Below are 56,526 nucleotides of genomic sequence, written 5' to 3'. Positions count from 1 at the left end.
GCGGCGTGGAGACGTGTCGCAGTTGCCGGTGCTCGAAGAGGGCAAGCTTGTCGGCATCGTCGACGAGAGCGACATCCTCGCCGTGGTCGAAGGACCTTATGACAGCCGCTGGAACCGCTTCAATGCACCGGTCGCAACCGCGATGAGCAAGGACCTGCACACGCTGCAGGCCGACCAGACGCTCGATGCGTTGTTGCCGATCTTCGACCGCAACGAGGTGGCGATCATCTTCGACGGCGAAGAATTCATCGGGCTGATCACCCGCGTCGACCTCATCAACCATCTCAGGCGGGCAAAATGACCACTGTGAAGAACCGGCTGGCATTCTCGACACGCACCATCCATGGCGGCCAGAGCCATGACCCGACGACGGGCGCCGTGATGGTGCCGATCTATGCCACCTCGACCTACGGCCAGCAGAGCCCCGGCGTGCACAAGGGCTTTGAATACGCCCGCAGCCAGAACCCGACACGCTTTGCCTTCGAGCGCGCCATTGCCGACCTTGAAAGCGGCAGCGCCGGCTTCGCCTTCGCCTCGGGCCTGGCGGCGATCGCCACGGTGTTCGAACTGCTCGACAGCGGCGCGCATATCGTTGCCACCGACGACATCTATGGCGGCACGTTCAGGCTGCTGGAGCGGGTACGCAAGCGCTCGGCCGGGCTGCAGGTCAGCTTCGTCGACTTCACCGACCTCGCCGCCGTCGAGGCTGCGATCCGGCCGGAAACCAAGATGCTGTGGGTCGAAACGCCGACCAACCCGCTGCTGCGCGTCGTCGACCTCGAAGGCGTGGCGGCACTCGCCAAGCGCAAGGGCGTGCTGTCGGTCGCCGACAACACCTTCTGCAGCCCCTATCTGCAGCGGCCGCTGGAACTCGGCATCGACATCGTCGTGCACTCGACGACGAAGTACCTCAACGGCCATTCCGACATGGTCGGCGGCTGCGTCGTCGTGGGCGACAACAAGGAGCTGCGCGACCAGCTGAAATTCCTGCAGAATGCCATCGGTGCGATCTCCGGGCCGTTCGACAGTTTCCTCGCGCTGCGCGGCATCAAGACACTGGCGCTGCGCATGGAGCGCCATTCGCAGAACGGAGCGAAGATCGCGCGCTGGCTGGAGGCGCGCAAGGATGTGCGCCGGGTGATCTATCCCGGGCTGGAGAGCCACCCGCAGCATGCCATCGCCAAGGCGCAGATGTATCATTTTGGCGGCATGATATCAGTCGACCTCGACCGCGATCTCGCAGGCACCAAGCGCTTCCTCGAACGCACGCAGCTGTTCACGCTGGCAGAGAGCCTGGGCGGCGTCGAGAGCCTGATCGAGCACCCGGCGCTGATGACGCACGGCTCGATCCCGGCGGAAAAGCGCGCCGAGATCGGCATCTCGGATTCGCTGGTCAGGCTATCGGCAGGCATCGAGGACGGGGACGATTTGATCGCCGACCTGGAGCAGGCGCTGGCGGGGTGATTTTTCCCCATTCTCATCTAGAAGGCTTGCGCTCGCCCCTCACCCTTACCCTCTCCCCGTAAAGAACGGGGAGAGGGGGACGTCGACGTGGAGCCTCAGTCCCTCTCCACATCAGAAGCGCCTCAGTCCCTCTCCACATCAGAAGCAATGTTGCTGTGCTCACCCGCCCCGTCACCGCAAGGGCGCAGGCGTTGCGGTCAGCCTCCTTCTCCCCGTCCTCACGGGGAGAAGGTCCCGGCAGGGGGACGAGGGGCAGCGCTACGGCTGGTGCCCTAGCGCCGCTTCACGCGCTCTCGAACCCCACCAAAAACTTGCTCAGCAGCGTGTCGAGCGCCGCCCGCTCTTCTTTGGTCAGCATCGAGACGATCCTCGTCTGCGTCGCGACATGGTCGGTGACGGCGGCGTCGATGGTGGCGAACCCCTTGTCGGTCAGGGAGACGATGAAGCTGCGGCGGTCGTCGGGGTTGAGCCGGCGCTCGACGAGGCCTGCCTTTTCGAGCTGGTCGACGCGGTTGGTCATGGTGCCCGAGGTGATCATCATCGTCGCCGAGAGGTCGCCGGGGGACAGCGCATAAGGCGGCCCCGAGCGGCGCAGCGTCGCCAGCACATCGAAACTGGCGAAGTTCAGCCCATGCGCGGCGAAGGTCTTTTCCATCTCGCGGCCGAGATGCTGCGACACCCTGTTGGCGCGGCCGATCAGGCCCATCGGCGCGACGTCGAGGTCGGGCCGTTCGCGGTTCCATTGGGCAAGAATGTCGTCAACCTGATCCATGCCGCACCATTCCGAAGATTTCTCTTGACGTCAAGAGAATACGGATTATCTTGAAGTCAAGATACTCGACGTAAAGAGAGATGCAGCCATGACGACGCGCAACACCGACCTGCTTCTGACGGCAATCGCCCCCGCGATCTGGGGCAGCACCTATATCGTGACGACCCAGTTCCTGCCCGCCGGCTACCCGCTGACGGTCGCCATGCTGCGGGCGCTTCCCGCCGGCCTGCTGCTTCTGCTGCTCGTCCGCCAGCTGCCGCAGGGCATCTGGTGGGCCCGCGTTCTGGTGCTCGGCGCGCTCAACTTCTCGATCTTCTGGTGGCTGCTGTTCGTCGCCGCCTATCGCCTGCCGGGCGGCGTGGCGGCAACTGTCGGCGCGATCCAGCCGCTGATCGTCATCCTGCTCGCCCGTGGCCTGCTCGGCGCGCCAATCCGCCCGCTTTCGATCATAGCCGCCATCGCTGGCATGGCCGGCGTGGCGCTGCTGATCCTGACGCCGAATGCCGCGCTCGATCCGATCGGCATCGCCGCAGGTCTCGCCGGCGCCGTCTCGATGGCGGCAGGCACGGTGCTCAGCCGCCGCTGGCAGCCGCCGGTCACGCCGCTGACCTTCACCGCCTGGCAGCTGACCGCAGGCGGCCTGCTGCTCCTGCCGGTGGCGCTTTTGCAGGAACCCTCCCTGCCCGCGCTGACGACGGCGAACCTGCTCGGCCTCGCCTGGCTCGGCCTGATCGGTGCCGCGCTGACCTACATCCTGTGGTTCCGTGGCATCGCCCGGCTGGAGCCGTCCGTGGTGTCGCCGCTCGGCTTCCTCAGCCCGATGACCGCCGTGATCCTCGGCTGGTCGGTGCTGGGTCAATCGCTCAGCGTGACGCAGATCTTCGGCATGGTCGTGGTACTCGGCAGCGTCTGGCTTAGCCAGCGTGCCCAGCAGGCCAAGCTGGCTCCAGCCAAGCTCGCCACCGCCTGAACAAGCGCGCCGCCTGCGGGCGGCGCTCCTCCAGACAACCCTAAACCTGTTTCACTTCCGGCCGCGGCCGGCAGAAGGAGATTCCCATGTCCAAGATCCTGGTTCTCTACTACTCCGCTTACGGCCACATCGGCGCCATGGCCGAGGCCATTGCCGAAGGTGCGCGCGAGGCCGGCGCCACCGTCACGCTCCGCCGCGTTCCCGAACTGATGGACGAAGCGACGATGCTCAAGGCGGGTATCCGGCGCGACGAGACGCCGGTCGCAACGCCCAGGGAACTCGCCGACTACGACGCCATCGTCTTCGGCACGCCGACACGCTTCGGCAACATGGCATCGCAGATGAAGAACTTCATCGACCAGCTTGGCGGGCTTTGGACCCAGAATGCACTGGTCGGCAAGGTGGCGAGCGTGTTCACCTCGAGCGAGAGCCAGCATGGCGGCCAGGAGCACACGATCCTGTCGATGCACGCGATACTGATGCATCTCGGCATGGTAACTGTCGGCCTGCCCTACACGTTCCGGGGCCAGACACGCATGGACGAGATCACAGGCGGTTCGCCTTATGGCGCAACGACGCTCGCCATCAACGCCGACGGCAGCTCCCGGGCTCCCAGCGCCAACGAACTCGCCGGCGCGCGCCACCAGGGCCGCTATGTCGCCGAGATCGCCGGGCCGCTGGCCGAGCGGCGGCAGGAGCTGTCTCGCCAACCACAGGAACTTGCCGCATAAGTTTGGCCAACTCCTCTACCAGGGCATGGTAGCGATCAGCGGGCTTCTTGCAACGCTGCCGACAGTGCCGGCGATCTCCGACTAGGCCGGCACTGGCTGTGGCGCTCTCAGCGGACGCGGCTTGAGATGGCCCAAAAGCGCATCGAGGAAGACCCGCGTCTTGCGCGGCATCAATTGCCTGCTCGGAAAGACGGCGCGCACCATGGCCGGGGCAAGACTCCATGCCGGCAGGATGCGGACGAGTTCGCCGCTTGCCAGATAAGGCCGCGCGAAAAGATCGGGCATCGCCGTTATGCCGGCGCCCGAACGCGCCAGGCGGAACAGCAGCTCGTAAGAGTTCGCGCAGACCCGTCGCCCCGACATGTCGGCGGGAACCAACTGGGCGTCCTTGTTCAGAACCCAGTTGACCGGAACGCCGTCGGCGAGCAACACCAAGATGTCATGCTGTGCGAGGGCCTCGGGCGTATCGGGCTGGCCGGCGCGGTCACTGTACTGCGGCGAGGCATAGAGACCGATACCGAGGTCGACCAGATGCCGGGTGGTCAACCGCAGGTCCTGCGCTTCCCCGCCGATCCGTATGGCGAGATCGAAACCGTCGGCGATGACGTCGACATAACGAGGCGACAGATCCAGTTCGAGCTGGATTTCGCTGTATGCCTTGCTGAATTCAGCCAGCATGGGCGCGAGCGAGATTGCGGCGAGGTCGCCGGGGACGGAGACACGCAGCCGTCCCGAAGGGGTCACCTGCCGGTGTTCGGCGACCGCCATGACGGCATCCACCTCGTGAATGATCTGTTCGGCGGGGATGAGAATGCGCTGGCCCATCTCGGTCAGGAAATTGCGCCGCGTGCTGCGCTGGAGCAGACGCTCCCCCAACTGGGCTTCGAGGACGGTGATACGCCGGGACACTGTCGACTTCGGCAGGCCAAGCCGTTCAGCCGCGGCGCTGAAGCTTCCCGTTTCCGCAACGCGCGCAAAGATCATCAGGTCGAATGGATCGGGCGTTGTCGGCATGGCGGGGCCTTGATTGGTTCAAGTATGAAACAATCAAACCCATTCCCGCCAATAGCGCAACGACGAGATTGCCGATTAGCTCACCGCTTGAACTTCATTGCTCAGCGGGTGCAGACGACGTGACTGTTTCAGCCAACAACCTCATCGCCAAGGCTGTCGTCTGGGAAAGTGCAGTGGGCTGGACTCCCGAATGTCTCGATGAAGGACCCGATATGCTGGTCCGCTATCGCGACGCGGGATTCTCCTTTCTCTCGCTCACCATCGGCGCCGACTGGGACCGGCCGGAGCCGACGTTCCGGCACCTGTCGCAACAAAGGCGTTGGTTCGAGCAACGCGCCCACGATTACCAGCTCATCGAAACCGTGGCCGACATCCGCGCGGCCAAGCAGTCGGGCAAGATGGCGATCGGCCTGCATCTGCAAGGTGCCGGCCCGGCGGCTCACGAGCCCGCGATGATCGACAGCTGGTACCGGCTCGGAATCCGCTGGATGATCGTGGCCTACAACACCCGCAACCCGCTTGGCGACGGCTGCCACGAGCCCTCGGATGCCGGGCTTTCCATGCTTGGGCGTGCCTTCGTGGCGGAGGCCAACCGGGTCGGCATGATGCTCGACGCGAGCCATGCCGGCATCAACACGTCGCTCGACATCATCGAGCTGTCGGAAAAGCCGGTGGTGTTTTCGCATTCCAGCGTGCGCGCGCTGAAGAACCACGAGCGCAACATCGACGACGTCCAGATCAAGGCACTCGCCCGGCGCGGCGGCGTGGTCGGCATCAACTCCATCGGCGCCTTCCTGACCGATGACAACCGTTCCGACGTTCCGGCGCTGATGCGCCATATCGACTACGTCGCCCAGCTCGTCGGGCCCGAACATGTCGGCCTCGGCCTCGACACCGTTTTCTACCAGCCCTTCATGACCAAGCTCTACGACTCCGGTCCGATGATGGCGTTGCGCGGCTATCCGCGGCCGCCCTGGGCCGACGTCAAACCCGAAGTCCTGCCCGAACTGGTCGAAGCGCTGGAACGCCATGGCTATTCGGAGACGGCGATACTTGGCGTGCTGGGCGAGAATTTCCTGCGGGTCGCCGAACAGAACTGGCGTCCCTCCATCGTGTAATCCCAACCTTAGGAGCGTGTCGTGAAATTGATGAAGTGGCTGCTCGCTGCAGCCTTGCTCACCGCCGCGAATGGCGTGGCCCTGGCTGACCCGAAACTGGTCGAAATCGCCAGCTTCGGTGAACACCCGGCGCTCAACCAGGTCGCCGAAGGCTTCAAGGCCCGGATGAGCGAACTGGGTTACGTCGAAGGCAAGGACGTCACCTACGGCTTCCAGCACGCCAATTTCGACCGCAGCCTCGTCCCCCAGATCCTGCAGCAGGTGGAAGCCAAGCATCCGGCGCTGATCCTCGCCATCACCACCGGCCTCAACCAGGCGGCGGTGCGCGGCATTACCGACAAGTCGATCCCGGTCGTGTTCGGCGCGGTCGTCGACCCGGTCGTGGCGGGCATCGTGCCGGATTGGCAGCACGGTTCGGCCTGGAGCACCGGCGCGTCGATGCTGCCAGATTTCGACGCTTCCTTCGACTACCTCAAGAAGGTGTTGCCCGAGGTCAAGAAGGTCGGAACCCTGTTCAATCCGGGCGAAGACAACGACACCTCCAACATGGAACTGATCCACAAGGCCGCCGCCAAGGCCGGAATCGAGGTCGTCGGCGTGCCGGTCGACAATCCCAACGACCTGCCCCAGCGTGTCCAGACCTTCGCCGGACAGGTCGACGCCATCTTCCTCATCCAGTCCAACGTGGTGCAGACCTCGGTGCCGGTCGTCGCCCAGGTGGCGCAGCGGATCAAGCTGCCGCTGTTCAACTCGGTCTACGCCCCCGACCTCAAGGACCAACTCGCCGGATTCCACGCCATCTCCTATCGCAAGAATGGCGAGCATGCGGCCGATATCGCCGACCGGATCCTCAAGGGCGAGAAGCCGGCCGACATCGCGCCCTATGTTCCCAAGGGCGAAGACTTCGACGCCTATGTCAGCCCCAAGGGCCTCGCAGCCGTCGGCCTGACGGTTCCGGAAGCTCTCAAGGACAGCCCATGGCTGCTCAAGTGACAGCTTTGGGCATGCCCCTGCTCGTCTGCGCGGACTTGCGCAAAACCTTCAACGCCGGCCTTGCCGGGGCGCGGCCGGCGTTGAACGGGGTGGACCTTGCGCTCAATCGCGGCGACTTCGTCGTGATCATCGGCTCGAACGGCGCCGGCAAGTCGACGCTGCTCAACACCATCGCGGGTGCGATCGAGCCGGATGGCGGCTCGATCTCCCTGGACGGCCAGGACATCACCCGCCTTGCGGCACATCGCCGGGCGGGGATGATCTCGCGCGTGTTCCAGGACCCGATGATTGGCACCGCGGCGGCCATGACCATCGAGGAAAACCTGGCCCTGGCCGAGCAGCGCGGGCAACGCAGGGGCTTTGCGCGCCATCTCGACGGCGCCAAGCGCGACCGTTACCGGGCGCTGCTCGCCGGGCTGGCGCTCGGCATGGAAGACCGGCTGTCGACGCCGGTAGCCCAGCTCTCCGGCGGGCAACGCCAGGCGCTGTCGCTGATCATGGCGTCGTTGTCGCGACCCTCGCTGCTGTTGCTCGACGAGCATACGGCAGCATTGGACCCGCGCACCGCCGACCTGATCATGGCAACGACCTTGCGGATCGTCGCCGAGCAGTCGCTGACCACGCTGATGGTCACCCACAACATGCGCCAGGCGATCGAGACCGGTAACCGGCTGGTCATGATGGACGCCGGCCGCATCCGCGACGACATCGGCGGCACCGAGAAGGCAAGGCTCACACCCGCCGATCTCGTCGAGAAGTTCAGAATCGAAAACGACCGCATGCTGCTCGGGACCTGACCAATGGACGTGATCCACGCCTATCTCAATCTCGTGCCGGTGACGCTGTCGCAAAGCCTCATCTATTCGTTCCTGGTGCTCGGCATCATGATCCCGTTTAGGTTGCTGAGCTTTCCGGACCTGACCAGCGAAGGTGCGTTCCCGCTCGGCGGCTGCGTCTGCGCCACGCTTTTGCTGGCGGGATACCCGCCGCTGTTCGCAACCGTTGTCGCGATGCTCGCCGGTGTCGGGGCCGGCGCGGCGACCGCGCTGGTGCACCTGCGTTTTCGCATCAATTCGCTGCTGGCCGGCATCCTGGTCTTCACCGCGCTCTACAGCGTGAACATGCGCGTTCTTGGCCGCTCGAACATCGCCTTGTTCAACACCGACAACATCTTCATGCAGATCAACCCGGCCATCCTCACCGACGTCCGGCTGCAGGTCGCCACATTCGCCGTGCTGATCGTCGTGGCCCTGGTCGCATTGCGCTGGTATCTGGCCACGCAAGCGGGAGCGGCGCTGCGCGTCATCGGCATCAATCCGGAGCTGGCGCCATCGCTCGGCATCAGCATCTGGACATACACGATCGTCGGATTGGGTGTCGCCTCGGGCCTGACCGCGCTTGGCGGCGCGCTCATCGTGCAATTGCAGGGCTATGCCGATGTCGGTATGGGCACCGGCATCCTGATCAATGGCCTCGCCTCGCTGGTCATCGGCGAAACGATCACCGGACGGCAGACCGTGACCCGGCAATTGCTGGCGCCGGTCGTCGGTGCGGTGGTCTACTATCAGCTCGTGTCGCTGGCACTGTCGCTCGGGCTGCAGCCAAGCGACCTCAAGGTGGTGACGGCCGGCTTCGTGCTGGTGACGCTGGGACTTCCCATGCTGCGCGGGCGCAGCACCATGCGCGAAACCATGCGGGCATAGGCGTTGGGCAGCCCTCGGCCGACCGCTACTCGCGGCCGGCCCAGGGCACCAGCCTGCGCTCCAGCCGGCGCAGGCCGAATTCGAGCACGAAGGCAACCGCGGCGATGACGAAGATGCCCATCACGACGACGTCGGTGACGAGGAACTGCGCCGCCGACTGGATCATGAAGCCGAGGCCGCGCGTCGCCGCCACCAACTCGGCGGCGACCAGCGTGGTCCAGCCGGCGCCGAGCGCGATGCGCAGGCCGGTGAGGATCGACGGCAGGGCGCTGGGCAGCACCACGAAGCGGATGACCTGCCGGCGCGTCGCGCCAAGCGAGCGGGCGGCGCTGAGGCGATCCTGCTGGACGTTGCGGACGCCAGACGCCGTCGACAGCGCGATCGGCGCCACCATGGCAATCGCGATGACCAGTACCTTGGCCTGTTCGCCGATGCCGAACCAGATGATGACCAAAGGCAGATAAGCGAGCGGCGGAATTGGCCGGAGGAACTCGAGCACGGGATCGAAGATGCCGCGGCCGATGCGGCTCGTGCCGATGGCAAGGCCGACCGGAATGCCGACCAGCGTTGCCGCCACGAGCGCGGCGAAGACGCGTCCGAGTGAGGCCAGCAAATGCTGGAGAAGCGTCGCGTCGACGAAGCCCTGGCTCATAACCTTCCAGAACTTGGCGAGTACGTCCTGCGGCGGCGGCAGGAACAGCGGTGCGACCAGCCCGAGCCTGGTGACAACGGTCCAGGCGAGCAGTGCAACCAGGATCGTGATGGCGCTGATGGCGCGCGACGACAGCTCGCGGCGCGGTGTTTCGCGACGCGGCAGCCGCGCTGTCGACCGCTCGGGTTCGGCAAGGTCACGAAGGCCGCGTTCGGCGTGGAGAAGGGTCATGCCGGCTCTCCCTCAAAGATCGCGTCGGCCAGTTCAGCCCGGGCGGCGGCAAAGGCTCGATCGGCCTTGATCGAGCGGACGGGCTCGCCGGCGGCATAACGCCGGCTGAAGCCTGCCTCAAACGTGTGGGCGATGCGGCCGGGATCGGGCGCCATGACGACGACGCGCGTGCCGAGCAAAAGCGCTTCCTCGATGCCATGGGTGACCATCAGCACACCGAGATTGCCCGGCGCCCAGATATCGAGCAGCAGGGTCTGCATGCGCTCGCGGGTCAGCGCATCGAGCGCGCCGAGCGGCTCGTCCATCAGCAGGAAGTCGGGTTCGGCGGCGAGCGCGCGGGCGAGGCCGACACGCTGGCGCATGCCGCCCGACATCTCCCACACCGGCTTGTCGCCGAGGCCTTCGAGCCGGACGCGCTTGAGCAGTTCGTTGGCGAGGACGTGGCGCTGCCTTTCGCCGATGCCGCGCAGTCTCAACGCGAAGGCGACGTTGTCGCGGGCCGAGAACCACGGAAACAGCGCGTCGCTCTGGAAGACGACGGCGCGGTCGGCGCCCGGCCCCTCGATCAGCCGGCCGTCGACCGAAACCTCGCCGCGCTCGGGCAGGACCAGCCCGGCAGCGACGTTGAGCAAGGTCGACTTGCCGCAGCCGGAGCGGCCGGTGAGCACGACGAACTCGCCATGAGCCACAGACAGCGAAGCGCCTTCGACGGCGGGTCGCGGCTGTCCGGTGTAGCGCACGGCGATGTTGCTGAGCAAAAGCGTCGACATGGAATGATCTCCTGGAAAAAGGGATGCCCCGGCCGGGAGGAGCCGGCCGGGGCTTCATGCCCGCGCGGGAGGTCGCGGGTCGCTTGCGCCTCAGTTGGAGGCGAGCGCCTCGGTGACGTATTTCGACGTCACATATTTCGAATAGTCCGGCTGGACGGCGTCGATCTTGCCCTGCTCCTTGAGGAAGGCCGAGGTCGCGGCCACCGCCTTGACGGTGTCTCCGCCGAGGAACTTGGCTGACGCCTGATCTTCCAGCGTCGGGAAGACATAGCCCTTGAGCAGCGCCGGCACGTCCTCGACCTTGGCGCCGGTGAGGCGGGCGATCTTGTCGGCCTGCGGCGAGCCCTTGCCCCAGGCTTCCGGCTTGGCGAGGAACTCGGCATAGGCAGCGCCCGTGACCTTGACGAAGTCGCGCACGGCGGCCGGGTTCTTCGCGGCGAAGTCGGTACGGACGATCCAGGCGTCGAAGGTCGGCGCGCCCCATTCGGCGACCTTGGCCGAGTCGAGCACGACCTTGCCGGAGGTCTTGATCTGGCCAAGTGCTGGATCCCAGACATAGGCCGCGTCGATGTCGCCGCGCTGCCAGGCAGCCGCGATCTCCGGGGGGCGCAGATTGAGGATCTCGACCGACTTGGGATCGACGCCATTGTGCTTGAGGGCCGCGAGCAAGCTGTAATGGGTAGTCGAAACGAAGGGCACGGCGACCTTTTTGCCGGCGAGGTCGGCCGCTTTCTCGATGCCGGCACCATTGCGGGCGACGAGCGCTTCGGATTCGCCGATCAGGCCGACGACGAAGATGGTTTCGATCGGCAGTTCGCGGCTGGCGGCCGCTGCCAGCGGGCTCGACCCGACATAACCGATGTCGACGGCACCGGAGGCGATGGCTGCGATGACGTCGGCGCCGGAATCGAACTTGCGCCAGTCGATGCTGGCCTTGGTGGCAGCCTCATAGGCACCGTCGGCTTGCGGCACCTTCGAAGGCTCGACAACCGTCTGGTAGCCGATGGTGATCTTGAGGTCCTCGGCCTGGACCGCACCGACTGAAGGCGCAAGCGACAGGGCGGCAACGGTGGCGAGCAAGGCACGGCGCGTGAAGACTGACATGGGCTTCCCCCTTGGGGTTGAATGACGATGCCCATTCAGAATGTTTAATTCTACAAACTCTGTAGAGTTAATTTATTCCGGCAAACCTGTTCGTCGGAGAAATGTCCTGCCCGATTTCGCCCGCAACAAGGGCCGGACCGTTCGCCACGTGAACAAACGGTCACGGCAGCGAACCTGGCGATGGGTCAGACCCTGATGCCGATCTCGTCGGCCGCGGCGACAAAAGCCCGCTTGGCCGCCTCGCGCGTGCGGGTACCGGCAAGCGCCGCAGAGACGGTTTCCACCGCCTCGCGGTAGAGCGGGCCGCTGCGCTTGGCGTGCGGCCAGTCGACAAGCGCTTCATAGGCGCCCTTGACTGTCGTCACCTCGCGCTGGGTGCTTTCCGAACCGATGCGAACCGTAACGGGGTTGTCGAAGAGCAAGCGATCCATGGCGTCCTCCGCGATTGATGCGTCCAACAACGCTTGGGAATAGCTCAGGTTCCCTGAGCGTAGGCCTCCGTGCAACCTTCCTAGAACGCCAGGCTGCAGACGCTGCGCTGCCAAGAATCGACTAGGCGTTGCCGGATCGCAATCTCCGTCGTAGCGTGGGGGCGAAGCGATTTGGGGGATGTCATGTATTCCACGAACCCGATCACGGCTGGCATGCCAGACAGATCACCGGCACACGCCCGTTTCAATCCCGCCCGCTTTGTTCTCGCCCTTGGCCTGCTGTGGCCCGTTGCCGCCTGCCAGAAGCAGGAGGCGGCGCAGCGGCAGCCCATCATGGTTCGTTCCGTCGAGGTGAAACTGTCCGAATTCGCGCCCGCCACGTCGCTGACCGGCGTCATAGCCGCGCGCACCCTGAACAATTTGTCGTTCCAGGTCGGCGGCCGGGTCGCCGAACGCAGCGTCGACATCGGCCAGCGCGTGACAAAGGGCGAGGTGCTGGCCCGGCTCGATCCGCAGGAGCAGCAGTCGGACGTCAGGGCAGCGCAGGCAAGCCTTTATGCCGCCCAGGCGCAGCAAAGACAGGCATCGGCAGCCTTCGACCGCCAGAAGACGCTGCTCGCCCAGGGTTTTACGACGCGCCGCGACTATGACCTTGCCGACCAGGCGCAACGCGTCGCCCAAAGCGGTGTGGAATCAGCGCAGAGCCAGCTCGCCAATGCCCAGGACCGGCTGACCTACACCGATCTCAAGGCCAGCGCCGACGGGGTGGTGACGGCGCGAGCCATCGAGGTCGGCCAGGTGGTGCAGGCGGCACAGACAGTCTTCACCGTTGCCGAGGATGGCGACCGCGACGCCGTGTTCAACGTCGACGAGGCCCTGGTGGCGCGGAACCCGGTAGCACCGACGGTGAAGATCGCGCTGATCTCCGACCCCAGGATCAAGGCGGCAGGCCAGGTTCGCGAGGTCTCGCCGGCGGTCGACCCCGCCTCGGGATCGATCCGCGTCAGGGTGGCAGTGCCGGATACACCAGTGGAAATGCCGCTGGGGGCGGCAATCACCGGCACCATCGTGTCGAAGCCGGAACCGGCCATCGTGCTGCCGTGGCAGGCCCTGATGTCGGACGCTGGCAAGCCGGCGGTATGGACAATCGACCCGGCGACGAAGGCTGTGGCCATGGTGCCGATCGAAGTACAGGCTTTCGCTTCGGGCGTGGTGGTGGTCGCCAAGGGGCTCGAGGTCGGACAGGCGGTCGTTGCCCAGGGCGGGCAACTGTTGAGCCCCGGCCAGGTGGTGGAGGTTGCGCCATGAAACCGTTTGCGCCTCTTGCCATGATGGCCGGGCTGGCCTTGGCCGGCTGCAGCGAGGAAAAACAGGCACCAGAGGAGGTTATCCGGCCGGTGCTGTCGACGGTCGTCGAGCCGCGCGGGCAGACCGCGCAAGGTTTTGCCGGCACGATCCAGCCTGAATTCTCCGCCGATCTCGCCTTTCGCCTGCTCGGACGGCTGGTGGCGCGCGACGTCGGCGTCGGCGACGTGGTGACCAAGGGCACCACGCTTGCCGCGATCGATCCACTGGCGCTCGAGCTTGCATCGCAAGCGGCGCGCGCCGACCTGTCGACCGCCGAGGCGCAGTTCGCCAACGCCGCCGCAAGCGAAGAACGGCAGCGCACCTTGCTCTCCGAATCCAACACCTCGCAGGCGGTCTACGATTCCGCCAAGCAATCTCTGGATTCCGCGGCAGCCAACGTCGAACGGGCGCGCGCGGCACTGGCCAAGTCGGAAGAGCAGCTCGGCTATGCCAGGCTGTTTTCCGATTTCGACGGCATCGTCACGGCCACCGGCGCGGAGGTCGGCCAGACGGTCTCGCCGGGGCAGATGGTGGTGACGGTGGCACGCTCGGATGCGCGCGAGGCCGTCGTCGATGTGCCCGACCAGATGGCGATCGAGCTCAAGGACGGCGACGAGTTCGAGGTGGCGTTGCAGACGCTGCCGTCGCTGCGCACCAAGGGGCGTGTCCGCGAGATCGCGCCGCAGGCCGACGCGGCAACGCGCACGCGCCGGGTAAGGCTGGCCCTTGCAGAGCCGCCGACATCATTCCGGCTTGGTTCGACAGTGACGGCGACCAGGGTGTCGTCGGCGAGCGAGACCATCGACCTGCCACTATCGGCATTGCTGGAAAAGGACGGCAAGAGCTTCGTCTGGGTGGTCGATCCAACAGCGTCGACGGTCAGCATGCAGGGCGTGGAGGTGGAGGCAAAGGCTGGCGAAAGCTTCACCGTGGACGGTTTGAAGGCCGGGACACGGGTGGTGACAGCCGGAGTGCACAGTCTCGCCGAAGGCCAGAAGGTCAGAATACCAGAGGGGGCGTAGCGTGAAGGGTTTCAATCTTTCCGACTGGGCGCTGAACCACCGTTCGATGGTCTGGTACTTCATGCTGATCTTCACGGTCGCCGGCGTTTTCGCCTATCTCAATCTCGGCCGCGAGGAAGACCCGAGCTTCACCATCAAGACCATGCTGGTGCAGGCCAACTGGCCGGGCGCCTCGGTCGAGGAAACGACCCGGCAGGTGACCGACCGCATCGAAAAGAAGCTCGAGGAGCTGGAAAGCCTCGACTTCAGCCGCAGCGTGACCACTGCCGGCCAGACGATCATCTTCGTCAACCTCAAGCCGACGACCAAGGCGCGCGACGTGGCCCCGACCTGGGTGCAGGTCCGCAACATGGTCAACGACCTCAGGCCGAACTTCCCGCAAGGGGTGCAGGGGCCGTTCTTCAACGACCGCTTCGGCGACGTGTTCGGCAATGTCTATGCCTTCACCTCGGACGGGCTGTCGATGCGCCAGCTGCGCGACTATGTCGAGACGGTGCGTACCCGCATCCTGACCATTGCGAATGCCGGCAAGGTGGAACTGATCGGCGCGCAGGACGAGGTCATCTACCTTGAATTCTCGACCCGCCAGATCGCGGCCCTGGGCCTCAACCAGCAGGCCGTCGTCGCCTCCCTGCAGGCGCAGAACGCGATTGCGCCATCAGGCGTCATCCAGGCCGGACCGGAGCGCATCGCGGTGCGCGTCGGTGGCCAGTTCACCTCGGAAGAAAGCCTCAAGGCGATCAATCTCAGGGTCAACGACCGCTTCTTCCGGCTAAGCGATGTCGCCACCATCAGCCGTGGCTATGTCGATCCGCCGACATCGCTGTTTAGGGTCAATGGCGAGCCGGCGATCGGGCTGGCCATCGGCATGAAGCCGAACGCCAACCTGCTGGAATTCGGCGAGGCGCTGAAGGAACTGATGCACGAGGTGACCGGCGAGCTGCCGATCGGCGTCGGCGTGCACCAGGTCGCCGACCAGCCTGTCATCGTCGAGGAGGCGGTGTCGGGCTTCACACGCGCGCTGTTCGAGGCCGTCGCCATCGTGCTTGCCGTGTCCTTCATCAGCCTAGGCATGCGCGCCGGCTTCGTCGTTGCGCTGTCGATCCCGCTGGTGCTGGCGATCACCTTCCTGGTCATGGCCTATATGGGCATCTCGCTGCAGCGCATTTCACTCGGTGCCCTGATCATCGCGCTCGGGCTTCTGGTCGACGATGCGATGATTGCCGTCGAGATGATGGTGGCGCGCCTGGAGGTCGGCGATTCACTCAGAAGTGCCGCGACCTATGTCTACACTTCGACGGCGTTTCCGATGCTGACGGGAACGCTGGTGACGGTGGCTGGCTTCATTCCCATCGGGCTGAACAGCAGCCAGGCCGGCGAATACACCTACACGCTGTTCGTGGTCATCGCCGTTTCGCTCTTGCTGTCGTGGATCGTTGCGGTGCTGTTTGCACCGCTGCTCGGCGTGACGCTCTTGCCGGCGACGATGAAGAAGCACGACGAGCGGCCGGGCCGGTTCGCCGCGGGCTTCTCGCGCCTCCTCAACCTGGCGGTACGCCGCCACTGGCTCACCATCATCGCCACAGTCGTCTTGTTTGCGCTGTCGGTGTTTGGCCTGACCTTCGTGCAGCAGCAGTTCTTCCCGCCCTCCGACAGGCCCGAGCTGATCGTCGACTGGAACCTGCCGCAGAACAGCTCGATCGCCGAGACCCGCGCACAGATCGAGCGGTTCGAGGAGGTGGCGCTGAAGGGCAATGCCGATGTCGACCACTGGAGTTCCTATATCGGCCAGGGCGCGGTGCGTTTCGTTCTGGCCTACGACGTGCAGCCGGCCAACCCTTATTTCGGCCAGACCGTCATCGTGACCAAGGATCTCGAGGCGCGGCACCGGGTGCAGCCGGCGATCGAGAAGATCCTGCGCGAGCAATTTGTCGGCACCGACGCCTTCGTCAAGACGCTGGAGCTCGGCCCGCCTGTCGGCCGGCCCGTGCAGTATCGCGTCAGCGGCCCCGACGTGCAGACGGTGCGGTCGCTGTCGCAGCAGCTGGCAACCGAGATTTCGTCCAACCCGAAGCTGCAGGCGCCTGGCTTCGACTGGAACGAGCCGGAGCGGGTGCTCAAGGTCGATGTCTTGCAGGACAAGGCGCGCCAGCTCGGTATCACCTCCGAGGATATCGCCAGCGCGATGAACAGCGTCGTTGGCGGTGTGGCGATCACCCAGGTGCGCGACGCGACCTATCTGATCAATGTCGTGGTGCGGGCACAGGACGCCGAGCGCGGCTCGATCGAGACGCTGCGCAACCTGCAGATCCCGACCGGCAACGGCGAATCCATCCCGCTGGCGACGGTCGCCGACTTCCGCTACGAGATCGAACAGCCGACGATCTGGCGGCGCAGCCGGATGCCGACGATCACCGTCAAGGCAGGGCTGGTCGGCAGCGCACTGCCCGACACCGTGGTGGCGGAGCTCAAGCCGACCGTCGACGCCTTCGCCGCCAAGCTGCCGGCCGGCTACACCGTCGTTACCGGCGGTTCGGTCGAAGAAAGTGCCAACAGCCAGGGTCCGATCATCGCGGTGGTACCGCTGATGCTGTTCATCATGGCAACGGTGCTGATGATCCAGCTGCAGAGCTTCCAGCGGCTGTTCCTGGTCGTGGCTGTGGCGCCGTTGGGCCTGATCGGCGTGGTGGCAGCCCTGGTGCCGACCGGACAGCCGCTCGGCTTCGTGGCGCTGCTCGGCGTGTTGGCGCTGGTCGGCATCCTGATCCGCAACTCGGTGATCCTGATCGTGCAGATCGAGGAACTGATCGCCACGGGCACCGACAGATGGCATGCGGTCATCGAAGCCTCCGAGCACCGCATGCGGCCGATCGCGCTGACGGCCGCCGCCGCCAGCCTGGCGCTGATCCCGATCGCGCGCGAGGTATTCTGGGCGCCGATGGCCTATGCGATGATGGGCGGCATCCTGGCCGGCACGGCGATCACGCTGCTGTTTTTGCCAGCGCTCTACGTCGCATGGTTCAGGCTCAAGGAGCCTGATGAAAGCGGCAACGCCACGACCGAGGCGATGGAGCTGCCGGCGGCGTAGACGCGGCCGGCGGCGCAAGTACCGTTGCCGTGGCTCACCGCGGCGGCAACTGAGTGACGAAGCGCTTGATGAGAGCGGTGAGCTCCTCCGGCTTTTCGACGCAAGGGATATGGCCGGCGCCATCGATGATCTTGAAACGTGAGCCTGGGATGAGATCGGCCAGCGCGCGAACCAGCGCCGGCGGCGTCGAGCCGTCGTGGTCGCCGACGACGCAGAGCGTGGGCACAGCGATTGCCTTCGCCGCGTCGGTGTAATCGGCATCGCGCAAGGCGGCGCAGGTGCCTATGTAGCCGGCAACGGGCTGGCGCGTCAGCATGTTGCGGTAGCCGGTGAGGTCATCCTTGCGCTGCTCGTGGAACTCGGGCGTGAACCACAGCTTCAGCACGGTGTCGACGATGGAGGCGATGCCATTTTTCTCGACGGCGGCGATGCGCGTGTTCCAGCTGTCGTTGGTGCCGATCTTGTGGGCGGTATCGCAGAGCACAAGGGCGCGCACCAGGTCTGGCCGCCTGGCGTAGAGGCCCTGGGCGATCATCCCGCCGACCGAGAGGCCGCAGATGATGGCGTCCTTGACGTTGAGATGGTCGAGCAGGCCTTCGAGGTCGCCGATGTGGTCGGCCATCTGATACGGCGCGGTGCCGACATCGGAGAGCCCGTGCCCGCGCTTGTCATAGGTGACGATCGGAAAGTCGCCGGCAAGGCGCACGATGACGTCGCGCCAGATGCGGAAATCGGTGCCGAGCGAATTGACGAAGACGAAGACCGGCTTGTTGGCGGGCCCGCCGATCAGCTGGTGATGCAGCGTGATGCCGCCAATTTTGGTGAACTGCACTTGAAGTCTCCTCGTGGCGAGGTCATGGACATGGGAGCCTAGAAGTCGCCCGTCGGGCCGGCGCGGTCAAGCCGCGAGGCGGCTGAGAGCCGCGCCCCCTCGCAATGGCGAGATGCATTCGCTACATACGCTGTAAGCTTGAAATGAGGATGTGATGGCCGAAACCACCGAAGGGCGAAAGACGATCGTTTTGACCGGAGCCAGCCGCGGCATCGGCCATGCGACGGTGAAGCGCTTTTCGCGCGAGGGCTGGCGCGTCATCACCTGCTCGCGCCAGGCGTTCTCCGACGACTGCCCGTGGCCCGCAGGTCCCGATGATCACATCAAGGTCGACCTTGCCGACCAGGGCGATGTCGGCAGCGCCGTGTCCGAAATCCGCCAGCGGCTGGAAAAGGAAGGCGGCCTGCTGCATGCGCTGGTCAACAATGCCGGCATCTCGCCCAAGCACAAGGGCGGCGGCCGCATGAACTCGATCGACACGCCGATGCATGTCTGGCGCGACGTGTTCCAGGTCAATTTCCTGGCACCGATCATGCTGGCGCGCGGCCTGTTCAAGGAACTGGCGGCGGCCAAGGGCTCGGTGGTCAACGTCACTTCGATCGCCGGCACCCGTGTCCACCCCTTCGCCGGTACAGCCTATGCCACGTCGAAAGCGGCACTCGGCGCCCTGACGCGCGAGATGTCAGCCGATTTCGGCCCGCATGGCATCCGCGTCAACGCGATTGCACCCGGCGAGATCGACACCGCCATCCTGTCGCCCGGCACCGACAAGATCGTCGAGACGATCCCGCTGCGTCGCCTCGGCCTGACATCGGAAGTCGCCGACATCATCTATTTCCTGTGCTCCAGCCAGGCGTCGTACGTCACCGGCTCCGAAATCCACATCAATGGCGGCCAGCACGTTTGAGTGCTTTCTCCACCTTTCCCCATGGGGGAAGACATGACGCCCCCAAAAACGAAAAAGCCCGCCAGATGGCGGGCTTTTTGTTTGGTCAGACGCGACGAGATCAGGCCTTGACCTGCTTCGCCGCCTCGTCGAGCGACTTTTCGACGGCGTCGAAGATGTCGTCGACCTGCTTGTCGTTGATGATCAGCGGCGGGCAGAAGGCGAGCGCGTCGCCCATGTTGCGGGAGATGATGCCGTTCTGCTGCAGGATGCCGTTGACGAGACCGCCGAGCGCGCCGACCGAACCCCAAGGCGCCTTGGTCGCCTTGTCGGTGACCAGTTCCATGGCGCCGATGAGGGCAACGCCGCGGACCTCGCCGACGAGGTCGTGCGAGGCGATTTTCGCCAGGCGCTTCTGCATGTGGGCGCCGACTTCGCGGGCATTGGCGACAAGGTTGCGCTCCTCGATGATCTTGAGGTTTTCGAGCGCCACGGCGGCGGCGACGGGATGGCCGCCGGCGGTGAAGCCATGGCCGAAGGTGCCGATGCGGTTGCTTTCGTCGGCGATCGGCTCGAACACCTTGTCGTTGATCATCAGCGCCGAGATCGGCAGGTAGGACGACGAGATCTGCTTCGACATGACCATGATGTCGGGCTGCATGGCGTAGGTCTCTGAGCCGAACATGTTGCCGGTGCGGCCGAAGCCGCAGATGACTTCATCGGCGACGAGCAGGATGTCGTACTTCCTGAGCACCGCCTGGATCTTTTCCCAGTAGCCGGCCGGCGGCACGACGACGCCGCCAGCACCCATGACCGGCTCGCCGAACATGGCAGCGATGGTCTCGGGGCCTTCAGCCAGGATCAGCTTTTCCAGATCGTCGGCGAGGCGGGTCGAGAACTGCTGCTCGGTCTCGCCAGGCAGCGCCTCGCGCCAATGGTGTGGCGACGAGGTGTGCAGCACGTTGGCGATCGGCAGGTCGAAGGACAGATGGTTGTTGGGCAGGCCGGTGAGGCTGGCCGAGGCGATGGTGACGCCGTGATAGGCGCGCTTGCGCGAGATGATCTTCTTGCGCTGGGGCTGACCTAGGGCGTTGGAGCGGAACCAGATCATCTTCATGGCCGTGTCGTTGGCCTCGGATCCGGAATTGGTGAAGAACGCCTTGCTCATCGGCACCGGCGCCATGGTGACCAGCTTCTCGGCAAGGTCGATCAGCGGCGAGTGACCCTTGTGGGTGAAGCTGTGGTAGTAGGGCAGCTTGGCCATCTGCTTCGTCGCCGCATCGACGAGGCGCTGCTCGGAGAAGCCGACGCCGACGCTCCACAGACCGGCCATCGCCTCAATGTAGCGCTTGCCCGAGATGTCTTCGACATAGATGCCATCGCCCTTTTCGATGATCAGCGGCCCGACCTCCTGGTGGCGGCGGGCGTTGGTGTAGGCGTGCATGTGGAATTTCTTGTCGCGCGCCTCGGGCGAATTCGGCTGGCTGTCCATGGTCGTTCCTCACTGGATGGAGCGTCGCCGGCAGGGCGACGATGACGTCGATCTTGCGGTGGCAGTCAGCGACCGCTTGCAAAATCCGTAAATTGTTGTTTGATGCATCATGTTTTTCATGTGGACCAATGTCAAGGGCCAGAGGGGCGGCAGGGGCAGGCCAGATAAGGCCAGAGCGCTGCACATGCCCAGTACCGACAAAGGGGCACGCGGCGGCTTGAAACCAAGCGGCATGCCATGGCGCCGCCACCAGGCGAGAGCGGACAACGCGCCGATGAACGAAGGGAACCGATGACCGAAGGTTTCGCCTTGCAGATGGTTGAGCACGACAATCTCGGCGAGATTGTTTACGGCCAGCTGTCGGATGCGCTGATCAAGGGGCGCTTCGCGCCCGACGCGCGGCTGACCATCCGCGATCTGGCGCAGTCGCTGGGCACATCGGTGACGCCTGTGCGCGATGCCATCCTCAGACTGATCCAGGACGAGGCGCTGGTGCAGAAATCGGCGCGCGAGGTGCGCGTGCCCGTCATGACGCTGGAACGCTATCTCGAGATCCGCCAGATCAGGATGAAGCTGGAGGGCCTTGCCGCGCGCGAGGCGGCGCTCAAGGCCGAGGCCAGGGACATTGCGCGGCTGCGCGGCCTCATCGCACAAAACGAGCATGCGATATCAGGTGAAGACTGGGCGTCAGCGCTTGAGCTCAACCAGACCTTCCACTTCGCGCTGGCCGAGATCGCATGCATGACGGTGCTGCGCGGCATCCTCAACCGGCTGTGGCTGCAGATGGGGCCGATGATCGCGGCGTCCTACCAGCATGGCGGCCGGGCGATGATCGACCATCACCACGTCATCCTGGCCGCCATCGAAGCCCGCGATGCCGACAGGGCCGAACGCGCCATCGTCGACGACATCAGGGGCGCAAGCTCGGTCATCATCGACCAGTTGGCAGCACTGAAGCCGGCCGGGAGCTCTGTCTGACATGGACACGGTCGACTGCATCGTCGCCGGCGCCGGCGTCATTGGCCTTGCCGTGGCGCGCGAGCTTAGCCGGCTCGGTATGGAAACGATCGTCGTCGAGGCGGCAGACGCCATCGGCACCGAGACCAGCTCGCGCAACTCCGAAGTGATCCACGCCGGCATCTATTATCCCCGAGGCAGCCTGAAGGCCGCGCTGTGCGTCGCCGGACGTGACAAACTCTACGCCTATGCCGACGAGCGCAACATTCCGCACAAGCGTTGCGGCAAGCTGATCGTGGCGACGCTGCCCGAGCAGGTGCCAACGCTGAAAGGCATCATCGAAAAGGCCAAGGCTTGCGGTGTCGACGACCTGATCATGCTGAGCGCCGACGAAGCGCAAGCGATGGAACCCTCGCTGAAGTGCGTGGCGGCGGTGCTGTCGCCCTCGACCGGCATCGTCGACAGCCATGCGCTGATGCTGTCGCTGCTCGGCGAGGCCGAGGAGCAAGGCGCTTATCTCAGCCTCAACACCGAGATCATTTCGGGGCGGATCGAGGACGATCGGTTCGTGCTGCACACACATGATCGCAGCACCGGCAGCGACTACGAGATCGCCAGCCGCCACTTCGTCAATGCTGCCGGGCTGGGCGCCAGCGCACTGGCCGGCAGACTTGAAAGGCTCGATCAACAGTTCGTGCCAAAACTTCGCCTGGCGCGCGGCAACTATTTCTCGGTTACCGGCAGGCCGGCCTTTTCCAGGCTGATTTACCCGGTGCCGGAGCCGGGCGGGCTCGGAGTGCACCTGACACTCGACCTCAATGGCGGCATGCGCTTTGGCCCGGACGTCGAATGGATCGAAGAAAAGGACTACACTGTCGATCCGCGCCGCGCCGACCATTTCTATGGCGAGATCCGCAAATACTGGCCCGACCTCGCCTACGGCGGCCTGAGCCCGACCTATAGCGGTATCCGTCCCAAGCTCTCCGGACCCGGTGAGCCGGCGGCCGACTTCGTCGTCCAGGGTCCGGAAACCCATGGGGTCGACAACCTCGTCAACCTGTTCGGCATCGAAAGCCCGGGGCTGACTTCGTCGCTGGCGATCGCCGAGCTTGTGGCGCGGAGGCTTCGCCAGACCTATGTGTAGCTCGACAGTTCCGGCGCGCCGGACCATTCGGCGACAACGCTGACCACCGCCCTCACCCGTTTACGACCGACCCAGCAAGGACACCCAATGTACCCCGAAGTGAAACTGTTCATCGATGGCAAATGGACCGCTGCCGAAGGCGGCAAGACCATCGACGTCTACAATCCCGCAACCAACGAGGTGATCGGCAAGGTCGCTTCAGCCGGCAAGGGCGACCTCGACCGGGCGCTCGCCGCCGCCAACCGCGGCTTCAAGGTCTGGCGCAAGGTTTCGCCCTACGAGCGCTCCAAGGTGCTGCGCCGCGCCGCCGACCTTCTGCGCGAACGCGCCGATGCGATCGCCGCGCTCTTGACGCAGGAACAGGGCAAGCCGGTCGGCGAAGCCAAGATGGAAGTCCTCTCCTCGGCCGACCTGTTCGACTGGTTCGCCGAGGAAGGCCGCCGCACCTATGGCCGCGTCATTCCGGCCCGCGCGCCCGGCATCCAGCAGATCGTCGTCAAGGAGCCGGTTGGCCCGGTGGCGGCATTCACGCCGTGGAACTTCCCGATTTCGCAGGCGGCGCGCAAGATCGGCGCCGCCCTTGCCACCGGTTGCTCGATCATCGTCAAGCCGCCGGAGGAAACGCCCGCGTCGCCGGCCTGCCTCGCCGACGTGTTCAAGGATGCCGGCCTGCCCGACGGCGTGCTCAATCTCGTCTATGGCAACCCGCCTGAGATCTCCGGCTACCTCATGCCGCACCCCGTCATCCGCAAGGTGTCGTTCACCGGCTCGGTGCCGGTCGGCAAGCATCTGGCGGCACTCGCCGGCACCCACATGAAGCGCGCGACGATGGAGCTTGGCGGCCATGCGCCAGCGATGGTGTTCGACGACGCCGACATCGACGCAGCGGCAACGACGCTCGCCGCGTCGAAGTTCCGCAATGGCGGCCAGGTCTGCGTGTCGCCGACGCGCTTCCTGATCCAGGAAGGCTCCTACGACCGCTTCCTCGGCAAGTTCGTCGAGCATGCCAAGGGCGTGAAGGTCGGCGACGGCCTGGAGGCAAGCAGCCGCATGGGTCCGCTGGTCAATGAACGCCGGCTGGAAGCCGTCGAGAAGCTGATCAACGAGGCGGTGGCCGACGGTGCCAAGCTCGAGACCGGCGGCAAGCGCATCGGCAACAAGGGCTCGTATTTCGAGCCGACGGTGCTGTCGGGCGTGCGCACCGACATGCGCATCATGAACGAGGAACCGTTCGGCCCGGTGGCGCTGGTGATGCCGTTCAAGACGTTCGAGGACGTGGTGACCGAGGCCAACCGCCTGCCCTACGGGCTTGCGGCCTATGCCTTCACCAAATCGAACAAGACGGTGACCGACCTCAGCGCCGAGATCGAAACCGGCATGCTGACGATCAACCATCTTGGTCTTGCCCTGCCGGAAACGCCGTTCGGCGGCGTCAAGGACAGCGGCTATGGCTCGGAAGGCGGCACGGAAGCGCTCGAAGCCTATCTGGTCACCAAGTTCGTGACACAGTCAGCCAACTGACCCCACAACGAAGCCGGCGCATCATCTGGGCGCCGGCTTTTCTTCAAGACGTCTTCGGCCGCTTCGACTGCAGGATGTTGCGGATCGAAAAACTCGAATGGATGCGGGCGAGACCCGGCAGCGCCGACAGGATTTCCTTGTGCACGCGCTCGAAATCGCCGGCGCTGGCCACCTCGACGCGCAGGAAATAGTCGGAGTCGCCGGTCATCAAATAGCACTCCTTGATCTCGGGGTAGCGCCGCACCGCAAGCTCGAAGCGGTTGAAATACTCCTCGGTCTGCCGCTCGAGCGTGATCTGGACGATGACGGCGATGCCCTCGTCGGAAGCGGCATTGCCGATAATCGCGGTGTAGCCGCGGATAACGCCCTCCTGTTCCAGGATCTGCACCCGCCTGAGGCACGCCGACGGCGACAGGCCAACCTCGGCTGCCAGGCTGGCATTGCTGACGCGCGCATTGGCGCGCAACGCCCGGATGATGCCGCGGTCGATCGCGTCCAGAGAGGGCATCGCAGTTCCTTTCAAAAAGACGCCGAAAATTTCACCAATGGCCTCCAGTTCGCACGATCGTCATCACATTGGCAAGATTTTCGCCGATCATTGCGGTATTCTTCCGGTCAAGGCGAGGACAGTTTCCGACATGACAACGGACGTGCAAAGCGACATCGAGGGCCGTGCGGCTTGCGGCGTGCTGACCATCGATCTCGGCGCGCTGGTGGCGAACTACCGGCAGCTGAGCCAGCGCAACGCGCCTGAGAGGACCGCCGCCGTGGTCAAGGCGGATGCCTATGGGCTCGGCGTGGCCGAGGTCGCGCCCGCGCTCTACGCCGCCGGCTGCCGCGATTTCTTCGTCGCCCATTTCATCGAGGCTGTCAGGCTGAAGCCACATTTGCCAGCCGACGCCCGCATCCTGGTTCTCAACGGCCTGATGCCGGGCAGCGAGGCAGACTGCGCCGACCTTGGCGTGGTGCCGGTGCTGAACTCGCTCGAACAGGTCGCCAATTGGTCGGCGACGGCCAAGTCGCGCGGCGCTATTCTGCCAGCAGCGCTCCAGGCCGACACCGGCATGTCGCGGCTTGGCCTCGAACCGCAGGAACTGGAGACGCTGCTGGCCGAACCCCACAGGCTCGACGGCGTCCACATCGACATCGTGATGAGCCATCTCGCCTGTGGCGACGAGCCGGCGCATGGCGCCAACGCCCGCCAGCTCGAACGCATGCGGGCGGTGCGCGCTCGTCTTCCTGACGCCAAGCTGTCCTTCGCCAATTCGGCCGGCATCTTCCTCGGCGACGACTTTCGCGGCGACGTGGCGCGCCCCGGCATCGCGCTCTACGGCGGTGCGCCGCTGGCTGGCAGCGACAATCCGATGCGCCAGGTCGTGCGGCTCGAAGTCGGCGTTGTCCAGACCCGCACAGTGCAGGCGGGCGCCGAGGTCGGCTATGGCGCAAGCTTCGTCGCCAAGTCGGAGATGCGGCTCGCCACCATCGCCGCCGGCTACGCCGACGGCCTGCCGCGCCATCTCAGCAATGCCGGCGCTGCCTATCTTGGCAATGTGCGCCTGCCGATCGTCGGCCGCGTGTCGATGGACAGCATCATCCTCGACGTCACAGCCTTGCCGGCTGGAACACTGAAGCTCGGCGACATGGTCGAGCTGATCGGCCCGCACCAGACGCTGGAGATGATCGCATCGGATGCCGGCACCATTTCCTACGAAATCCTGACCAGCCTGGGTCGGCGCTACAGACGCCGCTATCTCAGCCCGGCAGCGCGCTAAACCACAGGGGCAATCATGCGCATAGTCATTCTCGGTGCCGGTGTCATCGGCGTCACCTCCGCCTACTACCTGGCGAAGCAGGGTCACAAGGTGACCGTGCTCGACCGCCAGGCCGGTCCGGCACTGGAAACCAGCTTCGCCAATGCCGGCGAGATTTCGCCCGGCTACGCCTCGCCCTGGGCGGCGCCAGGCATTCCGCAGAAGGCGATGAAGTGGCTTTTCATGAAGCACGCGCCACTGATCATCCAGCCGATGCTCGACGTGTCGACCTGGCGCTGGGTGACGGCGATGCTGCGCAACTGCACCTCGGCACGCTATGCGCTGAACAAGAGCCGCATGGTGCGCCTCGCCGAATACAGCCGCGACCAGCTGATCGCCCTGCGCGACGACACCGGCATCCAGTACGACCACCGCACCCAGGGCACGCTGCAGCTGTTCCGCTACCAGAAGCAGCTCGACGGCATGGCCAAGGACATCGAGGTGCTGCAGAGCGACGGCGTGCCCTACGAGGTGCTCGATCCCGCCGGCTGCGTCGGCGCCGAGCCGGGCCTGGCACCAGTGCGCGAAAAGATCGCCGGCGGCCTGCGCCTGCCCAATGACGAGACCGGCGACTGCTTCAAGTTCACCAACGAACTGGCCAAGCTCGCCGAAGGCCTCGGCGTCGAGTTCCGCTACAATGTGAAGCTGGAAAGCCTGCGCCAGGAAGGCAAGCGTATCGTCGCCGTCCGCACCTCCGAAGGCGAGGTCGAGGCCGACATGTTCGTCGGCGCGCTCGGCAGCTTCACGCCGTCCTTCGTCAAGCCCCTTGGTCTTAGGGTGCCGGTCTATCCGGTCAAGGGCTACTCGATCACCGTGCCGATCGTCGATGAAAGCAAGGCGCCGGTGTCGACCATCATGGACGACACCTACAAGATCGCCATCACCCGCCTCGGCGACCGCATCCGCGTCGGCGGCATGGCCGAGATCGCCGGCTTCAACACCGACCTGTCGGCGTCGCGCAAGGCAACACTTCAGTTCTCGGTCGAGGATCTGTTCGGCGGCGCTGCCGACCAGAGCCGCGCCACCTTCTGGAGCGGCTTGCGGCCGATGACACCTGACGGTACGCCCGTCATCGGGCGCACCAAGTTCGACAATTTCTATCTCAACACCGGTCACGGCACGCTGGGCTGGACCATGGCCTGTGGCTCGGGCCGCGTGCTGGCCGACATGATCGGCGGCGTCCGCCCCGAGATCGACGTCTCGGATCTCGCGCTGTCGCGCTACGCCTGAGGTACATCCGGCGGGCGTCAGCCGGCACCGGCTGACGCCCGCCAGGCATTCGCATAGGCACGCCATTCCCGCGGCAACTCGGCTGCGCCGGCGTCTTCGACCTGGGGCACGCCGGAGGCCCCGCCGGCCAACAACGCGGCGCCGATGCTGGTGCCGGTGGCCTGGCCGGCCTGCGGCAGGACGTGCCGGCCGGCCGCGGCCTCCAGCATGTCGCAATAGAGCCTGTTTGCGGCGAACGGCCCTTCCACCACGATTGGCCCCTGTGCTCCGATGAGATCAAGGCAGGTCGCGGTCATCAGGGCGAGATAGAAGGCGGCGGCGACGTAGCGTTCGGACTGAGACGGCTCGCCGACCCACCGCGCGACCGCGGCCGGGAACGGCCCTGATCCCTGCTGTAGCGACGGCAGCAGCATGATCCCCTGCGCCAGCACGGCGCCCACCACGTCGTCGTCCCACCTGCCATCAGTGTTCGCTGTCAAAAGCTCGAACTCGCGGCCGCCCATGAAGCGTGCGGAACAGACCGGATCGCCAAGTCCGTTGACATTGATCAGCGTGTCGCGGGCCGGATCGAGCGTCACCTTGTGGCCGCCGACCGCCATCGAGACGACCCATGTGCCGGTCGAGACGACGGCGAAGGGCGCCTGTCGCTTGAGCAGATGCGGCAGCAGCGAGGCGTTGGAATCGTGGATGCCATTGTGCGCAGGCGTTGCCGGATCTAGGCCCGTGCGCGCCGCAATTTTGGGGCGGAGGCTGCCCAATCTCGCGCTGGGCGGAAGCAGCGGCGGAAACAGCTTGCGCCAGCCCATGCGATCGACCAGCGAAGAGAAGTCACCGGCCCGCGGGTTCCACAGGTCGGTGTGGCAGCCGAGCGACGTCACCTCGCTTGCCACGACGCCGGTCAACCGCCAGCTCCAGTATTGTGGATAGGTCAGGATCGTAGCGACCCGGGCAAAAGCATCGGGAAAGGCCTGGCTTTGCCAATGAAGCTGGGCACCGAGGTTGAGGCCCAGCGGCAAGGGCGGCGAGCCGGTCTCTTCGAAGCCCGGGCGCACAGCGTCGTATTGCGCCCGCACCGTGTCGGGCCCGCCATCCTCGTAGTCGAGCGCCGGCAGCGCGAGCCTGCCTTCGGCATCCAGCAGCACTGATGTAGCGCCATGGGTCGTCACCGAAATGGCGTCGACCTGCCTTTCCCGGCCAAACGCCGTGAGACTTTCGAGGATGAAGACCCAGATCGCCTCGACGTCGTGGTGACGGTAGAGGCCGTCGGCCAGCGGACGATTGGGCGTCTTGCGGACGGCGACTTCCGATAGCGTTTCGAGGTCGACAAGCGCCGCCTTGGCGTTGGTCTTGCCGATGTCGATGACGGCGACGGTTCGCGGCGTGGTCATTTCATATGGAAGACGGTTTGAAGCGGCACGGAGACCGGCTCGTTGTTCGCATTGGTCGCCATGATGTCGGCCATATGCGCCCACCAGCGCTTCATGACAGGATGGTCCGGCAGCGCCTCCATCGTGTGGTCCGCACGGCGCCACAAGACGCCGAATAGCGTGTTGGTCTGCTCGTCGAGATGGATCGAATAGTCGGAAACGCCAGCGTCCCTCAGCAGCGTCACCAGCTCGGGCCAGATCTCGTCATGGCGCCTGATGTACTCGGCCTTCATGCCAGGATTGAGCTGCATCTTGAAGGCGTATTTCTCAGCGCTCATGCCAGACGCCTCCTGCCAAAGCGGTCCCACAGGATCGGCAGCGCGATGACCATGATCAGCAGCAGGCCGATGAAGATCGACATGACGATGCCCGGCACGTTGAGCAGCCCCAGGCCGAAGGTGACCAAACCCATGATGAGCGCTGCCAGCACCACACCCAAGATGCTGCCGGCACCACCGAGGATGCTGACACCGCCGAGCACCACCATGGTGATGACCTCAAGCTCATAGCCTTGCGCGATCGACGGACGCGTCGAGCCGAGGCGCGAGGTGATCAGCACCGCCGCGATGCCCGACATCAGCCCGGTGAGGCAAAACAGGATGAACTTGATGCGCCCGACCCGCACGCCGGAAAACTGCGCCGCAACGGGATTGTTGCCGATAGCAAAGATGCGGCGGCCAAAGCTCGTCCGGTGCAGGACGAACCAGTAGACGACGGCTGCGAATCCAAACAGCGCCAGTTCGAACGATACGACCCACCAGACATAACCTTGGCCGAAGAAGGCGAATGAGGCGGGATAGCCTTTGTAGGCCTGGTCGCCGAGGATGATGAAGGCGATGCCGCGAAACAGGCTCATCGTGCCGATGGTGACGACGATCGACGGCAGGCCAAGACCGGTGACCAGCAAGCCGTTGAACGCGCCGCAGGCGAGCCCGACACCAATGCCGATCAGCACGAGGCCTGGCGTATCGACACCCACCTGTGCCGCCATGCCCATCAGCGTCGAGGCGAGCGCGATGATGGCGGCGACCGACAAGTCGATCTCGCCTGATATGATGAGCAGCGCCATGGCGAGCGCGATCAGGCCTTTTTCGGTGAAGTTGAAGGTCAGGTCGGAGAGCGACCAGACATCAAGGAAGTAGGGCGAGGCAAAGCTGTTGACGATGAAGATCGCAACCGCCACAGCGACCAGCAACGCCTCCCACGAAAAGATCGCCGAACGCAGCGGCTTGTCGAGCCGGTCGGGAATGCGCCGTGGCGTGGGTGTGGTGTCGGTCGCGCTCATGCCGCTTCCGCCTTCCTCAGGATGATACGGCCCTGCTTGCGCTCGCCGCGTGCGTTGAGCACCACGGCAAGCAGGATGGCGCTGCCCGAGATCGCCATCTGCCAGAAGGGCGAGACGTTGATGACGGGAAGTGCCGTCGAGATGATGCCGAGAAACAATGCGCCGAGCACCGCACCCGCGACCGAACCGATGCCGCCGGCGATCGAGATGCCGCCGATGACACATGCCGCGATGATGTTGAGCTCGTAGCCGTTGGCGACCTCGACAGAGGCGATGACGTAGCGCGAGATCCAGAGATAACCGCACAGGCCGGCGACCGCGCCCGAAATGCAGAAGGCGAGGAACTTGGTGCGGCCGACATCAATGCCGGCATAGACCGAGGCCGTCGGATTGACCCCGATGGCATAGAATGAACGGCCGACCGAGGTCCTGGTCAGCAGTATGAAGAACAGGACGATGACGACGATTGCGATCCACGACAGCACCGGCACGCCGAGCAACTGCAAGCGCTGCAGGCCGACGAAGGCCGGGCTCATCTGGTCTGCATTGACCCAGGCACCGCCTGAAATCAGGAAGGTGGCGCCGCGGTAGATTGTCAGCGTTCCCAGCGAGACGACGATCGAGGGGATGCCGAGCTTCCAGACCAGCAGGCCGTTGAGCGCGCCGAGCAGCAGGCCGACACCGATGGCGACCAGCATCAGCAGCGGGATGGGAAACGCCGGGAACGCCGCATTGATCATCGCCACCACCATGCCGGTGAAAGCGAGGTTCGAGGCCATGGAAAGGTCGATCGAGCGGGTCAGGATGACCACCATCTGCCCGAGCGCCAGGATCATCAGGATCGAGGTGTCGTTGAACACCGTCGCCAGATTGCCGGGGCGGGCAAAGCCGGGGAAGCGCACGGAGATCAGCGCAACGAGGGCGGCGATCGCGGCGAGCAGCCAGATTTCGCGATGTTTCAGCAGCGTCTTCATGCGGCGATCCCCGCGGCCGTCTGCACCAGCGTCACGGCGTCGAGCCCGTTGTTGTCGTAGACCGCCGCAATGCGGCCTTCGCGCATGACCACGACCCGGTCGGACATGCCGAGAATCTCGGGCAGTTCGGACGACACCATGATTACCGAAAGCCCTTGCGCCACCAGCTCGGCCATGAAGGCATGCACGGCGGCCTTGGAGCCGATGTCGATGCCCTTGGTCGGCTCGTCGAGTATGATCACCTTGGGATCGGTGGCGAGCCACTTGGCGATGACCACCTTCTGCTGGTTGCCGCCCGACAAGGTGCCGACATCCTGGCTGAGCGAGGATGCACGCAAATCAAGCCGCTCGGTGTATTTGCGCGCCAGACCGAATTCTTCCTGCAACTGCAGTACGCCCGACTTCGAGGTGCGCTTGAGCGACGGCAACGAGACGTTCTTGAAGATCGGCATGCCGATGACGACGCCCTGCTTGCCGCGTTCTTCCGGAACGTAGACGACACCTGCTTCGATGGCTTCCGCTGCGGAACGCGGCGTGACCGGCGCTCCGTCCAGCCTCATAGTGCCCCGGCTCGTCCTGGTGATGCCAAAGATCGCGTGCATGAGTTCGCTGCGGCCAGCGCCGACAAGACCGTAGAAGCCGAGGATCTCGCCCTTGTGCAGCTCGAAGCTGATGCCGTCGAATTCTGTCGGATGCGACAGGTCCGAAACGCTCAGCACCGGTGCTCCGATCTGCGGGTGGCGCTCGGGGAAGATATGATCGACGGCGCGGCCGACCATCATCTTGACGATCTCGTTTTGACTGGCATCCGCAAGCAGCCCCTCGCCTACCATCTCGCCGTCGCGGAAGACGGTGTAGCGCTCGGCGATGCGGTAGATCTCATCAAACTTGTGGCTGATGAACAGGATCGCCTTGCCGTCGCGCTTGAGCAGTTCGATCAGTTCGAACAGGTCCTCGATTTCCTTGGCCGAAAGGGCTGCGGTCGGCTCGTCCATGATGACGATCTGTGCGTCGATCGACATGGCGCGGGCAACAGCCACGAGATGCTTGTTGGCGATGCCGAGATCCTTGAGCCGCGCATCGGGATCGATATGGGCAGCACCCATGACTTTCAGCACTTCGGTTGCCCGACTGCGCATGGTGCGCCAGTCGATGGTGCCGAAGTGCGTACGCGGCGCATGGCCGAGGAAGATGTTCTCCGCCACAGACAGATCGTCGAACAGCACCGTTTCCTGGTGGATCGCGGTGATGCCCTGTTCGAAGGCGTCATGCGCGCTGGTCAGCGAAACCTGCCTGCCATCGACCGTGATCGTGCCGGCGTCGGGCCGGTAGATGCCGGTCAGGATCTTGACCAGCGTCGACTTGCCGGCACCGTTTTCGCCGATCAGCGCGGTCACCTGGCCGGGATAGAGCGACAGGCCGACATTGTGCAGCGCACGCACGCCCGGGAAGGTCTTGGTGATGCCGGCGAGCGTCATTCGCGGCATGGCAGGATGCTCGCGCATGGGCGTCTCGATTGTCTGGGCTTTCGTGTCCATATCCGTCTCAGGCCCTGTGGCAGGTCTGGTGGAAGGCGCGGCGGGACCATAGCCCCGCCGGCCGCGGATTTGCGGGATCAGTAGATCTTCGAGAACTCTTCGATGTTTGTCTTGTCGAAGGTGAAGGGTGCAGCCATCGGCGCCGAGTTGGTGTCGTCGAGCGTGACTTCACCGACGCGGCCGATCGGCAGCTTCGCACCCGGCTTGGCTTCCATTTTCTTCACCGCCAGATCATGGGCGAGGTAGACGGCGGAGTAGCCGAGGTCGATCGGGTTCCACAAGGCAACGGCCTGCGAGGCCCCGTTGTCGATGAACTTCTTGAACTCGGACGGCAGCGCAAGACCGGTGACATTGACCTTGCCGATCAGGTTCTCGTCGGTGACGACCTGGGCGGCGGCGACGACGCCAACGGTGGTCGGCGCGATGATCGCCTTGAGGTTGGGGTAGGACTTGAGCAGGCCCTTGGCCTCGTCGGTGCTCTTGGCCGAATCGTCATCGCCATAGACGGTGGCGACGAGGTTGATCTTGGGGAACTTCTCCGGCAGCGCCTTCTTGGCCGCTTCGATCCAGGCGTTCTGGTTGGTCGCGGTCGAGGATGCCGACAGGATGGCGACGTCGCCGCCTTCGGGCAGGTAGTCGGCGGCGAGCTTGACGATGGTTTCGCCGATCAGGTTGGTGTCGGACGGGTTGAGATGCATCTGACGGCCTTCGGGAGCAACGCCCGAATCCCAGGAGATGACGGTGATACCGCGTTCCATCGCCTTCTTGAGAGCCGGCACCAGCGCGTCGGCGTCATTGGCCGAGATGGCGATGGCGTTGACCTTCTGGGCGATCAGCGCGTTGACCACTTCGATCTGGGCTTCGGCGGTTGCCTTGGTCGGGCCGGTATAGATCACCTCGACATCGCCGAGTTCCTTGGCCGCCTCTTGCGCGCCCTTGTTGGCGGCATCGAAGAAGCCGTTGCCGAGCGACTTCACCACCAGGGCGATCTTGACGTTTTCGGCATGCGCGGCAGTTGCGAACATGGCGGCCGACAGTGCTGCGGCAACCATCAGTTTCCTCAGAATGCTCATCGTTTCCTCCCTAGAGCGTTGCATTCCATCAGCACTGCGGCGCGAGGCCATCCCTCATGCCTGCAGCGAAGATTCCTCGGTATTCCTCACCTGGCTTTTGGCGACGACCAGCGTCACGCCGGCGTTCTCCAGCATGGTGGCCTCACGGTCCTCGATGCCCTCGTCGGTGATGACGGTGGCGATCCGCGCCAGCCCGCACAGGATCAGGCTCGATCGCTGCTTGAACTTCGAGGAGTCGACCAGAACGACGAGTTCGTCAGCCTGGTCGATCAGCTTCTGCTCGGCCTGGATCAGCAGCGGGTCGCCTTCCATCAGGCCGAGCGGCCCCAGCCCCTGCGCGCCCATGAACATGCGCCTGGCATAGAAGTTGCGCGTCACGTCGTTGTCGAAGGGCGACAGGATGATGTTCTGCTCGCGGTAGATCGTGCCGCCCGACAGCATCACCGTGTTCTTCGAATGCTTGAGCAGGTGCTCGGCAATCGGGAAGGAGTTGGTGAAGATCGGCATGCGCCGGTTGGTCAGGAAGTGCACCATCTGGAAGGTGGTGGTGCCGCCATTGATGATGATCGGCTCGCCATCCTTGCAAAGCTCCACGGCCTCGCGGGCGATGGCCCGCTTCTTGGAGGCGTTGAGCGTCTCGTTGACGCTGAAGGGACGGCCGGCAAGGCCGACGAACTGCGGCGGGGTGATCGCCTCGGCGCCGCCGCGCACCCGGCGCAGGCGCTTCTGGACATGGAGAGCTGCGATGTCGCGCCGGATCGTCGCCTCTGACGACGAGGTCAGATCGACCAGTTCCTGTACCGTCACCACAGGCTTTTCCTGGACGGCGGACAGAATGATCCGATGGCGCTCTTTTTCGTGCATGGTTCCTCCCTGCATGGTCATTAACTCACCGCAACCGCGCAGTGTCAATCATTTCCAATCATATATTTTCATTGTGCAGTGCATCATGATCGATATTGATCGTTTCTGATTGACACGCCGCGGCGGGTCGTGTGATTTTGACACCTATCACAGCACCGCGGTCTCGTGTGCACCGGGAGGAACCGACATGTCAGAAACGCGCTCCAGCTCGCGCCTCGCCAACCTCTGGGATGACGCGAAAGCAGCCGCCATGAACGAGCCGCAGCGCCTGCTCTATCGCTCCAATCTGCTTGGCTCCGACAAGCGCATTACCAATTTTGGCGGCGGCAACACCTCGGCCAAGGTGATGGAGAAGGACCCGTTGACCGGTGCCATGGTCGAAGTGCTGTGGGTCAAGGGCTCGGGCGGCGACGTCGGCACGATCAAGCTCGACGGCTTTTCGACGCTCTACCAGGACAAGCTGAACGGCCTGAAGCAGATCTATCGCGGCGTCGAATTCGAAGATGAGATGGTCGGCTACCTGCCGCATTGCACGTTCAACCTGAACCCTCGCGCGGCCTCGATCGACACGCCACTGCACGCCTATGTGCCGAAGAAGCATGTCGACCACATGCATCCCGACGCGATCATCGCCATTGCCGCCTCGAAGAACAGCCGCGAGCTGACCAGGGCTATCTTTGGCGGCGAGATCGGCTGGCTGCCGTGGAAGAAGCCCGGCTACGAGCTGGGATTGTGTCTGGAGAAGTTCTGTCTCGAAAATCCCGATGCCACGGGCGTCGTGCTCGAGAGCCACGGCCTGTTCACCTGGGGCGACACGGCCAAGGACAGCTACGAAACCACCATCCGCATCATCAACCGCGCCATCGAATGGTTCGAGCAGAACACCGCCGGCAAGACGATTTTCGGCGGCGTCGCCCGCCCCACGCTGTCGGCAACCGAACGGCGCACTGTGGCGGCAAGGCTGATGCCGGCAATCCGCGGCCTGATCTCCGCCTCCGAGCCGAAGATCGGCCATTTCGACGACCAGAACGCGGTGCTGGAGTTCGTCGGCTCGAACGAGCTCGAAAGCCTGGCCGCGCTCGGTACCAGCTGCCCCGACCACTTCCTGCGCACCAAGATCCGCCCGCTGGTGGTCGATTTCGATCCGGCTAAGCCCGACATCGACAAGACCCTGGCCGGCCTCACTGAGGCCGTCGAGGAGTATCGCAAAGGCTATGCCGCCTATTACGAGCGCTGCAAGCGCGCCGACTCGCCCGCCATCCGCGACCCCAATGCGGTCGTCTATCTCGTGCCAGGCGTCGGCATGATCACCTTTGCCAAGGACAAGGCGACGGCCCGCATCTCGGGCGAGTTCTACGTCAACGCCATCAACGTCATGCGTGGCGCCTCGACGGTGTCGACCTATGTCGGCCTGCCCGAGCAGGAAGCCTTCGACATCGAATACTGGCTGCTCGAAGAGGCAAAGCTGCAGCGCATGCCAAAGCCGAAATCACTGGCCGGCCGCGTAGCACTTGTCACCGGCGGCGCCGGCGGCATCGGCAAGGCGACGGCGGCACGGTTGCTGCGCGAAGGTGCTTGCGTGGTGCTGGCCGACATCGACCAGTCGGCGCTCGAAGCGGCGGAGCAGGATCTGTCCAGCGCTTTCGGCAAGGACTTCGTGCGTCCCGTGCGCATCGACGTGACCAGCGAGGAGCAGGTCATATCAGGCTTCACGCAAACGTCGGTCGAGTTCGGCGGCATCGACATACTGGTATCCAATGCCGGCCTCGCGTCTTCCGCACCGATCGAGGAGACGACGCTCGCTTTGTGGAACAAGAACATGGACATCCTGGCGACGGGCTATTTCCTTGTGTCGCGCGAGGCGTTCAAGCTGTTTCGCACCCAAAAGATCGGCGGCAACGTCGTCTTCGTCGCCTCGAAGAACGGCCTCGCTGCCTCGCCCAATGCGGCGGCCTATTGCACCGCAAAGGCTGCAGAAATCCATCTCGCGCGCTGCCTCGCGCTGGAAGGGGCGGGCGAGCAGATCCGCGTCAACGTCGTCAATCCCGATGCTGTTTTGCGCGGCTCGAAGATATGGACCGGCGAGTGGAAGGAACAGCGCGCGGCGGCCTACAACATGTCGACCGACGAACTGGAGGAGCATTACCGTTCACGCTCGATGCTGAAGCGCTCGGTATTCCCCGAAGACATTGCCGAGGCGATCTACTTCTTCGCCTCCGACATGTCGGCCAAATCGACCGGCAACATCATCAATGTCGACGCCGGCAACGCGCAGAGTTTTACGCGATAACAAGTTCGGGACGGGGAGGAATTGCTGATGGAACATGTGATCGACAAGACCGTCGTCGAAAAGGACAACGCCGCGCGTGAAGGCAACCTGCGACGCGACTACGACACGCTTGGCGAGCAGCTCGAGCGGCGCGGCATCAAGATCGACGCCATCCGCGACAAGGTCCAGAATTTCGGCGTTGCGATCCCGTCCTGGGGTGTCGGCACTGGCGGCACGCGCTTCGCGCGCTTTCCGGGGGCAGGCGAACCACGCGACATCTTCGACAAGATCGAGGACTGCGCCGTCATCAACGAGCTGACCAAGGCGACACCCAGCGTGTCGCTGCATATTCCCTGGGACAAGGCCGACGCCAACCGGCTGAAGCAGGCGGCGAGCCGCTTCGGCCTCGGCTTCGATGCGATGAACTCCAACACCTTCTCCGACGCCAAGGACCAGGCACGTTCCTACAAATACGGCTCGCTGTCGCATGCCGACGCCGGCACGCGCCAGCAGGCCATCGAGCACAATCTCGAATGCATAGAGATCGGCAGGACGCTCGGCTCGAAGGCGCTGACGGTATGGATCGGCGACGGCTCGAACTTTCCCGGCCAGGTCAATTTCGCCAGTGCATTCGAGCGCTATCTCCATTCGATGCGCGAGATCTATGCCGCCCTACCGGACGACTGGCGGCTGTTTTCCGAGCACAAGATGTATGAGCCGGCCTTCTATTCGACGGTCGTGCAGGACTGGGGCACCAACTACATCATCGCAAAGGAATTGGGACCGAAGGCGTTCTGCCTCGTCGACCTTGGCCACCACGCGCCCAACGTCAACATCGAGATGATCGTGTCGCGGCTGATCCAGTTCAAGAAGCTGGGCGGCTTCCATTTCAACGATTCGAAATATGGCGACGACGATCTCGATGCCGGCTCGATCGATCCCTATCGGCTGTTTCTCGTCTTCAATGAGTTGGTCGACGCCGAGCTGAACCACGCCGAGGGTTTCAACCCCGCCCACATGCTCGACCAGAGCCACAACGTCACCGACCCGATCGAGAGCCTGATGCTGTCGGCAGTGGAGGTGCAGCGCGCTTATGCGACGGCATTGCTGGTCGACCGCAAGGCACTGGAAGGTTTCCAGGACGCCAATGACGCGCTGATGGCAACGCAGACGCTGAAGGCGGCCTACCGCACCGATGTCGAGCCGATCCTTGCCATGGCGCGGCTCAAATCAGGCGGCGCCATCGATCCCGTCGCCGCCTATCGCGCGGCTGGTCACCGCGCCAAGGTGGCGGCGGCGCGTCCAGCAGCAGTCGGCGGCAGCGGCGGAATCGTCTAGCACCGCCTCCATTCGCCTGACTGAAAGAGACCGCGCTCGCTCGGGCGCGGTTCGCATGCTTTTTCATGCGGCGATGGTGCTCCTGCATACCCTACCTGCTTGATTTCATGCACTTTCGCGCAACCTGCCGCGCCAGCCAAAGCACGGTCTTTGGCACGGCTTACAGGCGGCCTGACGCCGCCTCGCACCTCGCGGCAGGCTGACGCAAGCGACCGCTCCTGAAAATTCCCGACATTTGCAATTGACAGCCGCGCCTCTCCATGCAGAAATTGGTTGGACCATTGTACCAATTGGAAATGCTGGCGTGTTCGACCTGCCTCCCCTTCAAGCCACAGCGCGCGACGATGCGGTGCTCAACGTGCTGGCGGATTTCGTCATGCAGGAGGAGCTCAAGCCCGGCGACCGGCTGCCGACGGAGCGCGTTCTTTCCGAGCGGCTCAAGGTCAGCCGCACCACGGTGCGCGAGGCGCTGACGCGATGGGAAGGGCTCGGCCTCGTCGAGCGCCGCCAGGGCAGCGGCACCTATCTCAAGGCGGCGGTGTCGCGCGACATGCTGCACCTGCCGCTGACATTCGCCTCTGGCAACGATTTCGAAAGCCTGATGCACACGCTGGAAATACGGCGCGGGCTCGAGGCGGAGGCGGCGGCGCTGTGCGCCTTGCGCGCCGGTCCGGCCGAACTGGAACTCATCCGCCAGAAGCTCGAGACGATGGAGGAAGCCTTCCACAGCCGTGCCGGCATGTCGTCGGACGAGGACTGGGACTTTCACCAGGCGATCTACCGGGTGTCGGGCAACCCGCTGTTCGAGCAGATCATCTCGGCGATGCACGAGCTGTTCCACCGCTTCTGGGAGCATCCGCTTGGCGTGCGCGATTTCGGCCACGCCAGCTTTCCCTATCACCGCACGGTCTACGAACGGATCGCGGCGCGCGATGCAGAAGGCGCGCGCAGCGAGGCCCTGAAGCTGATCGCCACCGTCGAAGCCGACCTTCGCCGCGGCGACGCCAATCTCAAACGCGCAGGCAACAGATGAGCAACGATTTCGAGCGGGATTTCATTGCCGAGGCAGCAACCCTGCTTGCCCATGACGAGCCGTTTCCCGGTGGCGCCGTGGTTCCGCCGATCTACCAGACGTCGCTGTTCACCTTCGACAGCTATGAAGACATGGCCGATGTCTTCGCCGGCCGCAGCACCAAGCCGATCTATTCGCGCGGCAACAATCCGACCGTCATGGAGTTCGAAAGCAAGATTGCGGCGCTTGAAGGGGCTGAGGCGGCACGCGGCTTTTCCAGCGGCATGGCGGCGATCAGTTCGACGGTGCTGGCTTTCGTCGGTGCGGGCGAACGCATCGTCGCTGTCCGCAATTGTTATGGCGATGCCTACCGCCTGTTCGAGCGTCTCCTGCCGCATCTCGGCATCAAGGTCGACTATGTCGACGGCTCCGATCCCGAGGCGGTGGCGGCGGCATTGCCGGGTGCGGCGATGCTTTATCTCGAAAGCCCGACCTCGATGATGTTCGAGCTGCAGGATCTTGAAGTCCTGACCGCCATGGCGCGCGAGCGCGGCATCGTCAGCGTCATCGACAATTCCTGGGCGACGCCACTGTTCCAGAAGCCGATCCTGCATGGCGTCGACCTCGTCATGCATTCGGCCTCGAAGTATCTGGGAGGCCACAGCGACACGGTTGCCGGCGTCGTTGCCGGATCTGCCGAGCACATCCGCCGCATCAACGAGCGCACCTATCCCTATCTCGGCGCCAAGCTGTCGCCCTTCGAAGCCTGGCTTTTGCTGCGCGGCCTGCGCACGCTGCCGCTCAGGCTGCCGCACCACATGAAGAGCGGACTGACCATCGCCGAACGGCTGAAGGGCCACGCCCATGTCGAGCGCGTCAACCATCCCGCCTTCTCCAACCATCCGGGCAAGAAGACGCTCGCTGGCTATTCCGGCCTGTTCTCCTTCGAGGTGACCGACGACATCGACGTACCGGCCTTCACCGACGCGCTGAAGCTGTTCCGCATCGGCGTCAGCTGGGGCGGGCATGAAAGCCTCGTCGTGCCGGCGCTCGCCTCGCTGCAGCAGACGCCGGATGCCAATTCCATCGGCCGGTTCGGGGTCAGCCCGCGGACCATCAGGCTGAATGTCGGGCTGGAAAATGTGGAGGACCTCTGGGCCGACGTCAGTCGAGCCTTCGAGGAAGCAAAAAGAAAATAACTTCAAATCCAAGAATGGGAGTGACTGGAATGAAGAAATACAACCTGTTGTTCGCAACGGCCGTCGGCCTTGCCCTTTCGGCGGGATCGGCGCTCGCCGATTCCACCATCAAGATGGTCGAGGTCATCACCAGCCCGCCGCGCACCGAGTTCCTGAAGAAGCAGATCGCCGAATTCGAAACGGCAAACCCGGGCGTCAAGGTCGAGCTGGTCTCGCTGCCCTGGGGCCAGGCCTTCGAAAAGTTCCTGACCATGGTGCAGGCTGGCGACACCCCTGACATCGTCGAGATGCCCGAACGCTGGCTTGGCCTCTACGGCACCAACGGCCAACTCGAGGATCTCACGCCTTACATGGCCAAGTGGGGCGACGCCGCAACGCTTGGCGACCGCGCCAAGCAGTTCGGCTCGGTGGTCGACGGCAAGCAGTACATGCTGCCCTACGGCTACTACCTGCGCGCCATGTTCTGGAACAAGAAGCTGTTCAAGGAAGCCGGCCTCGACCATGCGCCGACGACGCTCGACGAGTTCATGGACGCCAACAAGAAGATCTCGGCGATCAACGGCAAGTATGGCTACTGCCTGCGCGGCGGCCCCGGCGGCTTCAACGGCGTGCAGATGTTCATGAACATCGCCAACGGCAAGGGCGGCTACTTCAAGGAAGACGGCACGGCGACCCTCAACGAGCCCGGCTCGGTCAAGGGCCTCGAAATGCTGGCCGAAATCTACAAGAATGGCTACGCCCCCAAGGACAGCGTCAGCTGGGGCTTCAACGAGATCGTGACCGGCTTCTACTCCGGCACCTGCGCGATGCTCGACCAGGATCCGGATGCGCTGATCGGCATTGCCGAGAAGATGAGCCCGGACGACTTCGCGGTTGCGCCGATGCCAACCGGACCGTCGGGCAAGTCCTATCCGACGCTCGGCTACGCCGGCTGGTCGATGTTCGCAAACTCGGATGTCAAGGAAGACGCCTGGAAGCTGATGTCGAGCCTGCTTTCGCCGGCAAACAACATCGGTTGGGCCAAGGAGGTGGGCGTTCTGCCCATCCACACCAGCGCTGCCGAGGACCCGCACTTCAAGACCGAGCAGTTCAAGGGCTGGTTCGACGAGCTGAGCAATCCGGACAAGTTCGAGTTCGTGACGCCGCCGGTGCATCTCGAAAATCTCGGCAACTTCTATGACCAGGTCTCGGTCAAGAATTTCCAGGAAGTGCTGCTTGGCCAGCGTACGGCCAAGGAAATCGCCGACGAATGGTCGGCGTTCCTGACCAAGGAACAGCAAGACTGGATGGCCAAAAACAAGAAGTAATGGCCATGGCGGGGCAGCGATGCCCCGCCAACCATGCCCTGTCAGGGCTCCCTTGCTGCCCCCTCGCCGACCGACACGCGGTCATGCCGGCATCGCCGCCAAGCCCTTTCTCCCCTTGGAGGCGAGGCCGCGCGCGAGGGGGCGATTTTTTCGCCATGTCGAAAGCAATCGCCATGACCACAGCAGTCACCGCATTGAGATCCCCCCTGAAAACGGGACCCAGACGATCCGGCATGCCCGGCCTCGAGCCGTGGCTCTATCTCGGCCCGGCGCTGATCCTGCTGGTGACGGTGCTGCTGGTGCCTCTCATCGTCGGCATCAGCTATTCGTTCCGCAAGTTCTCGGCCTTCAAGTCGGAGTATGTCGGCCTCGGCCAATACCAGGCCATGTTCTCCGACGCTCTGCTCGGGCAGGCACTCTACAACACATTGTGGTGGACGGTCGGCAGCCTGTTCTTCCAGTTCTTCCTCGGTCTCGGGCTGGCGCTGCTGCTCGACCGGCCGTTCTTCGGACGCAAGGTCGTTCAGGCGGTGGTGTTCCTGCCTTGGGCGGTGCCATCGTTCCTGTCCGGCCTGACCTGGGCATGGCTGTTCAACCCGATCGTCGGGCCGTTGCCGCACTGGCTCCATGCGCTCGGGCTGCAGGCAGAGCCGACAAGCATCCTGTCCGATCCGGCCACCGCGATGTGGGGACCGATCATCGCCAATGTCTGGTTCGGCGTGCCGTTCTTCGCCATCACGCTGCTCGCGGCGCTGAAATCGATCCCGTCCGAGCTGCATGAAGCTGCTGCCATCGACGGTGCCTCGCCATGGCAGCGTTTTTCCAAGGTGACGCTGCCGTTCCTGGCGCCGACGATTGCCATCACCGTGATGCTGCGCACGATCTGGATCGCTACCTTCGCCGACCTGATCTTCGTCATGACCGCAGGCGGCCCGGCCGGCGCCACCAACACTGTTGCCACTTACATCTATGTCAGCGCCTTCAAATCGCTGGACAAGGGCTACGCCTCAGCCGTCGCCGTTCTGCTTTTGTTGCTGCTCATCCTTTATGCGGTCGTGCTCATCGGCATCCGCCGCTCGCTCGCGAGGAATTCGTGATGATTGCCGGACGTTCGACTTCCGCGCGCCTGCTCGGCGGCATCGGCCTCTATGGCGCGATCAGCGCCTACGTCATCTTCGCGCTGTTTCCGATCTACTGGACGCTGAAGATCTCGGTCACGCCGCAGTCGCTGCTCTACTCGGACGGCATCACGCTGTGGCCGTCGGCGACCACCTTCGAAAACTACGCCACCGTGCTGAGGGCGAGCGATTTCCCGCTCTACTTCTTCAACAGCGTGCTGGTGTCGGTGACCACCGCCATCCTGGTGACGGTCATCGCCTCGGGCGCCGGCTACGCCATGTCGCGCTTTTCCTTCCGCGGCAAGACGACTGTGGCGATAGCCCTGCTGCTGACACAGACGTTCCCGCTGGTGATGGTCATCCCGCCGATCTACCGCATCATGGGCGAACTCGGCCTGACCAACAGCCTGACCGGCCTGATCATCATCTACACCGCCTTCAACACCGCCTTCGCCACCTTCCTGATGCAGTCCTTCTTCGACGGCATCCCGAAGGACCTGGAAGAAGCGGCGATGATCGACGGCTGCACCCGCTTCCAGGCGCTTCGCCGCATCATCATCCCGCTGACGCTACCCGGCATGGGCGCAACGCTCGGCTTTGTCTTCACCGCGGCATGGAGCGAGCTTTTGTTCGCGCTGATGCTGATATCCAGCGAAGGCCAGAAGACATTCGCCGTCGGCCTGCTCACCTTCATCGGCAAGTTCGCCGTCGACTGGGGACAGATGATGGCGGCGTCGATCCTGGCGCTCATTCCGGTCTGCATCTTCTTCGCATTCCTGCAACGCTATCTCGTGACCGGCCTGACCGCCGGCGCCGTCAAAGGGTAGGACCATGGCTTCGGTTACGCTCAACAAGGTCCAGAAGGACTACGGCTCGCTCAACGTACTCCAGGCCGTCGACCTGGAGATCGCAGATGGCGAGTTCGTGGTGCTGGTCGGCCCATCCGGCTGCGGCAAGTCCACACTGCTGAGGATGATCGCAGGCCTCGAGGAAGTCTCGGCGGGGGAGATCCGCATCGGCGAGCGTGTCGTCAACGACGTCGCGCCCAAGGACCGCGACATCGCCATGGTGTTTCAGTCCTACGCGCTCTATCCGCACATGAATGTCGCCTCGAACATGGGCTTCAGCCTGACGCTGAGGAAGGCCGAGAAGAACGCGATCGACACCAGGGTCAACGGCGCGGCGAGCCGGCTCGGCCTCGACAAACTGCTCGCGCGCCTGCCGCGCCAGCTCTCGGGCGGCCAGCGCCAGCGCGTGGCCATGGGCCGCGCCATCGTGCGCGACCCGAAAGTGTTCCTGTTCGACGAGCCGCTGTCCAATCTCGATGCCAAGCTGCGGGTGCACATGCGCACCGAGATCAAGGCGCTGCACCAGCAGCTCAAGACGACGTCGGTCTATGTCACCCACGACCAGGTCGAGGCGATGACGATGGCCGACCGCATCGTCGTCATGCACGATGGCGTCGTCCAGCAGGTTGGCGCGCCGCTCGACCTCTATGATCGGCCCGCCAACGCGTTCGTTGCCGGCTTCATCGGCTCGCCGGGGATGAATTTCCTGCCGGCCACCATCAGGCGAACCGACGCCGACGTGGCAGCCATCCTAGCCGATGGCCAGCGCCTGCCGATGCTGGCGAGCCTGCCGGTCGCGGATGGTGACGAGGTCAGCATCGGGCTGCGGCCCGAGCATATGCGTGTCGCTGCCGACGGCGACATCTCCGTCCAGGTCGAGGTCGTCGAACCCCTGGGCCTGTCGACGCAATTCTACGCCAAGCTAGCTGGCCAGCAGGTGTGCGTGTTTGCCATGGGGCGGGTCTCGGTGAAGCCGGGCGATATGGTTCGGCTGTCGGCGAGCGCCGCTGACCTGCATGTCTTCGATCCGAAAAGCGGCCAGCGCGTCGGGTGAGTTGACTGCGGCGGGCGCCACGAGTGCCCACCCGGAGAAGGCGTCGGCGGTGGCCGGCGCCTTTTTCATTTGTGTACAAACCTTCTACGGTGGCACTTTCATTTGTGCACAAACCTGTTGTGGCTGCCTCTAGCAGCACGCATTGCAACTAAACAGGAAGTAAAACTTGCCGAGATTCAACTGTGGGAAGAGGGCCGCATGCGGCCTGAGGCAAGGCCTCCACTCCATGATTCCCCTTGTTCGGCGAGTTGCAAAACCGGCTCACAACCGGCGCGCGCAGACATCGCGACAGGTCGCGTGACTCAAGGTCAACTTAAGTGCCATCGCGCAAAAAAAATCACGTGACTCTGCGGAATCTCGCAGCGCATCGGCCTCTGAACTCTAACAAGTCCACCGCCAAGAAAGGCAAGAATGAGGCAGATCGATAGCCGCCTTTCCGTTGAGTCACCGGGCAACAACCGTTCGACAAAGCCCGAAAGGCAGCGGACTCGACTGTCAGCGGCGGCTTGAATGAACCGCCGCCGACTAGGATCGAGGCGGATTCAACTGGCGTATAACCTTGCAAGAGTACTGGATTATCTTGAGACGATCATCCTCAATACAGACATCTTAACTTCCAGGCATTGCTTTTGGGGCGCCGAAGACTCTTGCCGTACAAGTACTGAAGACTCGAAGCCTTGGCAGTGTTGCCGGCATTTACACTTGGGTAATTTCTTCTGAATACGTCGAGTCAACGAGATAGCTAAATTTTTAAGTACAGGGAGGGGTTCCTGTCGGCGCTCTCGGGGAATGGAACAGCAGGCAAGGCATGAGCAATTTCTAATACGCCACATTTGAAGAGCCTCTTTTAGATCTCCTCCTTTTTTCGAAGCAAAGCACTCGCTGGCGACGCCGCCGGCGACATCTCCTAACTCACATTCTGCACGTCTTCAGGCGGTGCGAAGCAAAAAAGCTTCTCACCGGACGGCGATACTTTGCCGACAAGGAAGACCTGCGGCCAGGCAACCAGATTCGCTATCTCTACGGCAAGGAAACGCCCAATGAGTATCACCTTCGACCAGACATCAACCCACTACGGCGCTCCGCCGCAGAGACGGGGCTTCTCCGCCGCCAATCTCAGCATCACGCGAAAGCTGGCCCTCGCCTTCTCGGCGATCGTGCTCGTCAGCGTCATCGTCGGGTTCATGATGATGCGCGCGCTCAGCACGCTGGAAGCCGCCAGCGCAGAATTGCAGGTGGCCAGCCGAGTGCTTTCCACCGTCGGCAAGGCGGAGGCGCTGCACCTCGACCGATCCAACATTGCTCGCACCTACCTGCTCAATCTCAGGGAAGACGTAGCCAAGCGCTATTACGACACCTCGAAGAACGTCGACAAGACGATCGGCGAAGCCCTGAACCTGCCGATCGACGACAAGGCCGTCATCGCCGCGGTCGAGAACTTCAGGGGCATGGCCGAAAACTGGCGCAACGAGGTTGGCGACCCGATGGTCCAACTCGCCAGCAATCAAGCAACCTACGCGGAGGGACGCGAGCGCGGATCCTCGGTTCGGGCATCGGAAGTGCAGGCCACCGTCCGCAAGGCGGTTGCCGAGATGCAGGCCGAGATCACCCGGTGGGAAGACGAAACCGCGATCATCAAGAATGACGCCATCGCCACTGCACAATACCTGCAGCTCGGCAGCGCGGGCCTGACCATCGCCATCCTCGTGGTGATCGCGCTTTGGCTCTCGAGCCAAATCGCAACGCCGGTGAACAACATGACGCATGCCATGCGCAGCCTGGCCGCCGGTGACCTCAAGGTCATCGTTCCGGCCATCGGCCGTCAGGACGAAGTCGGCCAGATGGCGTCCGCCGTGCAGACCTTCAAGGACGCCGCGATCGAAAAGGTGCGCCTCGAAGCCGAAGCCGCTGAAACCCGCCGTCGCGTCGAAGAAGACAACGCAGCACGCGCTGCGCAGAAAGCCGAGGAAGATCGCCAGGATCACGTCGCCATCGTTGCCCTGGGCAACGGCCTCGACGCCCTGTCGAAGGGCGACCTGATGCACCGCATCGATGCGCCGTTCCCCGACAAGCTGGTCAAGCTGCGGCAGGACTTCAACGAGTCGGTCGAGAAGCTGCAGCAGACCATGCTCAGCATCACGTCCTCCGTGAAAGCGATCCATGCCGGCACCGGCGAGATCTACACCGCTGCCGACGACCTGTCGCGCCGCACCGAACAGCAGGCTGCAAGCCTCGAAGAGACCGCAGCTGCGCTCGACGAGATCACCGCGACCGTCAAGAAGACGGCTGAAGGTGCAGTGCATGCCCGTGACGTCGTTTCGACGGCCAAGACCGATGCAGAGACCAGCGGCGTCGTGGTGCGCAAGGCAATCGACGCCATGGGCACGATAGAGAAGTCGTCCGAGCAGATCAGCCGCATCATCGGCGTGATCGACGAGATCGCCTTCCAGACCAACCTTCTGGCGCTCAATGCCGGCGTCGAAGCGGCTCGTGCCGGCGATGCTGGACGCGGCTTCGCCGTGGTCGCCTCGGAAGTGCGTGCATTGGCCCAGCGTTCGGCGGAAGCCGCTCGCGAAATCAAGAGCCTGATCTCGGCATCAACGACCCAGGTCGGCGAAGGCGTGAAGCTGGTTGCTGAAACCGGCAGGGCATTGGAGCGCATCGTGCTCCAGGTGGCCGAAATCAATGCCGTCGTCACCAACATCGCGGCAAGCGCTCATGAGCAGTCGACCGGTCTCGATCAGGTCAACTCGGCGGTCAACCAGATGGACCAGGTCACGCAGCAGAACGCCGCGATGGTCGAAGAATCGACTGCCGCGAGCCACTCGCTGTCCCAGGAAACCGAAGAGCTGTCGCGCCAGATCAGCACCTTCCGGCTCGGCAAGCTCTCGGTCGTCGAGTCCTCCGGCCGTCCGTCAAGCTCCAAGGCTCCGGCCCGCGCTCCGCGGCCCGAACTGAAGGTCGCGTCGTCGAGCTTCGGTTCTTCCGCGGCCCGTGCGATCGCTCCGGCGGCCGACGACTGGCAGGAGTTCTGAGCCAGCCATGACCCCCGATCCATCGCAACGGATACTCGAGCTTGCCGCAGTTCTGGACCTCAGGGCGGCAGCGCCACTGACCGAAAGCCTGCTCGCAATGCGCGGAACCGCGCTGACCATCGATGCCTCGCGCGTGGAGCGGATCGGCGGTCAATGCCTTCAGGTTCTCCTGTCGGCTCAACAAACCTGGAGCGCGGATGAAACCGCGCTCTCCTTCACCAACCTGACGCCCGGCTTCGTCGAAGGCCTGCGGCTCCTGGGCTTCTCGCAAGCGGATTTCACCAGGGAGGAGATGCCGGAATGAGCGCGACCATTTTGACCGTCGATGATTCTCGCACCATGCGCGAGATGTTGAAACTGGCGCTGACGCAAGCCGGCTACAGGGTCATTCAAGCCGAGGACGGCGTCCATGGCCTCGAGGTGCTGAAGGGCGAAACCCCACGGGTCATCGTCACCGACATCAACATGCCCAGGATGGATGGCTTCGGCTTCATCGAGCATGTCCGGGCCGACGAAACCTATCGCGGCATTCCGATCCTGGTCCTGACGACCGAGAGCGATGCCGAAAAGAAGGATCGCGCCCGGCGTGCCGGCGCGACCGGCTGGATCGTCAAGCCTTTCGATCCGGCCAAGCTGGTCGACGCCATCCGCCGCGTGTCGGCCTGAATTGGGAGACATGTCCGTGGATGCAATGGCAGCAGTCAAGCAGACCTTCTTCCAGGAGTGCGAGGAGCAACTCGCCGAACTGGAAACCGGCCTTCTCGCGATGGAACGCGGGGAAGCCGAATCCGACACCGTGAACGCGGTTTTCCGCGCGGTACATTCGATCAAGGGCGGCGCTGGCGCCTTCAGCCTCGGAGACCTGGTGCAGTTCGCCCATGTCTTCGAAACCACGCTCGACCATGTCAGGAACGGCGCGCTGGAGCCGACAGCCGACGTCATGGCCGTCATGCTGCGCGCCGCCGATCTTTTGGCGGATCTCGTGGCGGCGGCACGCGATGGCCACGCGGTCGACAGCGGGCGCAGCGAAGTGCTGGTCGCTGAACTCACCGCACTGAGTCCCGGCGGGGCGGATGCCAGCGCCGAAGAAGAAGACGACATGAGCGACTTCTCCTTCACGCCCGTCAGCGTGGCGTTCGACTTTTCGGACACCCCGGCCGTTGCCGGACGTAGCTACACGATCACTTTCAAGCCCAGGCCCGAACTCTATGCCAAGGGCAACGAGACGGCGCTGGTGCTGCGCGAACTGGAACGCCTGGGACAGCTGGAGACCAGCTGCGATGCGAGTGGACTGCCGCAACTCGCCGAACTCGATCCGGAGGGCGCCTATCTCGAATGGACCATGCGGCTCACCACCGAGAAGGGCGAGGATGCGATCCGCGAGGTCTTCGAATTCGTGGAATGGGATTCCAGCCTGACCATTCAGGCATCCGACGCCGACGGCGATGCCGACTCCGGCGCCGGCTCGACCGAAGATGCATTCGCTGCCCTGCTCCGCTCCATCCAGGCCGATGAAACGTCTCTTCCGGCAACGACAGCCGACATCATCCCGCTGCCATTGGCCGAAGAACGGGAGGCTGTTGCCGAAATCGACGCTCAACCGGCAAAGGCTGTTGCGGCACGCAACGGCGAAGGCGGCGCCAATGCAAATGCGGGCGCTCCGCAGACCATCCGCGCCGATCTCGAGCGGGTCGACCGGCTGATCGATCTCGTCGGCGAACTTGTGATCAACCAGGCGATGCTGTCGCAGCGCGTCATGGAAGCCGGTCACGTGCCCGGATCCGCCGTCGCCCTTGGTCTCGACGAACTCGAGCACCTGACGCGCGAAATCCAGGACTGCGTCATGGCCATCCGCGCCCAGGCGGTGAAGTCGGTGTTCCAGCGCATTCCGCGCCTGGTGCGCGAAGTCGCCGGCATGACAGGCAAGCAGGTACGCCTGATCACCGACGGCGAGGGCACCGAGGTCGACAAGACGGTGATCGACCGTCTCAACGACCCGCTGACCCACATGATCCGCAATGCCATCGATCACGGGCTGGAGAAGCCCGAAGTGCGCGTCGCCGCCGGCAAGCCGGCTGAGGGCGTGGTTCGTTTGTCGGCGATGCACCGCTCCGGCCGCATCGTCATCGAGGTTGCCGACGACGGTGCCGGCATCAACCGCTCAAGGGTCAAGGCGATCGCCGCCGAGAAGGGCCTGATCGCAGCCGATGCCGTGCTTTCCGACGAGGAGATCGACAATCTGATCTTCTTGCCGGGTTTCTCGACGGCGTCGGAAGTGTCGAACATCTCAGGCCGCGGCGTCGGCATGGATGTGGTGAAGCGTTCGATCCAGAGCCTTGGCGGTCGACTGTCGATCACCTCCAGGCCCGGCAAGGGCTCGACCTTCACCATGAGCCTGCCCCTGACGCTCGCCGTGCTCGACGGCATGGTGGTAACGGTCGCCGACCAGACACTGGTGGTACCGCTAACAGCCATCATCGAGACCCTGCAGCCAAAGGCGGCCGACGTGCACGGTCTCGGCGGCGGCGCCCGGGTCATTGCGATCCGCGATACCTTCACGCCGTTGATCGACGTCGGCCGCGAGCTCGGTTTCCGCACCACGGCCACCGATCCGTTGGCGGCCGTGGCGATCCTGGTCGAGACCGAAGGCGGCCGCCGCAGCGCCCTGCTCGTCGATACGATCCAGGGCCAGCGCCAGGTCGTCATCAAGAGCCTGGAATCCAACTACCGGCATGTGCCGGGTATCGCCGCCGCAACCATCCTCGGCGATGGCCGCGTCGCCCTCATCATCGACGTCGATACCGTGATCGCCAATTCGCAGTCCGACGCGACCATTCTTGAACCCGTTCTTGCAGCAGCAGGGTGATGCCATGATCAAACACGACAACAGCAGCCGCGAGCTCATCGCGTTCCGTATCGGCGAGCAGGAATTCTGCGTCGACATCATGTCGGTGCGCGAGATCAGGGGCTGGGCACCAGCGACCGTGCTGCCCAAGTCGCCGCCTTACGTCCGCGGCGTCATCAACCTGCGCGGCGCGATCCTGCCGATCGTCGACCTTGCCGCCCGCCTCGGCTTCCAGCCGCCGGAGCCCACCGTGCGTCACGTCATCATGGTGGCGCAGGTCGGCTCGCAGGTGGTGGGGCTTCTGGTCGATGCGGTTTCCGACATCCTGTCGGTCACCGACGACGCCATCAAGCCGACGCCCGACGTCGCCTCCGACATGGCCAAGACCTTCGTGCGCGGCGTGCTTGCCATCGAAGGCCGCATGATCAGCCTGATCGCGCTGGACAACGTCCTGCCGGCGCTTGAGCCGATCGCGGCATGACCGGTCTGCAAAACATCGACAAACCGCGCGGCCAGCGGCAGAGCCTGGTGGCCGGCGAGTTCGTGCTCACCGGCGAGGACATGCGGCAGATCGCGGCGATGCTCCACGCCGACGCCGGCATCCACCTGACCGAGGCAAAGGCGGCACTCGTCTATTCCCGGCTGTCGAAGCGGTTGCGCGCGCTCGGACTCGAAAGCTTCCGCGACTACTGCACGCTCATCGCCTCGCGCGATGGGCTCGACGAACGCCAGAAGATGCTGGCGGCGTTGACCACCAACGTCACCAATTTCTACCGCGAGCCGCATCATTTCGAGCACCTGGCAAAGCAGGTCCTGCCGCCGCTTCTCGATGCGGCGCGGCGTGGCGGCCGGGTCAGGATCTGGTCGGCGGCATGCTCCAATGGCGCCGAGCCCTATTCGATCGCGTTGACGATCCTGTCGCTGATGCCCGAGGCCGCCAACTACGACATCAGGGTTCTGGCGACCGACATCGACCCCAACATGGTCGCGTTCGGCCGCGAGGGGATCTACAGCGAGGCCGCGTTGCGGCCGGTGCCGCCGGACCTGCGCCGGCGCTGGTTCACACCGTCCCGGTCGGGCGACGGCACCTCCTTCAGCGCCGCCGACGAGATGCGCACGATCGTAGCCTTCCGCGAGCTCAACCTCATCGGAGCATGGCCGATGAAGGGCCGCTTCCAGGCGATCTATTGCCGCAACGTCGTCATCTATTTCGAGGAAGCAACACAGTCGCGGATCTGGAGCCGTTTCGTACCGCTGCTGACGGCGGGCGGCACCCTCTATATCGGCCATTCCGAGCGGGTCTCGGGACCCGCGACGGCGGACTTCCAGCCAGAGGGCATCACCACCTACAAGCTGCGCGATGGCGCCGCATGAAGCCGGTTCGCGTTCTCATCGTCGACGATTCCGCCACCATGCGCACGCTGCTTTCGGCGGTGCTGCGCCTCGACCCGGCCATCGAGGTCGTCGGCCATGCCGCCGACCCGCTGGAGGCCCGTGCCAAGATCAAGGAACTCAACCCCGACGTCATCACGCTTGACGTCGAGATGCCGAACATGAACGGGCTCGAATTTCTCGAAAAGATCATGCGGCTGCGGCCGATGCCCGTGATCATGGTGTCGAGCCTGACCAGCCGGGATGCCACAGCCACGATCACCGCCCTGGAGATCGGCGCCTTCGACTGCATCTCCAAGGCTTCGTTCAGCGATGACAGGGCCTTCGGCGCATTGCAGGCTACGGTCAAAGCTGCGGCGCGTGCCCAGATCCGCCCGTTGGCGAACGCCCATCAGGCCAGCGGGCAGCGCGAGCAGCCGGTGGGCAATGCCGACTATGTGCCCAGCGGCAAGATCGTTGCGATCGGCTCATCGACCGGCGGCGTCGAGGCCCTGATTGCGGTGCTGTCGCAGTTCCCCGAAAACTGCCCGCCCACCGTCATCACCCAGCATATGCCGGGAGCCTTCACCAAGAGCTTCGCCGAGCGTCTCAACCGCATGTCGAGGCCGCATGTCAGCGAGGCCGTCGATGGCGCGCCGCTGACACCGGGGCATGTCTATCTCGCCCCTGGCGGCGCCACGCATCTCGAGATCTCGGGGCCCGGCCAGTTGCGCTGCCGGTTGCGCAGCACCGATCCTGTCAACGGTCACCGGCCGTCGGTCGATGTGCTGTTTGCCTCGGTCGCCAAGGCGACGGGTTCCAAAGCCGTCGGCGCCATCCTGACCGGCATGGGCCGCGACGGCGCTGCCGGGCTGCTGCAGATGCGTCAGGCCGGCGCCAATACGCTCGGCCAGGACGAGGCCACCAGCCTTGTCTACGGCATGCCCAGGGTCGCCTTCGAAGTCGGCGCGGTCGAGCGGCAGGCGCCGCTGGACAAGATCGCCTCCCATATCCTCGCGCTGACGCGCTCGAATTCCAATGGAGTCAAAAATGTCCTTCCTCGAACACTTTAAGGTCCTCGTCGTCGACGATACGACGACCAGCCGCATGCTCATCACCGATGCGTTGCAGGAGATGGGCATCCGCAAGATCTCCATCGCCAAGGACGGCGAGCAGGCCCTGCGCATGATGATGGAACAGCCCTGCCATATGGTCATCTCCGACTTCAACATGCCGAAGCTCGATGGGCTGCAGCTGCTGAAGGCGATCCGCTCCTATGGCCCGACCCGCACGACCCCGTTCATCCTGCTCACCGGCAAGGGCGATCGCCAGCTGCTGGAAGCTGCCGTCGCACTCGGCGTCAACAACTTCCTGACCAAGCCGTTCACCATACCGGCGCTCAAGAAGGCCATCGAAGCGATCGTCGGAGTGCTTAAGTGACCCTGGTCACCAAAAGCCGCATCACTGTCATGCGTGGCGAATACCACGTGGTCGACCGGGAGGACGTCGTGCTGACGACCATTCTGGGGTCCTGTGTTGCCGCCTGCATCCGCGATCCCTTTGCCCGGACCGGCGGCATGAACCACTTCCTGCTGCCCGGAAACAATGGCCGCTCGTCGCTCGATGCCCAAAGCTACGGTGTTCATCTGATGGAGCTTCTCGTCAACGGCCTGCTGCAGCGTGGCGCGCATCGCCACCGGCTGGAGGCCAAGCTGTTCGGCGGTGCCCGTACCATTGAGGGCCTCTCCGACATCGGCGCGATGAATGCGGAGTTCGCCGAGACGTTCCTGCGCAACGAAGGCATCAGCATCGTTGGCGGCGACCTCGGCGGAGATCGCGGCCGCCGGGTCGAATACTGGCCGCTGTCCGGCCGCGCCCGCCAGGTCATGCTCTCCGGCGACAAGGGCTTCGTCGCCCCGGTTCCACCCAAGCAGCCACCGGTCGCGCCATCGGGCGGTTCCGTCGAGTTCTTTTGATCTTTTGAAAGTCGTCCGCCATGCCATCGCGTGCCAGTGCACATTGCCGTGAGACCCTTACGCCCGTTTCCGAGATGCTCGGACGGGTGAGCGTCGAGTTGAATGACATCGCAGCGCAAGTGGAACGGCTGCATCCGCTGGTTTCCGCACAGGGCGGGCAGCTCGCCGCCAGCGACCCGCATTATGCGCAGGCGCTGCAGAGCTTCGACCATATCGAGCAGAAACTGCGATGCTTAGCCGGCTATATCGAGGATCTCGGCGCGGCCACTGCGCCCGGCTGGCAGATCGATCAGCAGGCGGCACTCGCCGCGATTACCCTTTCAGACCTCGCCTCGCGCTTGGCCGGCCATGATTCAGGACCGCTGAACGCCGCGTCATCAGGTGACTTCGAGCTGTTCTAGCCTGGCAAGCGGACTGTCCTTCACGCGCCTCGACCAGGCAGCCCTTCTCAGGCCGGCGCTCGTGCTGATACCGTAGCGTGGACGCGCGACGCGCGCGCTGTCGGCGCTGTGCCGCTTGCGCGGAGCAATACACCGCATGTCAGGGACAAATGGATGACGACAAGGCCGCTGCGGCTCTTCCAGATCATGATCACCGACGGTGCGCATTCACCCGCCACCACCGACGCATTCGCACGCAATGTCGACTCGTTCAGATCGACCTATCCTAGGGCCGAGTACCGGCGTTACGGCAATGAGGAGCTGGTTGCCTTTCTCGCTGACAACTATCCCGAACCGGTGCTGCAGGCCTACCGCACGCTGACGCCCTATGCGTTCAAGGCGGATCTCGCGCGCTACTGCCTGCTTCACACCTATGGCGGGCTCTATTCCGACCTGTCCTATCTCCACCTGCGTCCGATCGAGATCGACAGCCGCTGCGACATGGTGGTTTTCCGCGATATTGCGGGCCATCCGTCCTGGGCGGTGAGCAATGCCGTCATCTATGCCGAGGCCGGCAGCCCGGCGCTGGAGCGAGCGATCGCCCGTGTCGTCGAACATTACAACGATCGCTTCTACGGCCATTCATCACTGGAGCCGACCGGCCCCTACATGTTCGGGCGCGTGCTGGCCGAGACCTCTGACTGGACCAAGATCGCCTTCGGCGATTCGCAGCGCCTGAACGTCGACCGCACCGGCAGGGTCAACATCGTCAAGGTGATGCCAACGGGCGAGGTCGTGGCCATTCGCAACAAGACGAGCGAAGGCGAGTTCAGCGATCTGGTGCCGTCGGGGGGAAACAATTACAACAGCTTGTGGAGTGAACGGCGCATTTGGGGCGAGCCGGACACGCGTGGCGTGCTCGACCGGTTGCGTTCCAAGGCGAAGCAGGTGCGCAAGCGCCGTTCCCGATGACAGGGCAGGGAATGGATTTGCATGGATCTGAAACTGACCAGCCAGTGCCTGGAGCAGGGCTTTTGCGTCCTGCCGTCAGTCTTCGGCAAAGCCGAAGTCGAACTATTTCGCGCCGCTACTGTCAACAACCTCGGCAGCATGGGGCAGACGCGTGATGTCGCGCATTCGTACCACCTCGCCGGCTTTCATCGCTTTCCATCCCTGGCGACCATCCATGCCAGGATCGTCGCCGACGGCACGGTCAACCGCTTCCTGGCGGCCTATTACGGCGGCAGTCCGTATCTTGCCCTTGGCCTGAGCGACATTACCGTCAACCGCTCGCAGTACTGGCACACCGATCTCCTGCGCGGCCGCTACAGCGACTTCCTCAAGGACTGCGCTCCGTGGTCAGAGACCAGGGGGAGCCTCAAGGCACTGGTCTATCTCCAGGACGGCGCCAGCCTGCGGATAGTGCCATGCTCGCACCTTTCGCCCTCGCCGCTCGATGACACCCTGCTCGAGGTGCTTGCGGAAGCCGCCCGGGACGTCGTTCGCGTCAACATCAAGGCCGGCGATGTGGTGATGATGGACATCCGCGCTCTGCATCGCGGCTCGACCGACGCGGACATGCGCAGCCCCGAGCTCGCTGCAGCGCAAAAGATCCTCGTGTCGACAGTCTTCGGCCCGGTCGCCTCGGCTCTGGCCCAGGCGATGCAGCTTGGCAATGCGCATCGGCTGGCGGACTGGGACAGGCGGTTCCTGGCCCGCTGAGGCCATTCGATCTTCGCGGCCGCCTATAGATGCAAGAGGCGGCCGGTCTGCATGATCGACAGCAATCTGGAGGTCATGCACCTCGTGCAGGCTCGGCCAGGCATGAAGCGGGCGATCCGTGGCCCATGCCAATCCAGGCTCAGTTGGCGCGATCTCCGGCAGCCCTTGTGTTGCCACGGTTGGGCGTCCTTGCGAGCTGCGGGCATCGGCATTTTTGTGGGGGTATTCTTGGAATGCAAAACGCCCGGCCAGGTTTTTTGCCTAGCCGGGCGTTTTGTTTGTTGGTTGCAGGGACGATAGCTCCCAAAAGCAGCGGCAAAGGGCCGGCGCCTCGGTGACAATGTTGCTATTCAGGATCGGCATTGTCGGCCCTCCGGACCCTTCAGCCTCGTCCGTGAGGACGAGGAGCTAGCATGGGCAGGCAAGCGAAGCTTGCTGCCAGCGATCAAGCTGGTGGATTTGAAGAAGTTGGCTGCGGTGCCAGGCTTTGGCTTTTTTGTCGCGCCTTGTCTGCTTGTGCCTTTGTTGCGGGGTGTTGCTGCGGTTTCGGCTCGGCCGTTTCCAGGCTGCAAATAGCAAAAAGGCCCGCTTGGGGCGGGCCTTTTAAG

The 56,526-nt window shown here is 64.2% G+C and carries 53 protein-coding genes (1 of these 53 only partly in view); 37 read left to right on the top strand and 16 right to left on the bottom strand.

Translation table 11 applies throughout. The features are described from left to right. Positions 1–301, top strand: partial view of a pyridoxal-phosphate dependent enzyme gene (locus J1C56_RS30890; protein WP_214393740.1) — the 3' end only. It extends 1,088 nt beyond the left edge of the window; only the last 301 of its 1,389 coding nucleotides appear in the window; its start codon lies beyond the left edge, outside the window; the stop codon is at positions 299–301. Beyond that, positions 298–1,464: a cystathionine gamma-synthase gene (locus J1C56_RS30885; protein WP_214393739.1), complete on the top strand. Its 1,167-nt coding sequence runs from the start codon at positions 298–300 to the stop codon at positions 1,462–1,464. The genes J1C56_RS30890 and J1C56_RS30885 overlap by 4 nt, the downstream gene beginning before the upstream one ends. 283 nt (positions 1,465–1,747) lie before the next feature. Here J1C56_RS30885 and J1C56_RS30880 read toward each other — a convergent pair whose 3' ends face one another. Continuing rightward, positions 1,748–2,236 (bottom strand): MarR family winged helix-turn-helix transcriptional regulator, encoded by a 489-nt coding sequence (locus J1C56_RS30880; protein WP_214393738.1) that lies wholly within the window; start codon positions 2,234–2,236, stop codon positions 1,748–1,750. Between the two features lie 88 nt (positions 2,237–2,324). Here J1C56_RS30880 and J1C56_RS30875 point away from each other — a divergent pair, with 88 nt between their 5' ends. Further along, positions 2,325–3,206 (top strand): EamA family transporter, encoded by an 882-nt coding sequence (locus J1C56_RS30875; RefSeq protein WP_214393737.1) that lies wholly within the window; start codon positions 2,325–2,327, stop codon positions 3,204–3,206. 86 nt (positions 3,207–3,292) lie between these two features. Beyond that, positions 3,293–3,937 (top strand): NAD(P)H:quinone oxidoreductase, encoded by a 645-nt coding sequence (gene wrbA, locus J1C56_RS30870; RefSeq protein ID WP_214393736.1) that lies wholly within the window; start codon positions 3,293–3,295, stop codon positions 3,935–3,937. 81 nt (positions 3,938–4,018) lie between these two features. Here wrbA and J1C56_RS30865 read toward each other — a convergent pair whose 3' ends face one another. Next, a complete protein-coding gene (locus J1C56_RS30865; protein ID WP_214393735.1) occupies positions 4,019–4,951 on the bottom strand; it encodes a LysR family transcriptional regulator in 933 nt (310 codons plus the stop codon). Positions 4,952–5,070: 119 nt separating this feature from the next. Here J1C56_RS30865 and J1C56_RS30860 point away from each other — a divergent pair, with 119 nt between their 5' ends. From J1C56_RS30860 to J1C56_RS30845, 4 genes are read left to right on the top strand one after another with little or no spacing between them, the layout of a single operon-like run. Then, a complete protein-coding gene (locus J1C56_RS30860; RefSeq protein ID WP_214393734.1) occupies positions 5,071–6,069 on the top strand; it encodes a dipeptidase in 999 nt (332 codons plus the stop codon). A 30-nt stretch (positions 6,070–6,099) separates the two neighbouring features. Continuing rightward, positions 6,100–7,062, top strand: coding sequence for an ABC transporter substrate-binding protein (locus J1C56_RS30855; RefSeq protein ID WP_246592207.1), 963 nt, complete (start codon positions 6,100–6,102; stop codon positions 7,060–7,062). Continuing rightward, positions 7,047–7,859, top strand: a complete 813-nt coding sequence (locus J1C56_RS30850; protein WP_476561161.1) for an ABC transporter ATP-binding protein — start codon at positions 7,047–7,049, stop codon at positions 7,857–7,859. The genes J1C56_RS30855 and J1C56_RS30850 overlap by 16 nt, the downstream gene beginning before the upstream one ends. 3 nt (positions 7,860–7,862) lie before the next feature. Further along, positions 7,863–8,765, top strand: coding sequence for an ABC transporter permease (locus J1C56_RS30845; protein WP_214393732.1), 903 nt, complete (start codon positions 7,863–7,865; stop codon positions 8,763–8,765). A 25-nt stretch (positions 8,766–8,790) separates the two neighbouring features. On the opposite strand, the gene tauC is transcribed toward J1C56_RS30845, so the two are convergent. The 4 genes from tauC to J1C56_RS30825 form a co-directional block, all read right to left on the bottom strand. Next, positions 8,791–9,648, bottom strand: a complete 858-nt coding sequence (tauC, locus tag J1C56_RS30840) for a taurine ABC transporter permease TauC (protein WP_214393731.1) — start codon at positions 9,646–9,648, stop codon at positions 8,791–8,793. Continuing rightward, positions 9,645–10,418 carry a taurine ABC transporter ATP-binding protein gene (locus tag J1C56_RS30835; RefSeq protein WP_214393730.1) on the bottom strand — a complete coding sequence of 258 codons (774 nt, stop codon included), beginning with the start codon at positions 10,416–10,418 and terminating at the stop codon, positions 9,645–9,647. The genes tauC and J1C56_RS30835 overlap by 4 nt, the downstream gene beginning before the upstream one ends. 90 nt (positions 10,419–10,508) lie before the next feature. Continuing rightward, positions 10,509–11,522 carry a taurine ABC transporter substrate-binding protein gene (gene tauA / locus J1C56_RS30830; RefSeq protein WP_214393729.1) on the bottom strand — a complete coding sequence of 338 codons (1,014 nt, stop codon included), beginning with the start codon at positions 11,520–11,522 and terminating at the stop codon, positions 10,509–10,511. Between the two features lie 185 nt (positions 11,523–11,707). Continuing rightward, on the bottom strand, positions 11,708–11,953 hold the full coding sequence (locus J1C56_RS30825; protein ID WP_214393728.1) for a DUF982 domain-containing protein: 246 nt from the start codon (positions 11,951–11,953) through the stop codon (positions 11,708–11,710). 183 nt (positions 11,954–12,136) lie between these two features. Here J1C56_RS30825 and J1C56_RS30820 point away from each other — a divergent pair, with 183 nt between their 5' ends. Genes J1C56_RS30820 through J1C56_RS30810 form a run of 3 tightly spaced genes read left to right on the top strand, consistent with a single transcriptional unit; the run spans position 12,137 to position 17,410 of the window. Continuing rightward, positions 12,137–13,261, top strand: a complete 1,125-nt coding sequence (locus tag J1C56_RS30820; protein WP_214393727.1) for an efflux RND transporter periplasmic adaptor subunit — start codon at positions 12,137–12,139, stop codon at positions 13,259–13,261. Further along, a complete protein-coding gene (locus J1C56_RS30815; protein ID WP_214393726.1) occupies positions 13,258–14,322 on the top strand; it encodes an efflux RND transporter periplasmic adaptor subunit in 1,065 nt (354 codons plus the stop codon). Before J1C56_RS30820 ends, J1C56_RS30815 begins: the two co-directional genes overlap by 4 nt. Before the next feature lies 1 nt (position 14,323). After that, positions 14,324–17,410, top strand: coding sequence for an efflux RND transporter permease subunit (locus tag J1C56_RS30810; protein WP_214393725.1), 3,087 nt, complete (start codon positions 14,324–14,326; stop codon positions 17,408–17,410). 34 nt (positions 17,411–17,444) lie between these two features. On the opposite strand, the gene pcaD is transcribed toward J1C56_RS30810, so the two are convergent. Beyond that, complete coding sequence (gene pcaD, locus J1C56_RS30805) at positions 17,445–18,242, bottom strand: 3-oxoadipate enol-lactonase (RefSeq protein WP_214393724.1); 798 nt, start codon at positions 18,240–18,242, stop codon at positions 17,445–17,447. Between the two features lie 154 nt (positions 18,243–18,396). Here pcaD and J1C56_RS30800 point away from each other — a divergent pair, with 154 nt between their 5' ends. Beyond that, positions 18,397–19,149: an SDR family NAD(P)-dependent oxidoreductase gene (locus J1C56_RS30800; protein ID WP_214393723.1), complete on the top strand. Its 753-nt coding sequence runs from the start codon at positions 18,397–18,399 to the stop codon at positions 19,147–19,149. Positions 19,150–19,249: 100 nt separating this feature from the next. Here J1C56_RS30800 and J1C56_RS30795 read toward each other — a convergent pair whose 3' ends face one another. Further along, the gene (locus tag J1C56_RS30795) at positions 19,250–20,620 is read right to left on the bottom strand and encodes an aspartate aminotransferase family protein (protein WP_214393722.1); all 1,371 of its coding nucleotides are present in this window, start codon (positions 20,618–20,620) and stop codon (positions 19,250–19,252) included. A gap of 291 nt (positions 20,621–20,911) precedes the next feature. Between J1C56_RS30795 and J1C56_RS30790 the strand changes: the two genes are divergently transcribed. The 3 genes from J1C56_RS30790 (at position 20,912) to J1C56_RS30780 (ending at position 24,242) form a co-directional block, all read left to right on the top strand. Next, positions 20,912–21,598 (top strand): GntR family transcriptional regulator, encoded by a 687-nt coding sequence (locus J1C56_RS30790; RefSeq protein WP_214393721.1) that lies wholly within the window; start codon positions 20,912–20,914, stop codon positions 21,596–21,598. Between the two features lies 1 nt (position 21,599). Continuing rightward, the gene (locus J1C56_RS30785) at positions 21,600–22,721 is read left to right on the top strand and encodes an NAD(P)/FAD-dependent oxidoreductase (protein WP_214393720.1); all 1,122 of its coding nucleotides are present in this window, start codon (positions 21,600–21,602) and stop codon (positions 22,719–22,721) included. A gap of 87 nt (positions 22,722–22,808) precedes the next feature. Further along, positions 22,809–24,242 carry an NAD-dependent succinate-semialdehyde dehydrogenase gene (locus J1C56_RS30780; protein ID WP_214393719.1) on the top strand — a complete coding sequence of 478 codons (1,434 nt, stop codon included), beginning with the start codon at positions 22,809–22,811 and terminating at the stop codon, positions 24,240–24,242. Positions 24,243–24,285: 43 nt separating this feature from the next. Here J1C56_RS30780 and J1C56_RS30775 read toward each other — a convergent pair whose 3' ends face one another. Then, entirely contained in the window at positions 24,286–24,750 is a 465-nt protein-coding gene (locus J1C56_RS30775) for an Lrp/AsnC family transcriptional regulator (protein WP_214393718.1), read from the bottom strand. 130 nt (positions 24,751–24,880) lie between these two features. Between J1C56_RS30775 and alr the strand changes: the two genes are divergently transcribed. Together alr and J1C56_RS30765 are read left to right on the top strand one after the other, a co-directional pair. After that, positions 24,881–26,014, top strand: a complete 1,134-nt coding sequence (gene alr, locus J1C56_RS30770; protein WP_214393717.1) for an alanine racemase — start codon at positions 24,881–24,883, stop codon at positions 26,012–26,014. A gap of 15 nt (positions 26,015–26,029) precedes the next feature. Continuing rightward, positions 26,030–27,283 (top strand): D-amino acid dehydrogenase, encoded by a 1,254-nt coding sequence (locus J1C56_RS30765; protein WP_214393716.1) that lies wholly within the window; start codon positions 26,030–26,032, stop codon positions 27,281–27,283. A gap of 17 nt (positions 27,284–27,300) precedes the next feature. Here J1C56_RS30765 and J1C56_RS30760 read toward each other — a convergent pair whose 3' ends face one another. From J1C56_RS30760 to J1C56_RS30730, 7 genes are all read right to left on the bottom strand, one after another. Next, on the bottom strand, positions 27,301–28,671 hold the full coding sequence (locus J1C56_RS30760; RefSeq protein ID WP_214393715.1) for an FGGY-family carbohydrate kinase: 1,371 nt from the start codon (positions 28,669–28,671) through the stop codon (positions 27,301–27,303). Further along, positions 28,668–28,988 (bottom strand): L-rhamnose mutarotase, encoded by a 321-nt coding sequence (gene rhaM / locus J1C56_RS30755; RefSeq protein ID WP_214393714.1) that lies wholly within the window; start codon positions 28,986–28,988, stop codon positions 28,668–28,670. Before rhaM ends, J1C56_RS30760 begins: the two co-directional genes overlap by 4 nt. Beyond that, positions 28,985–29,995 carry an ABC transporter permease gene (locus tag J1C56_RS30750; protein WP_214393713.1) on the bottom strand — a complete coding sequence of 337 codons (1,011 nt, stop codon included), beginning with the start codon at positions 29,993–29,995 and terminating at the stop codon, positions 28,985–28,987. Before J1C56_RS30750 ends, rhaM begins: the two co-directional genes overlap by 4 nt. Then, a complete protein-coding gene (locus J1C56_RS30745) occupies positions 29,992–30,969 on the bottom strand; it encodes an ABC transporter permease (protein ID WP_214393712.1) in 978 nt (325 codons plus the stop codon). The genes J1C56_RS30750 and J1C56_RS30745 overlap by 4 nt, the downstream gene beginning before the upstream one ends. Beyond that, complete coding sequence (locus J1C56_RS30740) at positions 30,966–32,507, bottom strand: sugar ABC transporter ATP-binding protein (RefSeq protein WP_214393711.1); 1,542 nt, start codon at positions 32,505–32,507, stop codon at positions 30,966–30,968. Before J1C56_RS30740 ends, J1C56_RS30745 begins: the two co-directional genes overlap by 4 nt. Positions 32,508–32,584: 77 nt before the next feature. After that, positions 32,585–33,580, bottom strand: coding sequence for a rhamnose ABC transporter substrate-binding protein (gene rhaS, locus J1C56_RS30735; protein WP_214393710.1), 996 nt, complete (start codon positions 33,578–33,580; stop codon positions 32,585–32,587). A gap of 54 nt (positions 33,581–33,634) precedes the next feature. Beyond that, a complete protein-coding gene (locus J1C56_RS30730) occupies positions 33,635–34,444 on the bottom strand; it encodes a DeoR/GlpR family DNA-binding transcription regulator (protein WP_214393709.1) in 810 nt (269 codons plus the stop codon). 187 nt (positions 34,445–34,631) lie between these two features. Here J1C56_RS30730 and J1C56_RS30725 point away from each other — a divergent pair, with 187 nt between their 5' ends. The 20 genes from J1C56_RS30725 to J1C56_RS30630 all read left to right on the top strand — a co-directional run bounded on the left by J1C56_RS30725 (position 34,632) and on the right by J1C56_RS30630 (position 55,918). Further along, positions 34,632–36,734, top strand: a complete 2,103-nt coding sequence (locus J1C56_RS30725; protein ID WP_214393708.1) for a bifunctional rhamnulose-1-phosphate aldolase/short-chain dehydrogenase — start codon at positions 34,632–34,634, stop codon at positions 36,732–36,734. Between the two features lie 27 nt (positions 36,735–36,761). Further along, the gene (rhaI, locus tag J1C56_RS30720; protein WP_214393707.1) at positions 36,762–38,051 is read left to right on the top strand and encodes an L-rhamnose catabolism isomerase; all 1,290 of its coding nucleotides are present in this window, start codon (positions 36,762–36,764) and stop codon (positions 38,049–38,051) included. A 304-nt stretch (positions 38,052–38,355) separates the two neighbouring features. Continuing rightward, on the top strand, positions 38,356–39,084 hold the full coding sequence (locus J1C56_RS30715; RefSeq protein WP_214393706.1) for a FadR/GntR family transcriptional regulator: 729 nt from the start codon (positions 38,356–38,358) through the stop codon (positions 39,082–39,084). Then, the gene (locus J1C56_RS30710) at positions 39,081–40,262 is read left to right on the top strand and encodes a PLP-dependent transferase (protein WP_214393705.1); all 1,182 of its coding nucleotides are present in this window, start codon (positions 39,081–39,083) and stop codon (positions 40,260–40,262) included. Before J1C56_RS30715 ends, J1C56_RS30710 begins: the two co-directional genes overlap by 4 nt. A gap of 29 nt (positions 40,263–40,291) precedes the next feature. Beyond that, the gene (locus tag J1C56_RS30705; protein WP_214393704.1) at positions 40,292–41,569 is read left to right on the top strand and encodes an ABC transporter substrate-binding protein; all 1,278 of its coding nucleotides are present in this window, start codon (positions 40,292–40,294) and stop codon (positions 41,567–41,569) included. Positions 41,570–41,742: 173 nt separating this feature from the next. Next, positions 41,743–42,666 (top strand): carbohydrate ABC transporter permease, encoded by a 924-nt coding sequence (locus J1C56_RS30700; protein WP_214393786.1) that lies wholly within the window; start codon positions 41,743–41,745, stop codon positions 42,664–42,666. Then, positions 42,666–43,514 carry a carbohydrate ABC transporter permease gene (locus J1C56_RS30695; protein WP_214393703.1) on the top strand — a complete coding sequence of 283 codons (849 nt, stop codon included), beginning with the start codon at positions 42,666–42,668 and terminating at the stop codon, positions 43,512–43,514. The genes J1C56_RS30700 and J1C56_RS30695 overlap by 1 nt, the downstream gene beginning before the upstream one ends. A 4-nt stretch (positions 43,515–43,518) precedes the next feature. Beyond that, positions 43,519–44,589: an ABC transporter ATP-binding protein gene (locus J1C56_RS30690; RefSeq protein ID WP_214393702.1), complete on the top strand. Its 1,071-nt coding sequence runs from the start codon at positions 43,519–43,521 to the stop codon at positions 44,587–44,589. A 1,040-nt stretch (positions 44,590–45,629) separates the two neighbouring features. Then, complete coding sequence (locus J1C56_RS30685) at positions 45,630–47,624, top strand: methyl-accepting chemotaxis protein (protein WP_214393701.1); 1,995 nt, start codon at positions 45,630–45,632, stop codon at positions 47,622–47,624. Between the two features lie 7 nt (positions 47,625–47,631). Continuing rightward, complete coding sequence (locus J1C56_RS30680) at positions 47,632–47,928, top strand: STAS domain-containing protein (RefSeq protein ID WP_214393700.1); 297 nt, start codon at positions 47,632–47,634, stop codon at positions 47,926–47,928. After that, on the top strand, positions 47,925–48,290 hold the full coding sequence (locus tag J1C56_RS30675) for a response regulator (protein ID WP_214393699.1): 366 nt from the start codon (positions 47,925–47,927) through the stop codon (positions 48,288–48,290). Before J1C56_RS30680 ends, J1C56_RS30675 begins: the two co-directional genes overlap by 4 nt. 25 nt (positions 48,291–48,315) lie before the next feature. Further along, on the top strand, positions 48,316–50,490 hold the full coding sequence (locus J1C56_RS30670) for a chemotaxis protein CheA (protein WP_246592190.1): 2,175 nt from the start codon (positions 48,316–48,318) through the stop codon (positions 50,488–50,490). Between the two features lie 4 nt (positions 50,491–50,494). Continuing rightward, on the top strand, positions 50,495–50,950 hold the full coding sequence (locus tag J1C56_RS30665; RefSeq protein ID WP_214393697.1) for a chemotaxis protein CheW: 456 nt from the start codon (positions 50,495–50,497) through the stop codon (positions 50,948–50,950). After that, positions 50,947–51,843: a CheR family methyltransferase gene (locus J1C56_RS30660; protein ID WP_214393696.1), complete on the top strand. Its 897-nt coding sequence runs from the start codon at positions 50,947–50,949 to the stop codon at positions 51,841–51,843. Before J1C56_RS30665 ends, J1C56_RS30660 begins: the two co-directional genes overlap by 4 nt. Continuing rightward, complete coding sequence (locus J1C56_RS30655; RefSeq protein ID WP_214393695.1) at positions 51,840–52,913, top strand: protein-glutamate methylesterase/protein-glutamine glutaminase; 1,074 nt, start codon at positions 51,840–51,842, stop codon at positions 52,911–52,913. The genes J1C56_RS30660 and J1C56_RS30655 overlap by 4 nt, the downstream gene beginning before the upstream one ends. Continuing rightward, positions 52,891–53,280, top strand: a complete 390-nt coding sequence (locus J1C56_RS30650; protein WP_214393694.1) for a response regulator — start codon at positions 52,891–52,893, stop codon at positions 53,278–53,280. The genes J1C56_RS30655 and J1C56_RS30650 overlap by 23 nt, the downstream gene beginning before the upstream one ends. A 29-nt stretch (positions 53,281–53,309) precedes the next feature. Beyond that, positions 53,310–53,816 (top strand): chemotaxis protein CheD, encoded by a 507-nt coding sequence (locus J1C56_RS30645; protein WP_214393785.1) that lies wholly within the window; start codon positions 53,310–53,312, stop codon positions 53,814–53,816. A 98-nt stretch (positions 53,817–53,914) separates the two neighbouring features. After that, positions 53,915–54,217 carry a hypothetical protein gene (locus J1C56_RS30640; protein ID WP_214393693.1) on the top strand — a complete coding sequence of 101 codons (303 nt, stop codon included), beginning with the start codon at positions 53,915–53,917 and terminating at the stop codon, positions 54,215–54,217. 153 nt (positions 54,218–54,370) lie between these two features. Beyond that, a complete protein-coding gene (locus tag J1C56_RS30635) occupies positions 54,371–55,168 on the top strand; it encodes a glycosyltransferase family 32 protein (RefSeq protein WP_214393692.1) in 798 nt (265 codons plus the stop codon). 21 nt (positions 55,169–55,189) lie between these two features. Continuing rightward, positions 55,190–55,918, top strand: a complete 729-nt coding sequence (locus J1C56_RS30630) for a phytanoyl-CoA dioxygenase family protein (protein WP_214393691.1) — start codon at positions 55,190–55,192, stop codon at positions 55,916–55,918. Positions 55,919–56,526: the final 608 nt, after the last annotated feature.

The sequence above is a fragment of the Aminobacter anthyllidis genome (genome assembly GCF_018555685.1).
GTDB lineage: Bacteria > Pseudomonadota > Alphaproteobacteria > Rhizobiales > Rhizobiaceae > Aminobacter > Aminobacter anthyllidis.
This window is presented reverse-complemented; position numbering and strand designations above follow the sequence as displayed.

What these genes read in the sequence shown, in the direction of transcription:
- J1C56_RS30885 (WP_214393739.1), top strand. Translation starts at nt 298, where the DNA reads ATGACCACTGTGAAGAACCGGCTGGCATTCTCGACACGCACCATCCAT.
- J1C56_RS30880 (WP_214393738.1), bottom strand. Translation starts at nt 2,236, where the DNA reads ATGGATCAGGTTGACGACATTCTTGCCCAATGGAACCGCGAACGGCCC.
- J1C56_RS30875 (WP_214393737.1), top strand. Translation starts at nt 2,325, where the DNA reads ATGACGACGCGCAACACCGACCTGCTTCTGACGGCAATCGCCCCCGCG.
- wrbA (WP_214393736.1), top strand. Translation starts at nt 3,293, where the DNA reads ATGTCCAAGATCCTGGTTCTCTACTACTCCGCTTACGGCCACATCGGC.
- J1C56_RS30865 (WP_214393735.1), bottom strand. Translation starts at nt 4,951, where the DNA reads ATGCCGACAACGCCCGATCCATTCGACCTGATGATCTTTGCGCGCGTT.
- J1C56_RS30855 (WP_246592207.1), top strand. Translation starts at nt 6,100, where the DNA reads ATGAAGTGGCTGCTCGCTGCAGCCTTGCTCACCGCCGCGAATGGCGTG.
- J1C56_RS30850 (WP_476561161.1), top strand. Translation starts at nt 7,047, where the DNA reads ATGGCTGCTCAAGTGACAGCTTTGGGCATGCCCCTGCTCGTCTGCGCG.
- J1C56_RS30845 (WP_214393732.1), top strand. Translation starts at nt 7,863, where the DNA reads ATGGACGTGATCCACGCCTATCTCAATCTCGTGCCGGTGACGCTGTCG.
- tauC (WP_214393731.1), bottom strand. Translation starts at nt 9,648, where the DNA reads ATGACCCTTCTCCACGCCGAACGCGGCCTTCGTGACCTTGCCGAACCC.
- J1C56_RS30835 (WP_214393730.1), bottom strand. Translation starts at nt 10,418, where the DNA reads ATGTCGACGCTTTTGCTCAGCAACATCGCCGTGCGCTACACCGGACAG.
- tauA (WP_214393729.1), bottom strand. Translation starts at nt 11,522, where the DNA reads ATGTCAGTCTTCACGCGCCGTGCCTTGCTCGCCACCGTTGCCGCCCTG.
- J1C56_RS30825 (WP_214393728.1), bottom strand. Translation starts at nt 11,953, where the DNA reads ATGGATCGCTTGCTCTTCGACAACCCCGTTACGGTTCGCATCGGTTCG.
- J1C56_RS30820 (WP_214393727.1), top strand. Translation starts at nt 12,137, where the DNA reads ATGTATTCCACGAACCCGATCACGGCTGGCATGCCAGACAGATCACCG.
- J1C56_RS30815 (WP_214393726.1), top strand. Translation starts at nt 13,258, where the DNA reads ATGAAACCGTTTGCGCCTCTTGCCATGATGGCCGGGCTGGCCTTGGCC.
- J1C56_RS30800 (WP_214393723.1), top strand. Translation starts at nt 18,397, where the DNA reads ATGGCCGAAACCACCGAAGGGCGAAAGACGATCGTTTTGACCGGAGCC.
- J1C56_RS30795 (WP_214393722.1), bottom strand. Translation starts at nt 20,620, where the DNA reads ATGGACAGCCAGCCGAATTCGCCCGAGGCGCGCGACAAGAAATTCCAC.
- J1C56_RS30790 (WP_214393721.1), top strand. Translation starts at nt 20,912, where the DNA reads ATGACCGAAGGTTTCGCCTTGCAGATGGTTGAGCACGACAATCTCGGC.
- J1C56_RS30785 (WP_214393720.1), top strand. Translation starts at nt 21,600, where the DNA reads ATGGACACGGTCGACTGCATCGTCGCCGGCGCCGGCGTCATTGGCCTT.
- J1C56_RS30780 (WP_214393719.1), top strand. Translation starts at nt 22,809, where the DNA reads ATGTACCCCGAAGTGAAACTGTTCATCGATGGCAAATGGACCGCTGCC.
- J1C56_RS30775 (WP_214393718.1), bottom strand. Translation starts at nt 24,750, where the DNA reads ATGCCCTCTCTGGACGCGATCGACCGCGGCATCATCCGGGCGTTGCGC.
- alr (WP_214393717.1), top strand. Translation starts at nt 24,881, where the DNA reads ATGACAACGGACGTGCAAAGCGACATCGAGGGCCGTGCGGCTTGCGGC.
- J1C56_RS30765 (WP_214393716.1), top strand. Translation starts at nt 26,030, where the DNA reads ATGCGCATAGTCATTCTCGGTGCCGGTGTCATCGGCGTCACCTCCGCC.
- J1C56_RS30760 (WP_214393715.1), bottom strand. Translation starts at nt 28,671, where the DNA reads ATGACCACGCCGCGAACCGTCGCCGTCATCGACATCGGCAAGACCAAC.
- rhaM (WP_214393714.1), bottom strand. Translation starts at nt 28,988, where the DNA reads ATGAGCGCTGAGAAATACGCCTTCAAGATGCAGCTCAATCCTGGCATG.
- J1C56_RS30750 (WP_214393713.1), bottom strand. Translation starts at nt 29,995, where the DNA reads ATGAGCGCGACCGACACCACACCCACGCCACGGCGCATTCCCGACCGG.
- J1C56_RS30745 (WP_214393712.1), bottom strand. Translation starts at nt 30,969, where the DNA reads ATGAAGACGCTGCTGAAACATCGCGAAATCTGGCTGCTCGCCGCGATC.
- J1C56_RS30740 (WP_214393711.1), bottom strand. Translation starts at nt 32,507, where the DNA reads ATGGACACGAAAGCCCAGACAATCGAGACGCCCATGCGCGAGCATCCT.
- rhaS (WP_214393710.1), bottom strand. Translation starts at nt 33,580, where the DNA reads ATGAGCATTCTGAGGAAACTGATGGTTGCCGCAGCACTGTCGGCCGCC.
- J1C56_RS30730 (WP_214393709.1), bottom strand. Translation starts at nt 34,444, where the DNA reads ATGCACGAAAAAGAGCGCCATCGGATCATTCTGTCCGCCGTCCAGGAA.
- J1C56_RS30725 (WP_214393708.1), top strand. Translation starts at nt 34,632, where the DNA reads ATGTCAGAAACGCGCTCCAGCTCGCGCCTCGCCAACCTCTGGGATGAC.
- rhaI (WP_214393707.1), top strand. Translation starts at nt 36,762, where the DNA reads ATGGAACATGTGATCGACAAGACCGTCGTCGAAAAGGACAACGCCGCG.
- J1C56_RS30710 (WP_214393705.1), top strand. Translation starts at nt 39,081, where the DNA reads ATGAGCAACGATTTCGAGCGGGATTTCATTGCCGAGGCAGCAACCCTG.
- J1C56_RS30705 (WP_214393704.1), top strand. Translation starts at nt 40,292, where the DNA reads ATGAAGAAATACAACCTGTTGTTCGCAACGGCCGTCGGCCTTGCCCTT.
- J1C56_RS30700 (WP_214393786.1), top strand. Translation starts at nt 41,743, where the DNA reads ATGACCACAGCAGTCACCGCATTGAGATCCCCCCTGAAAACGGGACCC.
- J1C56_RS30695 (WP_214393703.1), top strand. Translation starts at nt 42,666, where the DNA reads ATGATTGCCGGACGTTCGACTTCCGCGCGCCTGCTCGGCGGCATCGGC.
- J1C56_RS30690 (WP_214393702.1), top strand. Translation starts at nt 43,519, where the DNA reads ATGGCTTCGGTTACGCTCAACAAGGTCCAGAAGGACTACGGCTCGCTC.
- J1C56_RS30685 (WP_214393701.1), top strand. Translation starts at nt 45,630, where the DNA reads ATGAGTATCACCTTCGACCAGACATCAACCCACTACGGCGCTCCGCCG.
- J1C56_RS30680 (WP_214393700.1), top strand. Translation starts at nt 47,632, where the DNA reads ATGACCCCCGATCCATCGCAACGGATACTCGAGCTTGCCGCAGTTCTG.
- J1C56_RS30675 (WP_214393699.1), top strand. Translation starts at nt 47,925, where the DNA reads ATGAGCGCGACCATTTTGACCGTCGATGATTCTCGCACCATGCGCGAG.
- J1C56_RS30670 (WP_246592190.1), top strand. Translation starts at nt 48,316, where the DNA reads ATGGCAGCAGTCAAGCAGACCTTCTTCCAGGAGTGCGAGGAGCAACTC.
- J1C56_RS30665 (WP_214393697.1), top strand. Translation starts at nt 50,495, where the DNA reads ATGATCAAACACGACAACAGCAGCCGCGAGCTCATCGCGTTCCGTATC.
- J1C56_RS30660 (WP_214393696.1), top strand. Translation starts at nt 50,947, where the DNA reads ATGACCGGTCTGCAAAACATCGACAAACCGCGCGGCCAGCGGCAGAGC.
- J1C56_RS30655 (WP_214393695.1), top strand. Translation starts at nt 51,840, where the DNA reads ATGAAGCCGGTTCGCGTTCTCATCGTCGACGATTCCGCCACCATGCGC.
- J1C56_RS30650 (WP_214393694.1), top strand. Translation starts at nt 52,891, where the DNA reads ATGTCCTTCCTCGAACACTTTAAGGTCCTCGTCGTCGACGATACGACG.
- J1C56_RS30645 (WP_214393785.1), top strand. Translation starts at nt 53,310, where the DNA reads ATGCGTGGCGAATACCACGTGGTCGACCGGGAGGACGTCGTGCTGACG.
- J1C56_RS30635 (WP_214393692.1), top strand. Translation starts at nt 54,371, where the DNA reads ATGACGACAAGGCCGCTGCGGCTCTTCCAGATCATGATCACCGACGGT.
- J1C56_RS30630 (WP_214393691.1), top strand. Translation starts at nt 55,190, where the DNA reads ATGGATCTGAAACTGACCAGCCAGTGCCTGGAGCAGGGCTTTTGCGTC.